General features: G+C 54.5%; 49 protein-coding genes (1 of these 49 running past the window's edge). 13 read left to right on the top strand and 36 right to left on the bottom strand.

Annotation, left to right across the window (positions count from 1 at the left end; translation table 11 throughout):
- Nucleotides 1–89: 89 nt before the first annotated feature.
- The 5 genes from cbpM to U869_RS0103315 all read right to left on the bottom strand — a co-directional run bounded on the left by cbpM (nt 90) and on the right by U869_RS0103315 (nt 5,563).
- Nucleotides 90–392, bottom strand: a complete 303-nt coding sequence (gene cbpM / locus U869_RS0103290; RefSeq protein WP_025123632.1) for a chaperone modulator CbpM — start codon at nt 390–392, stop codon at nt 90–92.
- Nucleotides 392–1,303: a curved DNA-binding protein gene (gene cbpA / locus U869_RS0103295; RefSeq protein WP_025123631.1), complete on the bottom strand. Its 912-nt coding sequence runs from the start codon at nt 1,301–1,303 to the stop codon at nt 392–394. Before cbpA ends, cbpM begins: the two co-directional genes overlap by 1 nt.
- 555 nt (nt 1,304–1,858) lie before the next feature.
- Complete coding sequence (locus U869_RS0103305; protein ID WP_025123629.1) at nt 1,859–2,665, bottom strand: DmsC/YnfH family molybdoenzyme membrane anchor subunit; 807 nt, start codon at nt 2,663–2,665, stop codon at nt 1,859–1,861.
- A 12-nt stretch (nt 2,666–2,677) separates the two neighbouring features.
- Complete coding sequence (locus U869_RS0103310; protein ID WP_025123628.1) at nt 2,678–3,226, bottom strand: 4Fe-4S dicluster domain-containing protein; 549 nt, start codon at nt 3,224–3,226, stop codon at nt 2,678–2,680.
- Nucleotides 3,227–3,229: 3 nt separating this feature from the next.
- Nucleotides 3,230–5,563: a molybdopterin-dependent oxidoreductase gene (locus tag U869_RS0103315; RefSeq protein ID WP_025123627.1), complete on the bottom strand. Its 2,334-nt coding sequence runs from the start codon at nt 5,561–5,563 to the stop codon at nt 3,230–3,232.
- Nucleotides 5,564–5,781: 218 nt separating this feature from the next.
- Between U869_RS0103315 and U869_RS0103320 the strand changes: the two genes are divergently transcribed.
- Both U869_RS0103320 and U869_RS0103325 read left to right on the top strand, forming a co-directional pair.
- The gene (locus tag U869_RS0103320) at nt 5,782–6,474 is read left to right on the top strand and encodes an IclR family transcriptional regulator (RefSeq protein WP_025123626.1); all 693 of its coding nucleotides are present in this window, start codon (nt 5,782–5,784) and stop codon (nt 6,472–6,474) included.
- Between the two features lie 101 nt (nt 6,475–6,575).
- Nucleotides 6,576–6,962 carry a helix-turn-helix domain-containing protein gene (locus U869_RS0103325; protein ID WP_025123625.1) on the top strand — a complete coding sequence of 129 codons (387 nt, stop codon included), beginning with the start codon at nt 6,576–6,578 and terminating at the stop codon, nt 6,960–6,962.
- Nucleotides 6,963–7,721: 759 nt separating this feature from the next.
- Here U869_RS0103325 and U869_RS32375 read toward each other — a convergent pair.
- Complete coding sequence (locus tag U869_RS32375) at nt 7,722–7,886, bottom strand: hypothetical protein (protein ID WP_198530719.1); 165 nt, start codon at nt 7,884–7,886, stop codon at nt 7,722–7,724.
- Between the two features lie 498 nt (nt 7,887–8,384).
- Entirely contained in the window at nt 8,385–8,825 is a 441-nt protein-coding gene (lysM, locus tag U869_RS0103335) for a peptidoglycan-binding protein LysM (protein WP_025123624.1), read from the bottom strand.
- A 223-nt stretch (nt 8,826–9,048) separates the two neighbouring features.
- Here lysM and U869_RS0103340 point away from each other — a divergent pair, with 223 nt between their 5' ends.
- Complete coding sequence (locus tag U869_RS0103340) at nt 9,049–9,240, top strand: YebW family protein (protein WP_025123623.1); 192 nt, start codon at nt 9,049–9,051, stop codon at nt 9,238–9,240.
- Between the two features lie 149 nt (nt 9,241–9,389).
- Here the strand turns inward: U869_RS0103340 and ompC are convergent, their stop codons facing one another.
- The 7 genes from ompC to U869_RS0103375 form a co-directional block, all read right to left on the bottom strand.
- Nucleotides 9,390–10,472, bottom strand: a complete 1,083-nt coding sequence (gene ompC / locus U869_RS0103345) for a porin OmpC (protein WP_025123622.1) — start codon at nt 10,470–10,472, stop codon at nt 9,390–9,392.
- Between the two features lie 578 nt (nt 10,473–11,050).
- The gene (gene astE, locus U869_RS0103350) at nt 11,051–12,034 is read right to left on the bottom strand and encodes a succinylglutamate desuccinylase (protein ID WP_025123621.1); all 984 of its coding nucleotides are present in this window, start codon (nt 12,032–12,034) and stop codon (nt 11,051–11,053) included.
- Nucleotides 12,035–12,046: 12 nt separating this feature from the next.
- On the bottom strand, nt 12,047–13,387 hold the full coding sequence (gene astB / locus U869_RS0103355; RefSeq protein ID WP_025123620.1) for an N-succinylarginine dihydrolase: 1,341 nt from the start codon (nt 13,385–13,387) through the stop codon (nt 12,047–12,049).
- Nucleotides 13,388–13,569: 182 nt separating this feature from the next.
- Nucleotides 13,570–15,042, bottom strand: coding sequence for a succinylglutamate-semialdehyde dehydrogenase (astD, locus tag U869_RS0103360; RefSeq protein WP_025123619.1), 1,473 nt, complete (start codon nt 15,040–15,042; stop codon nt 13,570–13,572).
- Nucleotides 15,042–16,076, bottom strand: coding sequence for an arginine N-succinyltransferase (astA, locus tag U869_RS0103365; protein WP_025123618.1), 1,035 nt, complete (start codon nt 16,074–16,076; stop codon nt 15,042–15,044). The genes astD and astA overlap by 1 nt, the downstream gene beginning before the upstream one ends.
- A 50-nt stretch (nt 16,077–16,126) precedes the next feature.
- The gene (locus U869_RS0103370; RefSeq protein ID WP_025123617.1) at nt 16,127–17,341 is read right to left on the bottom strand and encodes an aspartate aminotransferase family protein; all 1,215 of its coding nucleotides are present in this window, start codon (nt 17,339–17,341) and stop codon (nt 16,127–16,129) included.
- 632 nt (nt 17,342–17,973) lie between these two features.
- Complete coding sequence (locus U869_RS0103375; protein ID WP_081795885.1) at nt 17,974–19,128, bottom strand: IS481 family transposase; 1,155 nt, start codon at nt 19,126–19,128, stop codon at nt 17,974–17,976.
- Between the two features lie 250 nt (nt 19,129–19,378).
- Between U869_RS0103375 and U869_RS0103380 the strand changes: the two genes are divergently transcribed.
- Entirely contained in the window at nt 19,379–20,353 is a 975-nt protein-coding gene (locus U869_RS0103380; RefSeq protein WP_025121569.1) for an alpha/beta hydrolase, read from the top strand.
- On the opposite strand, the gene U869_RS0103385 is transcribed toward U869_RS0103380, so the two are convergent.
- The gene (locus U869_RS0103385; protein ID WP_025121570.1) at nt 20,350–21,759 is read right to left on the bottom strand and encodes a PLP-dependent aminotransferase family protein; all 1,410 of its coding nucleotides are present in this window, start codon (nt 21,757–21,759) and stop codon (nt 20,350–20,352) included. The two genes, U869_RS0103380 and U869_RS0103385, sit on opposite strands and share 4 nt — an antisense overlap.
- Before the next feature lie 142 nt (nt 21,760–21,901).
- Here U869_RS0103385 and U869_RS0103390 point away from each other — a divergent pair, with 142 nt between their 5' ends.
- The 3 genes from U869_RS0103390 to U869_RS30415 are packed head-to-tail and all read left to right on the top strand — an operon-like array spanning nt 21,902 to nt 24,467.
- The gene (locus U869_RS0103390) at nt 21,902–23,302 is read left to right on the top strand and encodes a cytochrome ubiquinol oxidase subunit I (RefSeq protein ID WP_025121571.1); all 1,401 of its coding nucleotides are present in this window, start codon (nt 21,902–21,904) and stop codon (nt 23,300–23,302) included.
- Nucleotides 23,303–23,304: 2 nt separating this feature from the next.
- Nucleotides 23,305–24,312, top strand: coding sequence for a cytochrome d ubiquinol oxidase subunit II (gene cydB, locus U869_RS0103395; protein ID WP_025121572.1), 1,008 nt, complete (start codon nt 23,305–23,307; stop codon nt 24,310–24,312).
- 11 nt (nt 24,313–24,323) lie between these two features.
- A complete protein-coding gene (locus tag U869_RS30415; RefSeq protein ID WP_071998193.1) occupies nt 24,324–24,467 on the top strand; it encodes a DUF2474 domain-containing protein in 144 nt (47 codons plus the stop codon).
- A gap of 2 nt (nt 24,468–24,469) precedes the next feature.
- On the opposite strand, the gene U869_RS0103405 is transcribed toward U869_RS30415, so the two are convergent.
- The 12 genes from U869_RS0103405 to U869_RS0103460 all read right to left on the bottom strand — a co-directional run bounded on the left by U869_RS0103405 (nt 24,470) and on the right by U869_RS0103460 (nt 39,600).
- Nucleotides 24,470–25,558 (bottom strand): acyl-CoA desaturase, encoded by a 1,089-nt coding sequence (locus U869_RS0103405; RefSeq protein ID WP_025121573.1) that lies wholly within the window; start codon nt 25,556–25,558, stop codon nt 24,470–24,472.
- A 2-nt stretch (nt 25,559–25,560) separates the two neighbouring features.
- Entirely contained in the window at nt 25,561–26,655 is a 1,095-nt protein-coding gene (locus U869_RS0103410; protein WP_025121574.1) for an acyl-CoA desaturase, read from the bottom strand.
- The gene (locus U869_RS0103415; RefSeq protein WP_025121575.1) at nt 26,648–27,766 is read right to left on the bottom strand and encodes a sterol desaturase family protein; all 1,119 of its coding nucleotides are present in this window, start codon (nt 27,764–27,766) and stop codon (nt 26,648–26,650) included. Before U869_RS0103415 ends, U869_RS0103410 begins: the two co-directional genes overlap by 8 nt.
- The gene (locus U869_RS0103420) at nt 27,763–28,380 is read right to left on the bottom strand and encodes a phosphatase PAP2 family protein (protein ID WP_025121576.1); all 618 of its coding nucleotides are present in this window, start codon (nt 28,378–28,380) and stop codon (nt 27,763–27,765) included. The genes U869_RS0103415 and U869_RS0103420 overlap by 4 nt, the downstream gene beginning before the upstream one ends.
- Nucleotides 28,377–29,663, bottom strand: a complete 1,287-nt coding sequence (locus U869_RS0103425) for a F390 synthetase-related protein (protein WP_025121577.1) — start codon at nt 29,661–29,663, stop codon at nt 28,377–28,379. The genes U869_RS0103420 and U869_RS0103425 overlap by 4 nt, the downstream gene beginning before the upstream one ends.
- Nucleotides 29,660–30,466, bottom strand: a complete 807-nt coding sequence (locus U869_RS0103430; protein ID WP_025121578.1) for an MBL fold metallo-hydrolase — start codon at nt 30,464–30,466, stop codon at nt 29,660–29,662. Before U869_RS0103430 ends, U869_RS0103425 begins: the two co-directional genes overlap by 4 nt.
- Nucleotides 30,459–31,475 carry an NAD(P)-dependent oxidoreductase gene (locus tag U869_RS0103435; protein WP_025121579.1) on the bottom strand — a complete coding sequence of 339 codons (1,017 nt, stop codon included), beginning with the start codon at nt 31,473–31,475 and terminating at the stop codon, nt 30,459–30,461. Before U869_RS0103435 ends, U869_RS0103430 begins: the two co-directional genes overlap by 8 nt.
- On the bottom strand, nt 31,472–32,479 hold the full coding sequence (locus U869_RS0103440; protein ID WP_025121580.1) for a 3-oxoacyl-[acyl-carrier-protein] synthase III C-terminal domain-containing protein: 1,008 nt from the start codon (nt 32,477–32,479) through the stop codon (nt 31,472–31,474). The genes U869_RS0103435 and U869_RS0103440 overlap by 4 nt, the downstream gene beginning before the upstream one ends.
- A 419-nt stretch (nt 32,480–32,898) precedes the next feature.
- Nucleotides 32,899–33,576, bottom strand: a complete 678-nt coding sequence (gene narI, locus U869_RS0103445) for a respiratory nitrate reductase subunit gamma (protein ID WP_025121581.1) — start codon at nt 33,574–33,576, stop codon at nt 32,899–32,901.
- 2 nt (nt 33,577–33,578) lie between these two features.
- Nucleotides 33,579–34,301 (bottom strand): nitrate reductase molybdenum cofactor assembly chaperone, encoded by a 723-nt coding sequence (gene narJ, locus U869_RS0103450; RefSeq protein ID WP_025121582.1) that lies wholly within the window; start codon nt 34,299–34,301, stop codon nt 33,579–33,581.
- Nucleotides 34,298–35,842, bottom strand: a complete 1,545-nt coding sequence (gene narH / locus U869_RS0103455; protein ID WP_025121583.1) for a nitrate reductase subunit beta — start codon at nt 35,840–35,842, stop codon at nt 34,298–34,300. Before narH ends, narJ begins: the two co-directional genes overlap by 4 nt.
- Nucleotides 35,839–39,600: a nitrate reductase subunit alpha gene (locus U869_RS0103460; protein ID WP_025121584.1), complete on the bottom strand. Its 3,762-nt coding sequence runs from the start codon at nt 39,598–39,600 to the stop codon at nt 35,839–35,841. The genes narH and U869_RS0103460 overlap by 4 nt, the downstream gene beginning before the upstream one ends.
- A 323-nt stretch (nt 39,601–39,923) precedes the next feature.
- Here U869_RS0103460 and U869_RS0103465 point away from each other — a divergent pair, with 323 nt between their 5' ends.
- A complete protein-coding gene (locus tag U869_RS0103465) occupies nt 39,924–40,874 on the top strand; it encodes a hypothetical protein (RefSeq protein ID WP_025121585.1) in 951 nt (316 codons plus the stop codon).
- Between the two features lie 82 nt (nt 40,875–40,956).
- Here the strand turns inward: U869_RS0103465 and U869_RS0103470 are convergent, their stop codons facing one another.
- The 3 genes from U869_RS0103470 to U869_RS0103480 all read right to left on the bottom strand — a co-directional run bounded on the left by U869_RS0103470 (nt 40,957) and on the right by U869_RS0103480 (nt 44,972).
- Nucleotides 40,957–41,913 (bottom strand): NAD(P)-dependent oxidoreductase, encoded by a 957-nt coding sequence (locus U869_RS0103470; RefSeq protein ID WP_025121586.1) that lies wholly within the window; start codon nt 41,911–41,913, stop codon nt 40,957–40,959.
- Nucleotides 41,914–42,126: 213 nt separating this feature from the next.
- The gene (locus U869_RS0103475) at nt 42,127–42,879 is read right to left on the bottom strand and encodes a winged helix-turn-helix domain-containing protein (RefSeq protein WP_025121587.1); all 753 of its coding nucleotides are present in this window, start codon (nt 42,877–42,879) and stop codon (nt 42,127–42,129) included.
- A 695-nt stretch (nt 42,880–43,574) separates the two neighbouring features.
- Nucleotides 43,575–44,972 carry a NarK family nitrate/nitrite MFS transporter gene (locus U869_RS0103480; protein ID WP_025121588.1) on the bottom strand — a complete coding sequence of 466 codons (1,398 nt, stop codon included), beginning with the start codon at nt 44,970–44,972 and terminating at the stop codon, nt 43,575–43,577.
- A 353-nt stretch (nt 44,973–45,325) separates the two neighbouring features.
- Between U869_RS0103480 and narX the strand changes: the two genes are divergently transcribed.
- Nucleotides 45,326–47,110, top strand: coding sequence for a nitrate/nitrite two-component system sensor histidine kinase NarX (gene narX / locus U869_RS0103485; protein WP_025121589.1), 1,785 nt, complete (start codon nt 45,326–45,328; stop codon nt 47,108–47,110).
- A 9-nt stretch (nt 47,111–47,119) separates the two neighbouring features.
- Complete coding sequence (narL, locus tag U869_RS0103490; RefSeq protein ID WP_025121590.1) at nt 47,120–47,770, top strand: two-component system response regulator NarL; 651 nt, start codon at nt 47,120–47,122, stop codon at nt 47,768–47,770.
- Here the strand turns inward: narL and U869_RS0103495 are convergent.
- From U869_RS0103495 to U869_RS0103505, 3 genes are all read right to left on the bottom strand, one after another.
- The gene (locus U869_RS0103495; protein WP_232785320.1) at nt 47,767–49,602 is read right to left on the bottom strand and encodes a YchO/YchP family invasin; all 1,836 of its coding nucleotides are present in this window, start codon (nt 49,600–49,602) and stop codon (nt 47,767–47,769) included. The genes narL and U869_RS0103495 overlap by 4 nt on opposite strands.
- A gap of 391 nt (nt 49,603–49,993) precedes the next feature.
- The gene (gene cbl / locus U869_RS0103500; protein WP_025121592.1) at nt 49,994–50,947 is read right to left on the bottom strand and encodes an HTH-type transcriptional regulator Cbl; all 954 of its coding nucleotides are present in this window, start codon (nt 50,945–50,947) and stop codon (nt 49,994–49,996) included.
- 299 nt (nt 50,948–51,246) lie between these two features.
- Complete coding sequence (locus U869_RS0103505) at nt 51,247–51,942, bottom strand: gamma-glutamylcyclotransferase (protein WP_025121593.1); 696 nt, start codon at nt 51,940–51,942, stop codon at nt 51,247–51,249.
- A 374-nt stretch (nt 51,943–52,316) separates the two neighbouring features.
- Here U869_RS0103505 and U869_RS0103510 point away from each other — a divergent pair, with 374 nt between their 5' ends.
- Nucleotides 52,317–53,135, top strand: coding sequence for a siderophore-interacting protein (locus tag U869_RS0103510; protein ID WP_025121594.1), 819 nt, complete (start codon nt 52,317–52,319; stop codon nt 53,133–53,135).
- Nucleotides 53,136–53,442: 307 nt separating this feature from the next.
- Nucleotides 53,443–54,543 carry a sodium-potassium/proton antiporter ChaA gene (gene chaA, locus U869_RS0103515; protein WP_025121595.1) on the top strand — a complete coding sequence of 367 codons (1,101 nt, stop codon included), beginning with the start codon at nt 53,443–53,445 and terminating at the stop codon, nt 54,541–54,543.
- Nucleotides 54,544–54,592: 49 nt separating this feature from the next.
- On the opposite strand, the gene lpxO is transcribed toward chaA, so the two are convergent.
- From lpxO to U869_RS0103530, 3 genes are all read right to left on the bottom strand, one after another.
- Nucleotides 54,593–55,495: a lipid A hydroxylase LpxO gene (gene lpxO, locus U869_RS0103520; RefSeq protein ID WP_025121596.1), complete on the bottom strand. Its 903-nt coding sequence runs from the start codon at nt 55,493–55,495 to the stop codon at nt 54,593–54,595.
- 437 nt (nt 55,496–55,932) lie between these two features.
- Complete coding sequence (locus U869_RS0103525) at nt 55,933–56,502, bottom strand: tyrosine-protein phosphatase (RefSeq protein ID WP_025121597.1); 570 nt, start codon at nt 56,500–56,502, stop codon at nt 55,933–55,935.
- A 63-nt stretch (nt 56,503–56,565) separates the two neighbouring features.
- On the bottom strand, nt 56,566–57,294 hold the full coding sequence (locus U869_RS0103530; protein WP_029987749.1) for a GntR family transcriptional regulator: 729 nt from the start codon (nt 57,292–57,294) through the stop codon (nt 56,566–56,568).
- Nucleotides 57,295–57,546: 252 nt separating this feature from the next.
- Here U869_RS0103530 and pcaB point away from each other — a divergent pair, with 252 nt between their 5' ends.
- Nucleotides 57,547–57,671: the beginning of a 3-carboxy-cis,cis-muconate cycloisomerase gene (gene pcaB / locus U869_RS0103535; protein ID WP_025121598.1), read on the top strand. Its footprint extends 1,228 nt past the window's final position; the window shows 125 of its 1,353 coding nt (coding positions 1–125); its start codon is at nt 57,547–57,549; the stop codon falls past the right edge of the window.

Genomic DNA, 57,671 nt, shown 5'->3' on the forward strand with positions numbered 1-57,671 from the left:
TGTCCCCGGTCTGTACACTCCCGCAGGGAGAGGGAGCCAGTTCAGCATCGAGTGTAGGGGCGCTGCATGCTGCGCCCGCGTGAGGGGCATCACTCTGCAATAAAGCGCTCAAGGCGATGGCGTAACTGGCTATTTTCCCTGCGCAGTTGTTCAATCTCATCGAGTAGCGTCAACGCCACCGCAATCCCGGGCCAGTCCAGCGCCAGTTCACGTTGCAGACGCTGGGCACGATTAAACGCCGCCACCGCGCCATCATCAAACACCCAATCCTCCGCATTCGGGTCACGAGGCTGGATCACTCCCAAGCCAACCACCTCAACCAACTCGGTTTCCGTAACGCCGGTACTCAGACAGAATTCAGTAATGGTAAGGGTTATCTGTAGCTTGGCCATTATGCTTTGCTCCATTGCGTACGAGGATCGAAGGCCTGATTAGCCTCGGCCAGCCGTTGCCAGAGTGCGGCGCTGTCTTCATCGGGTTTGGCCGGCATCACGATCTTGATCACCGCATACAGATTACCAGTTTCTTTCTTGCTGACCAGCCCCTTGCCTTTGACGCGTAACCGCTGCCCGGTCTGGCTCCCGGCGGGGATCGTCAGCAGGATGTTATCAGCCAGCGTAGGCAGCGATACCTTGGTTCCCAACGCGGCCTCCCAAGGGGCCAAGGGCAGAACGATTTCCAGATCGTGCCCAATCACCTCAAATAACGGGTGTGGCGCCAACTGAATAATCAGGTACAGATCGCCATTGGCCCCACCGGCCCTACCTGGCACCCCTTGGCCCTTAACGCGGATCCGTTCCCCGTCTGTCACACCCGCGGGGATTTTCACGTTAAGCGTTTTGGTGATCTCTTTCTCTGCCTGACCAAAAGCGTTGTACACCGGTACCTTATAGCTCAGGGTGCGGGTCTGCTCAGCCAGGGTTTCCTCCAGGAACAGCGCCACGCCGATTTCAACGTCCTGCCCACGGGCCGCACGAGGCTGGCGAGCCCCGCCGCGCTGGCCAAACATCGAGGAAAAGATGTCGGAGAAATCGTCGGCATTGCCATACTCGGCACGCCTGCTCTGGCGACCGAAATTGGGCTCGTTACGATGTTGCCGCATCTCATCATATTCGGCCCGGCGTTCGCTGTCTTTCAGCACTTCATAGGCTTCTGCCACTTCTTTAAAGCGCGTTTCGGCATCGGCTTCGGTACTGACATCGGGGTGATATTTGCGTGCCAGGCGACGATAGGCGGTTTTGATGGCTTTGATATCATCAGAGGGTTTAACCTCTAGAATGGCGTAGTAATCCTTGATTTCCATAATGCTATGGTCTCTTTACTGTGGCCGGAAAGTGGGGTGTGAAGGTCTAGCAGATACGCTTATTGTAGCCCCATCGTTCAATGAGTACAGTAGGGTTTATGACGAGGAAAGCAGAAATTGCGATGCGGGTAGAGTAATGATGACGTGACCCATGTCTGAGCCCGTCATCAATGGTGAGTGTTAGTACGAGTTAACATTGCAAGTTCCGGTTGCTAGCAAGTTTCACGGTTCTTCACCTCCCACGCCCTGCGTGTTATTGACCATCATCACTGGCATTGCCATAAAAGCGGCGACACCCACGATCACAAAAAGAGTAATAATCACTGTCATTAACATGCGATCACCCCATCAACGTGGCGTTGTTACGGCTGACTCTCTATTTTTGGTTAATTACATTGCTGGCCTGGACTACCCGGTATCCAGAGTAGCGGGCAATTTCAGATTAGCTGGTTTTTCCGAATGCTGGCAAGCCCACGCTAACGCTTTTTTTAACTGGCATTTGAGTCGGCCCGCCGTTCGGTGGTTGCGCGGCTGGACCGACCTCAATTTATTTCATCAGAACCAGGGGAATTGGCCCATGACGTTATGGTAAAACAGCATGCGTCCCACAATTTCCCCCGACACCAATGCGACCCCGGCGATCGCAGCCAGCGATGGGGTCAAACGTGTGCGCAGACTCAGTGCCGCGAACAACACTCCCCCCACCAACATGCTGCCAACCAACTGCCACCAAAGCATGATCCCCTGAGCGCTGGCTCCGGCAATCTGGTAACGACCCACCAGCGTTGCCAGTAGCAACAGGCAACCCATCAGCAGGCCATAGCGAACGATCCGTGGAACGGCCAGGCCACAACAGCTCAAATAGATCCCCAAGGTGGCAAACCCCAGCAGTAACGCGGTGCTCAGAAACGCCAACTGGGTCAGTGGCGTATGCCACAGCGGATGGCTGGCCATTTGGTAGTAGATTTGCGCCGAAACCAGGATAGCGGCAATCCCTAACACCGAAGTCACTATCCCCAACGTGGTAACCCAAGCCCGGTTCTGTGGACGCAACCAGCACGTAGCCAAGAGCAGGAACAGGCTGATATTCACCAGGATAAAGGCAATCACCTCACGGCTTAACCAGGAGTGCGGCAGGCCCAGCACGGCGCGATAAGCGCCGAACGGGCTACCCAGGTGCAGCAGTGACAAACTGGAGCCAACCACTTCCACCAACCACAATCCCAACACCAGATATTTCAGTTGCCCAACGGACATCCGGGCTGCTGGGCACAACTGGTAGAGCGTCAAGGCGATAATCCCGCCGATGCCCCATTGGCACAGCACGGTAAAAAACACCAACGGCAGTTCATATTCGTTCATGGCTACACCTTATTATTTGTCCGCTGGAATAATGACCACGTTCGGGCCACTGATGCGATGGTCCGGCATGTGATATCGCGCCTCCACCACCGCCCAATCCGTGGTGTGGATCTTCCTTAATTCCTCGATCTCACCAAACTTCAAAACACCCGCAGGGCAAGACGCCACACAGCGCGGTGGTAGCCCTTCATCCAGGCGTTCGGCACACATGTTGCACTTGCTGGTTTTGCCCTCCTGCGGATCGAAGACCGGTGCGTTATACGGACAAGCCATGATGCACATCCGGCAGCCGATGCACTTTTCATGATCCTGCACCACAATCCCATCCGGGCGTTTGTGATAGGTATCCGCCGGGCATACCTTCATGCATTGCGGATCGTCGCAATGGTTGCAGGACATTGAGATGAACCCTTCCGAATTCGGACCATCCGTCTCATACTCCCGCACACGCCGCCAAAGCACGCCGGGTGGGGTCTGGTTCTCCGACTTGCAGGCCATCGAGCAGGTTTTACAGCCGTAGCAACGTTTAATATCAATCAGAAAGCCATATTGTTTGGTCATCGGTTATCCCTCCGCCCGTACATCAACCAACGTACTGTTACAGCAATGCCCGGTACCTAACGCCTCTACGGCGTCATTGGTGACGTGACTACTGCTTCCTCCCTGCTGTTCCCACCAACCGTTATCCAGCGAAACCACGCCCCGCTTGATATGCGTAGTGACGACGGCAATCGCCCGGTGCTCTCCCCGCTGGTTAAATACGGTCGCCCAGTCGCCGTGTTTGATCTGGCGCTGTTGCGCGTCCTGTGGATGGATCATGACGTTAGGCTTATTGCGCTGTACTTCGAGGATCCACTCATTCATCCCGTGGCTGGAGTGGATACTGCGTGCCAACTTGCGTTGTACCGCCATCAGCGGGTATTTAGCCGCCAGTTCCGGAGAGCCTTTCGGGGATTCATTAACCCGCAGATAGGTCACTACCGGCGAGAATGCTTTCTTCTGCCACTCTTCAATAAAGAAGTGTGCTTTACGGGTCGGCGTACGGAATTCTCCATTTTCAAATGGGATCCAGTCACCGCTGACGGGCAGTACCGGCCCTTGCTTAAGCTGTTCCAGGGTGATGCCGGAACCTTGCAGGCAAGCGTTGATGTAATGCTCTATCGGCTGATTGAATACCTCGCCAAAACCAAAGCGCTCCGCCAGACGGGCAAAGATCCAATAATCCGGCTTGGCTTCACCCGGTGGTTCCACCGCCTGCTCCATCAGTTGCACATAGTGGCTACGCACGCCCGCCATCAGGCTGACGTCTTCAAAAATGGTCGTCACCGGCAGTACCAGATCGGCATACAGCGCGGTAGAGCTCATCAGATTATCGGCCACCACCACAAAGGGAACCTTTTCCAAGGCCTTTCTGACCATATTGGTGTTGGGCAACTGGGTCATGACGCCCATGGTCATAATCCACCAGAACTTGATTGGGTAAGGGCGATCGTTGACTACCCACTCACCCACTTTGGCCACCGGTATCGGGGTGATTTTTTTCACCGTAGCCGGTGGCGCAATGATCGGGCTGAACTTCGCCATCTGGCGCGCTCCGCCTGCATCGCAGATCCCGGCGCCGCGCTTGCCGATGTTGCCGGTGAGTAATGCCAGATAGAATTGGCTGGCCGCGACGTAGGTGCCAAATTCGGTACGCTGGGCACCGGACATGTTTTGCACAATCATCGCCGGGGCAGTCGTGCCGTAGTCACGGGCCAAACGTAAAATAGTGTGGGCGGGGATTTCGGTTTCGGCAGCAACGCGGTCGAGCGTCCAGGGAGCAGCCTGTTGGTAAATGGTTTCGAAAACCGTGCGGTAACCGCTGTCGGCGGGCAACTGGCTTTGGAACAATGCAGGGCTTATCCCCGCCTTGTCATGCCGTACCAGGCTCTGGCTGGTGCAGTCATAAACCAGATAACTTTCTGTATCGGCGGCATCTGCGCGCAACAATTGATCTTTGGCGTCCACCAGATACACCGCGCCGGTATGCTGGCGCAGGAAATCTGCATCGATATACTGTTCTTCGATAATGATCTTCATCATGCCGAGTGCTAAAGCCGTATCCGTACCTGGCACGATCGGGATCCATTCATCGGCTTTGGCGGCAGTCTCGTTAAAACGAGGATCGATGACGACGATACGAGCGCCCTGCTCTTGCGCACGCAGATAGTTTTTAAAATACGCCTGCATGGTCACCGCCGGGTTGTTACCCCAACAGATGATCAAGCGGCTATCGGCAATAGTGTCACGGGTATCGGCATAGCGTAACCCCACCATCGGCATCATCGCCGCCGTGACTGCCGAGCAGCAGAGCGACCCCGCCTGTTTCACCGAACCGCCCAGATAGTCAAAGAACGCCTTGCCCATATCGTTCTTTATCGAGTCCATGTTGCCCGCATGGGTGGATAACAGCAGCCCTTCGTTACCCTGCTCCTTGATAGTGGTACGGATGTTTTTCTCGATGAGATCCAGCGCCTGCTGCCAACTGATCGGCTCGAATTTACCCTCACCTTTTTTGCCTACCCGCAGCAAAGGCGTGGTGATCCGCTGTTGGTGATAAACCCATTTGGTACGGCTGATCCCCCGCAGGCAGCATTTCACATTAAAACCTTCCGTCGCCTCAATCTTCATCAGCTTTTTCTGATAGACGTAAGCCGTCAGGTTGCAGTGCAGGCACTCCATCGCACAGGTCGAGCGGAAGGTTTGATAGTCCGTCAGCTTGAGGTGGATACGCCGTAACGGTTCTTTTTGTTCGGATGTTAAGGAAAAAGCGCAGGGTGATAGGGAAGCCAGACCAATAACGCCAAGTCCTTTCAGCAACGTACGCCGTTTAAGTCGGAGTGAAGAAAGTGTATTCATAGTTTTTTTCTCGGTAATTTTCACGCCCTGGTGTTCACTATAAATAAACCGAGTTCACCAATAGTATATTGAAGCAGATCAATCCACCTCAAAATAGTTAGTCGCTGCATGCTGAAAACGCGTTTGTCACCGATGGCGGATCCTGGTTAGCGCGGCAATCACCGCCTTAAACTGGTAAAGTGAGCGGATCGAAGTCATAGCGAGTCAGGGTAAACAGCATGTCGGAAGTTCAAGGCGTCAATTCGGTCGACATTGCGGTGTCGGTATTGGAGAGTGTCACTGCACTGGGAGGGAGCGCTCGCGCGTCGGAAATAGCCAAACACTGTGGGTTATCGAAAAGCCGGTTGCATAAATATCTGGTGTCGCTGTGCCGCAGCCAGATGCTGTATCAGGAGCAGGAGACCAGCCGCTACTCGCTTGGCAGCAAACTGTTGGCGCTAGCCGCGGCGGCGGGTAAACAGCAGACGTTGGCGACGATAATCAACAATGCGCTGTGTGAGTTGCGCGATGAGCTTAACTACTCCACCGGCTGGGCGATACGCCAAGGGAGTAACATCTTGCTGACGCGCTACAACCGCAGCCATAAAAATATCGATATCGATTACCTCGAAAACACCCTTATCCCGATGAATGCCAGTGCGGCGGGTTATGCCTACCAGGCGTTTGATAGCTCGATTACGCCGCAGCTCGAAGCAAAAGAGCTCGAAAAGATCCGCCAACAGGGCTATGCGGTACGTTACAATGTTACTGAAGGCATCCCCGGCGCGCGCGCGATTGCCTGCCCGATTTTCAGCCAGGATAACGTCCTGCTAGGTATGGCGATCACCATGGGGTTTATTCCAGACGACGCGGCGGAGATAGTCCGTCTTGCAGGCCGCCTGATGGCAAAGGCCAAAACGATCCCGCTTTAACCGGCACGAAGGTGACAACCCGGGGCCTGTAAGGTACGCTAAGTGGGCCTGCCGTAAGCTCTGCGCTGCGGTTAAACGACAAAATCAATTGGGTTAATTTATTGATACAAGAACATCACCTCTCACTAGTCTGCGCACTCAGCAAATGGGTTGAGACCCACCTTGGACGAGTGATCCACCTTGAAGAGTTGGCCGAGTATTCCGGCTATTCGCTGTGGCATATGCAGAAGCTGTTTAAAGAAGCGACGGGGATTTCGCTGGGCAAGTACATTCGCGAACGCCGCCTTGCCGGTGCGGTGTATCAGTTGCGCAGTAGCGAGGCTTCCATTTTCGATATTGCCTTGGATTTTGGTTTCGGTTCCCAATCACACTTCACCTACATGTTCAGAAAGCGTTTCAACATCACGCCCTATGACTTTCGCCAGGATCTGAGTGTCGATCTGCACATCGAGCCTCCGCTGCACATTATTCACCAAAAGACGGCCTGAGCCAGATGCAAGCTGTCTAATCACTGCAAGATAACCCTCAGAGCGCTTTGGCGATTAATCGTCATTACCAGGGTTTGTTGGTCTGATGGCTATAAAAGATAACGGCCCCAGAAAGGAGCCGTCGGCGGTATGTGCTAGCTACGTCAAAAGCGTTGTTGATTAATCATCCTGCGTCACTTCAGCGCGACCGCTACGAGTACGGCAATGGCAACCCAAAACACCGCCGTAGCGATCACAACATGGGATAATCTTGCATGGGAGAGTAATTGACTCATAACCACCTCGCTTACTTCGGCAATAGGACTGACAGAAACTTCGTACAGATTAATCTCAGCTTAGCAGGGCCAGGCTATTTACGACAGCCCGCTATTTTGGGGTAAATAACAATATTTGATTAACATCACAAATACATTTATGAAATACATTCACGCAAATCATTAATTGTGACTTTAACATAGTTAAATTGAATTTATTTAAATCCACTAATCAACAGAATGCCGCGTTCATCCTCACTAGCCATCATCCGTAAAAGGTTGGGGAAATCGCCCAATCCCTTGCTACACCTGAGTTGTAGCGATATCAGTGTGGTTAAAAAAACGCCTTCAGCGTGCGTTACCCTATTTATATAGCACGCTACCGGCTATTAATTCGCCATCACTTTTGTCAGCGGATAAATCGCAGCAATTGCTGCCTGGCCCCAATAAACTCATGCATTCGGCAAAAATTTTTCATCGTCATAGCAAAGGTACAGCTCAGGCTTCAGCCACCTTTGATATAACAGCTTTTGGTGTCAATCTCTTGATTGGTATGCCGCAGATCGGATAAGTACGTGATGCCAAACAAGATCGACACGACCAGTAGCACCGAGACCAATAAGGCAATAACCGCGATAAGTTTGGTTTCATCGTGCGGATTGTGTTCCATTTTATCTCCTGAAAACAGTAAGTTACTCCCACCTACTGTGTGATCGTCAACGTAAAAATGATCAATATGCAGCAACCCTCGTCTACGCAGTGATGAGCGGTTACGCATCGTCCATGGCTTTCCTGGTATTGCTTGTCTTATGGGGCGTTCGCACCCTCTATTCGCTTATCGCATGCCATACCGTCTCAAGGTTCAAAGCAGCAAACCCCCTGTCTATGCGGTAGTCAGATTTTACACAGGCGATAACTAAGACTTTTCTTGTACGCAGACGCTAACAATTTTCTGCAGCAGGGTCAAGACTCTCGGGGCAAGTCGCCCGCCTACGGGCTGAAAACATTCGTTGGGTTTATCAAATTGAGATTAGAGAACTTGAGGGGTTAGCACTGGAGTAACGCGTGAATCGGGTGAGTGGTGCAGCACAGCGCCCAAGATAGGGCTACGAATGATACAGTCTGAAACCCGAGCAAGCTCGGGCTTCGATAGCCTGGATTTTCTACATCATTGTGGGATGCGCAATACCTGGCCCGGATAGATTTTATCCGGATGGCTTAGCATCGGTTTATTGGCTTCAAAGATCTTATTGTACAGGTTGGCATTGCCATATATCTCTTTGGCAACGGCGCTCAGCGTATCGCCCTTCTTGACGGTATAAAAGCGGCTTTCCGCTTCCGGTTGCGCTACCGCGACATTATCTTCCACACCGCTGATGCCCGCCACGTTCCCCACGGCTACCAGAATTTTTTCTTTCAGCTCCTGGCTGATACCGTCCCCGGTGACCACGGCCTTGCCATCAACGACCTGAACATCAACCTTATCCGTATCCGGCAGGCCGCTGTTATCGAGGTGCGCTTTCAGCTTGGCGCTTTGATCCGCAGCGTTACCGCTCACCGTATCCCACAGTTTTTCGCCAGCTTCTTTCACGAAGTTAAACAATCCCATATTCGCTCCCGTTAATGATTGGATAGTTAAGCATTTTTAAAACTCATTAAGCTTAGCAGTACAGAACGGAACTGCAATGCTCCGATGGATGATTAAACGCTGCCATAATTCTGAAAATACCGTTTTTGTCTGGTCAATTGTTATTTTTTTGTATGAATTAGCTGAATTCAGCCCAATTTTACCTACAATGGTGGGTAGACTCTTAATGGGGACGTGTTGGGTTATGTATGCTTTGGTGATGTTCGTTTGTTATCTGGATGGCGGTTGTGCCGATATTGTTGTCGACGTGCTGCGTGATGAGCATCAGTGCCTGGTAGCGATGAAAGAACAACGGTTACGTCATGCTGGCTGTTTTCCGATCGAGGACTTTATCGACGGCTTCTGGCTGCCTGCCAGCGAGTATGTCTCTCTGTAAACCAACACTGCCATTGATTAGCCAGGCATGCGATGACCCTACGAAAAATTCCGCACTATCGCCACGCTGTTGATGAATTGAAAAAGGCAGAGCTTGCGCTCTGCCTTTTGGACCACGTTCCGACACAGGAATGAGGTGATGAGTAACGCTTAGAAACGGTAGGTCAAGCTGGCTGCCACGACGTTGTCGGTGTTCAGACCCAACGGGTTGTTGTCATCCAGCTGGTTGATTTTATAATCAACATAGGTGTACATATTTTTGTTGAAGTAGTATGTCGCACCGATATCGATATATTTCACCAGATCGGCATCGCCGATGGTCTCAATGTCTTTACCCTTGGATTGCAGGTAAGCGATAGATGGACGCAGGCCATTTTCGAACTGGTATTGCGCGACCACTTCAAAGTTTTGCGTTTTGTTGGCAAAGCCAGCAACTTTGTTAACCGTAATTGGGGTCATGTTGCGGGTTTCAGCATACATTGCCGCCAGATACACCTGGTTGGCATCATACTTAAGTGCGGTGGTCCAGGCCGTAGCGCTGTCACCTTTACCATAGAAGCCGTCTTTTTGAGCTTGGGTGCGGTTAGAATCAGAGAAAGCTGCCGCAGCACCAATGCCGGTACCGCCGATGTCCTGATAGTCTACCGACATACCGTAGCCGTCACCGTTCTGCTTGTGTACGTTGCTGCGGTCATTCTCGTTCTTACCCTGATACTGCAATGCGATATTCAAGCCTTCTACCAGACCGAAGAAGCTACGGTTACGGTAGGTAGCCAGACCGGTAGAACGGCCATTCATGAAGTTATCAGTGTAGGTATAGGTGTCACCGCCAAACTCTGGCAGCATATCGGTATAGGATTCCGCATCGTAAACCACGCCGTAGTTACGGCCGTAGTCAAAGGAACCATAGTTGGCGAACTTCAGACCAGCGAAGCCCAGACGAGTTTTGGTGCCTTCGGTACCTGCTGACTCAGCGTGGTTGGCCTGGACGTTGTATTCCCACTGGCCATAACCGGTCAGGTCACTATTAATCTGCGTTTCGCCTTTAAAACCGAAACGAACATAAGTGGCGTCACCGTCAGCAGACTTGTTATCACTGAACAGGTGCTTAGCGTTAACACGGCCATACAGGTCGAGTTTGTTGCCATCTTTGTTGTAGATTTCGGCCGCATTGGCCATCGAGGCGACGGTGGCAAGAACAACCGCCAGGGCTACTACACTGCGTTTCATCATTTATTTTCCTAGATTTTTATTAAAAGCTGCCCGTCACGCCCAATTTATGCTTTGGGCTGTGATTTTTATCATTTTGTTTTTTTATCAACGCCTGTAATAAAGCGCCATGTGACATTAGCATCATGAATAAAAACTTAAAATAAAAAAGTTCACGAAACAGTGCGTATAAAGCATGTTTATTTGTAACTAAATATTACAATCTATGCAATTTCTAATTTAATGATTTAAATAGACATTTAACGCATAAGCTTTAACGCCACCGTTAAATTGCACCAAAAAGGTGCATTCACGTTTCATTTTGTGTGATTTGCCTACGTTTTCCAATAACCACAAAATTAGCATGCTAAGCAATAGCGTTACTTATTTCACACTTTTAACTGATATAAATCTGAATAGCTGAATTTACGCAAATAGTTCTATCTTTAATCCGGTTTTTACCCATTGATCGCCCTAACCGGGGATGAAACATAATAGAGTAAATACCCTTATTAATTGGCGGAATAAATTGCGCTATGTTGGTGCAGGAGAGAAAATGTCGCCACAGGTCGCAGACCTGCGGCATAACCAACGGGGGAAGATTAAAACAGCGTATTACGTGGTACTTCAGTCAACATCATGCCCGCACGCAATCCCAACGCGACCTTGGGATTGGGAAACAGGATCCATTCGTTTTCATACTGCACCCGATAGCTTTCTCCTGGCTGTTCATAAAGTAACGTCCCCCGCGGCAGAGCGGTGAAATTAGCGGTATCATCACTCAAATAGAGCTTGAACGACTCACTGCGTTTGATCAGCGACCGCTCGACCCGGAATATCCGTAGCGGAACCGGCCCCCGTAAAGGCAAAGGCTGCCCACTGACCAGCGCCTGCAAGGCGTTATTGATAGCGAAAAACTGCTGCAGATCATTGCTGCCAAACGGGCGTGCCTTGCCCAGTTCGAGAGTGCAGCTTGCTGCCTGTGCATATTCGCTGGAGAAGTGGCTGAACGTGCCACCGGGCGCCTGGTGGATCACTAACGCATCCAAATCTGCGGCATCAAGTAACGCCAACATCTCGGGGCTGTAACGCTGCGGCTGATAGGGCAAAATACCAAAGCGTGGCAACAGCGACCCACGGATCGCCGTATGCAGATCATAGTGAAAGCGGGTGGCCTGCTCTTGGGCAAAGAAATGACTGACGACTTGCTCCAACTGCTGTGCCCGTACCGTTTCACCACAGGACTCAAACTGCTGATAACGCCCGCCAAACATCCGGTTCATATCGCTTGCCAGATAGCGTTGATTGGCACGCATCGCCGACGGATTGCCCAACACCACCAGCAAGCGCACCGCCAATGGCCTCACGCCGCTGAGTAGTTCGGTTACCAGTTGGTCAAGCAATTCGATGGGTGCCGTTTCATTGCCGTGAATACCCGCAGAAAGCACCACCGCTTGCCGATAGCCTTGCAGCGGGCAGAGCTCCAATAACCCCTCCCCCAGCCACCGCCAGCGCAACATGGCGAACTCACCGTGGGTATTGGCCGGTATCGTCCCCGCCAGCGTCAGAGCCAATAAATCTTTCATCATTGCCTCCGGTTACTGTTGGAATGGGTAAACATTACCCAACCCAAGGATAGAGGTCAGTGCATCCAGAGCCGCTCGCCCTTCATGCAGCAATTGCGGGTCTGCCAGATCGCCTTGAACCAAACGATCGCGATAATAACGATCGACCCAATCGTTCAGAGTAGCGAATAGCGTATCGTTCATCATCACCCGTGGGTTAACTGCTCTCAGTTCGGCATCGTTCAACGCTACGCGTAACCTTAGGCAAGCCGGGCCACCGCCGTTGCGCATACTTTCGCGCAGATCGAACACCTTGATCTCGTCGATTGGACCGCCGCGGGTCACCATCTCCGACAGATAGTGCCAAACGCCCGGATGCTGGCGGGACTCTTCCGGCACGACGATCATCATCTTGCCATTAGGTTTGGTCAGGATCTGACTGTTAAACAGGTAGGTCGCCACCGCATCCCCCACGCTGACGCTGGAGGTGGGGACTTCTATCGCCACCAACTCCGTTTCCAGCAAGGCCATCTTATGGCGCAACTGATCCAGGCCCTGCTGTTGGTGCAAAAACGCCTGTTGATGATGGAACAGCACCTGCTGATTGCTGACGACAATCACGTCATTGTGAAAAACGCCCTGGTCGATCACCACCGGATTTTGTTGCAGGAATACCGTTTGTTGCTCGTGCAACTGATGCAAACGCGCGATCGCCTCGCTGGCCTCCCGCGTCTGGCGAGCCGGGTAACGGGTGGGAGCACTTGCCCCGCCGAACTCCTGCTTACCATACACAAACACCTGCACCCCACGTTTGGCATAGTCTCCACCAAGGCGGTTATGGTTGGCGGCCCCCTCATCCCCGAATAGCGCCACCTGCGGCAAGGCATCGTGGTGAGTAAAGTATTGCTCATCGCGGAAGATGGCACGCAGTACGCTGGAGGTGGTTTCTGCCTCGATCGCGCGATGGAATTTGTTATTCAGATTGGCAGCGGTGAAATGTACCTTGCTATCCTGACTGTCAGCCGAAGGTGAAACCGTCGCGGCATTAGCCGTCCACATAGATGAGGCCGAACTGAGAGCCGAAAGCAGCTGCGGTGAGGTTCGCATCGCCTGGGCCAGCACGCTCTCATCGCTGCCGCTAAAGCCCAGTTTACGCAGCGTCGGGAGATGGGGCCGCTCCTGCGGCGGCAACACGCCCTGCTGGAAGCCCATATCCGCCAGCGCCTTCATTTTCAGCAGCCCCTGCTTTGCCGCCAGTTTGGGATTCGATACGCTGTTGCGATGCTGTGTCGAGGCTTCATTGCCAAACGACAGCCCGGCATAATGATGCGTCAAACCCACCAACCCATCGAAATTGACTTCATATCCGGACATTTTTCTCTCCTGTAGCTTAATACCTGTCACTTTGGTGCAAGTCCCCTCACCCTAACCCTCTCCCCAAGGAGATGGATCGTACGTGCCACAGATTGACTTCCGTATCTAGCCTCAACACGGGCGCAGCATGCAGCACCCCTACGTAGCACCACATTAGCGGCCAGTTGAGGGGGGGGGGCAGATCAATTGAAGATCAGGCCCGGTGACAGGCTGGCTGGCAGCGTCAAGCTGGCGCTCTCGAGTGAAGCCATAGGCCATGCGCAATAATCCGCCGCATAGAACGCACTTGGCCGATGGTTGCCCGACGCCCCCACACCCCCAAAAGGTGCCGCGCTGGAAGCGCCGGTCAACGGTTTATTCCAGTTGACAATCCCAGCCCGCGCCTCCAGGAGCAGCCGCTCAAACTGCTCCCGCTGCGGGGAAACCAGCCCAACGGACAGGCCATAGCGCGTATTGTTGGCAAGACGCAGCGCCTGATCAAAATCGTCGTAGCGAATAATGGTCGTCAGCGGACCAAAATATTCTTCGTCTGGCACCTCTGCCACGCCGGTCACATCAATAATACCTGGGCTCAATAACGCACTACCGCTCTCTAACGATTTCATGGTCAGCAAGGCTTTGCCTCCCAGAGCCAACAGATGGTGCTGAGCTGCCAGCATGTTTTCAGCCGCAGCGGAGGAAATCACCCCGCCCATAAACGGCTGTGGCTCAGCATCCCAGCGGCCAATGCGCAGTGCCGCAGCTACCTGGACCAGGCGCGCAATAAAGGCATCGCCCTGCGGTCCGCTTTTCACCAAAATACGGCGCGCACAGGTACAGCGCTGACCGGCAGAGATAAACGCCGATTGCACGGCCAGATTCACCGCCGCGTCACAATCTTCTATTTGTTCGACGATCAGCGCGTTGTTGCCCCCCATCTCCAGCGCCAGGATCTTTTCTGGCTGGCCAGCCAGTTGGCGATGCAGGTGGTAGCCAGTGCCAGCGCTGCCGGTAAACAGCAGCCCATCTATATCTGCACTGCTTGCCAACGCCTCACCGGTTTCACGCCCGCCCTGTACCAGATTGATCACCCCAGCCGGTAGCCCCGCTTGCAGCCACAGTTGCAACGTCACCTCCGCCGTCAGTGGCGTCAGTTCGCTGGGTTTGAATACCACACAGTTGCCCGCCAACAGCGCCGGGACGATATGCCCATTCGGTAAATGGCCAGGGAAGTTGTACGGGCCAAACACCGCCAGCACGCCGTGTGGCCGATGGCGTAGCACCGAAGCGCCGTCGGCCATCGCAGTTTCCGTCACCCCGGTACGCGCCTGATAGGCCTGTAGCGAAATACCCACCTTGCCAATCATCGCCTGGACTTCGGTCAGGGTTTCCCAGCGCGGTTTGCTGGTTTCTCGGCTGATGGTCTCGGCCAGATGCTGTTTATTCTCTTCCAGCAACGCTGCAAAGCATTTTACCAACTGTTCGCGCTGGGCAAATGGCGTGCGCGCCCAGGCAGGGAAAGCCTCGCGTGCAGCGGCGTAGGCTGAAGCCACGTCGTCAGCGTTAGCCGCATTGGCTTGCCATAGCGGCAGGTTATCCAGCGGATCGGTTTTGCTGAACTCGGCGCCCCGGCCAGCCAGCCAGACGCCATTAATTAACAATGCAGGATGCGACATTACACTTTCTCCTGAGCTATAAGCTTGATGACCCGCACCGGGCTACCCTGTTCTACGCCCAGCGCCGCTGCTGTCTCGGCATTGATACGCAGGCGATCGTCATGCAGTTGGGCATGCACCAACAGGGCGCGATAATGTTGATAGTTGTCGTTAGCCACCAGATACACCGGGGATTCGTTGTTCACCTGCGCATCATCCAGCACCACTTTCACCAGTTTGCTGCGCTTCACCGCGCGGATCTCGTCGATCTCGGCTTCCAGCGTCGGGCCACCGTCAAAGATATCGACGTAGCCCTGGTAGCGTAGCCCTTCGGCCTCTAGCAGCTTGCGTGCCGGTGCGGTTTGCGGATGCACTTCGCCAATCACTTTCTGCGCATCTTCGGCCAGAAAGTCGACGTACAGCGGGTGTTTCGGCATCAGTTCGGCGATAAACGCCTTTTGCCCGGTACCGCTGAGGTAGTCCGCCTTGGCGAACTCGATAGAGAAGAAGTGACGGCCAACGCTCTCCCAGAAGGGGGAACGGCCATTCTCATCGGAATAACCACGCATTTCCGCGATCACCTTGCGGGAGAATTGGTTACGGAACGCGGCCATAAACAGGAAGCGCACCTTCGACAACAACTTGCCGTTCTCGCCATGGCGGTAGTCTGGATCGAGGAACAGCGTGCAGAGTTCCGAATGACCAGTATGATCGTTACTCAAAAATAGCGTTGGCACCGACTTATAGACGTTAAGCTGTTTTGAGGCATGCACCTGGGTACCCACGCGAAAGCTGTACCAAGGCTCGGTCAGCCCAACTGCCACTTCGATGGCGCTGACGCCAACCACTCGCTGCCGTTCGGTATCCTCCATGACAAACAGATAGCAGCGATCGCTTTGGGGAAGTTCGCCCTGCCAGGTTTTTAACGCCCGCTCAATACGTGCCGACAGCGTGTCTTCATTCTGCGGCAAAGAGGTGAGGCCAATACCGGATTTACCGGCGAGCGCCAGCAGGTCAGCCAGGTCACGGCGCTCTATGGGGCGGATAATCATCATAATGCGAACCTCGGAAGTCACCGGCTGCGCACCAGGCGCAGCCGTCTTGATTAGCTGCAAATCCGCGCCACGGCACGCGCGAACCGCGCCAGCCCCTCTTTCACATCCTGTTCCGGGATGATCAGTGAAGGCGTAAAACGCACCACATCCGGGCCAGCAATCAGGGCTATGACCCCCTCCTCGTTGGCCAGTTGGGTAAGCTGCTTGGCCCTACCGGCATATTTCGGATCCAGCACGCAGCCAATTAACAACCCAGCCCCGCGGATTTCACTAAAGATCGGATGCTGAAGGTTAATTTGTGTCAGCCCGTCGATAAACCACTCGAGACGTTGCTTCACGCCATCGAGTACCTCTGGTGTGTTAATCAGCGAGAACACCACCCCAGCGACCGCTGTTGCCAGCGGGTTGCCGCCGTAAGTGGTGCCATGAGTGCCCACGCCCAGGGTTTTCGCCAGCTTGTCGGTCGTGATCATGGCGCCGATCGGGAAACCGCCCCCCAAAGCCTTGGCGGTGGTTAATACGTCCGGCACTACCCCGTAATTCATATAGGCATACAGCGATCCGGTACGCCCCACGCCGGTTTGCACCTCATCAAAGATCAGCAGCGCGCCGTGGCGATCGCACAGTTCACGTAGCCCTTGCAGGAACTCCGGTGGTGCCGGTACCACACCACCCTCGCCCTGAATCGGCTCAACGATCACCGCGCAGGTACGGTCGTTAATCACCTGCGCAGCCGCCGCCAGATCGTTAAACGGCGTATGGGTAATGCCACCAGGCAGTGGTGCAAAATCCTGGGAATATTTGGGTTGGCCACCGGCAGTCACGGTAAACAGGGTGCGGCCATGGAACGCGTTATTGAAGGCGACAATCTGATTCTTTTCGCCATTGCCGTTATCCAGTGCATATTTTCGCGCCAGCTTCAGCGCGGCCTCGTTGGCTTCCGCACCGGAGTTGCAGAAAAACACCTTATCGGCAAAGGTGGCATCGATCAGTTGCTTGGCCAGGCGTAACACCGGCTCATTGGTATAGCCGTTGCCCAGATGCCACAGCTTGCCCGCCTGTTCGACAAGCGCCTCCTTCACTTGAGGATGGGCGTGCCCCAGAGCGTTAACGGCAATACCGCCGGCGAAATCGATATAGGATTTCCCCTGCTGATCCCAGACCTGTGAGCCTTCTCCCCGCACCAAAATAAAGTCCGCAGGGGCGTAGACCGGGATCATCCAGTCGTCGAAAGACTGGCGGGTAACTGCGATTGGCTGTTCCATAATGACCTCATAACGTCAGCAAAGGCTGAATTTTGGCGGTAAGGACCGCGTTAGGGCCGCAAGGCCGACGAAAAAGCAAAATAACCCGGTTATCCGCTGTATTTTCTGACCGACGATAATGCTGCTGAGTGTCGGCCATTCAGATACAAACCTGTTACATTAAATCGGTTATTCGCTATTAATGCCGCATTTAGCGCCGCTAAGCGGGGAATAAATGTTAATGAGTAGTTAAAATAGCGCCCATTTGATAAATAGTGTAGAGCAGCTATCGTGCCATAACGGGGTTTTTAGCGGATTTGATTATTTTTTTCGTTAAAACAATGAGTTATATTGCATAATTATTCAATAATTATGCATTTGTAATGAAGGGGCGCAAAAATAGAGCCTAAAATCATCGGCGTCCGCGAAATCCTATTCAATCGCAAAATTCTTCCGATTATCTGATCCTGCTCGCAAAAATAATTGCGCCAAATCGGCAGCCTGGCACCCTTTCGCACCAATACCGTGCGTTTTGACCTCATTTAGTGCAGTAAAAAGGCGATAAACCACTGCGATATCCCCTCACCCTAACCCTCTCCCTGTACAGACCGGGGACATGGTAGACAGGTGTTCAAGGACATGGTGAACACTTTTTAACATCCTTTCCCCATAACGATCGACCTATTTCTCAGGTCGATCGTCCCCACTTTAGTGCTGTACCACCACACCTCGTAGTACCCCTCTCTCTCACTTTCCTTCAGCCCGACACATTCTCCGATAAAGGCCTTCCCCACTTTCAGGCCCATCCCTTTCAGGCTCAGTTTTCCACTGATATCCACTTTCCTGACCAAGACCCCTTCGTCATACTCCGCTGCCGCCGGATTGCCATTGTACTGTCGCTGTGAAGGCTGATAACGAGACGCCGGTACCGCCATTGACAGTGCTTCATGTGGCCGTTCCAGGTTGTAAGTGTCTCGCCAGGCGTCGAACACCTCCTGCAACTGCGCGGCATGGGTAAACCACCGTCCCTGCAGAAGCTCTGCCTTCAGGCTGCGGTGGAAGCGCTCCAGCTTACCCTGTGTCTGAGGATGGTAAGGCCGAGAGTGACCCACCCGGATACCCTGACGCATTAACCACAGCTCCAACGCGGTCCAACTGCCCGTTGTATCACCCCACGGCGAGCCGTTATCCATGGTCATTCTCTCCGGCAGACCATAACGTTCGAACACGGCTATCAACTGGGACTGTACGGTGACACGTCGTTCATCCTGGCAGTGCGCCAGACAGAGCGAGAAGCGTGAATGGTCATCCAGCAAGGTAAGCGGATGGCAACGTCCTTCGGCATAGGGGAAGTGCCCTTTAAAATCCATCTGCCAGAGTTGGTTCGGGGCATCGTGCTCAAAGCGCCCGACGGCTGGAACCAGTGAAGGGCCACCCGGAAGCAGGCCATGGCGACGCATCAGGTTATGCACGGTGCTGGCGGCAGGTAAAGTATGCCCGCGCACCTCGAGCCATTGCTTGAGCTTGCGCGCGCCCCATTGCGGGTGGGTCAAATGAGCAGCGCGAAGGTGTTCGACAACGCTATCGGGTGTTCTGGAAGGCGAATGGTGTGGCGCTCTGGAGCGCTCGTTCAGACCGTCCTTGCCGTCAGAGCGCCAGCGGTGTAACCACTTGTAGCCCGTGGTAGGGGTTATGCCGAACTGACGGCATAACGCACGAATATTAGCGCCTTCTTGCGAGGCGAAAAACACAAACTCGATACGTAATGACATGGCAGATCTCTCATCCCACGGCATAAGCAGCTCCACTCAGAAGTACTCATACCTATGTTGTAAGTGTCTACCATGTCCCCGAACAAGTGTTCACGATGTCCCCGGACTGTACACCCCAAAAAGGAGAGGGAGCCAGCTCGGTGTCGCTAGCTAGTACAGTGTCAATCTGTGGCTCGGACACTCCCCTCGCCCTTTGGGTTAGGGTGAGAGGTAATAGCAATTACAGACTACACTTCTAAGCTATCCCCATTTTCCATGTACCCTCCTCGACCTTAAGGATCCCAACATGAGCAAAAAAACCTTTGATCCCACTCAGCCCGCCGCGGTTAAAGACGTCGCGGCTTTTCTGGCAGAGCTGAATGCCAGCGGCGGAAAACCGATGGAACAGATGAAGCCGAAAGAGGCCCGCAAAGTGTTGGAAGGCGCGCAGCGCAGTGTGGAAGTGGTGCAGCATGAGGTTGAGATTGAAGAGAAAACCATCCACGTCGCCGGTCAGGACATCCTGCTGCATATCGTGCGGCCACCGCGGGTAAAGGGCAAATTGCCGGTATTTATGTTTTTCCACGGCGGCGGCTGGGTATTGGGTGACTTCCCTACCCACGAACGACTGGTGCGTGACCTGGTGTACAGCTCTGGGGCCGTAGCGGTGTTCGTCAATTATACGCCGTCGCCAGAAGCCCAGTATCCCACCGCCATCGAACAAGCCTATGCGGCCACGGAATGGGTGGCAGAATTCGGTGACAAGATCAACGTCGACGGCAGTCGGCTGGCGGTGGTAGGCAACAGCGTTGGCGGTAATATGGCGACGGTGGTTAGCCTGATGGCTAAAGAGCGCGGCACTCCGGCCCTGCGCTGCCAAATCCTGCTATGGCCGGTCACCCATGCCAGTTTTGATCGCGATTCCTATCATCAGTTCGCCGAAGGCCATTTTTTAACCCGCAACATGATGAAGTGGTTCTGGGACAACTACACCACTGACAAAGCCCAGCGTAAGGAGATCTACGCCTCGCCGCTCAATGCGACTCTGGAGCAGTTGAAAGGCTTGCCGCCAGCGCTGATACAGACCGCCGAGCTGGACGTGTTGCGGGATGAAGGGGAAGCCTACGCCCGTCTGCTCAATGCTGCTGGCGTTGAGGTAACCGCCACCCGCTACAATGGGCTGATCCACGATTACGGCCTGCTAAACCCGATTGCTCAGGTGCCGGCAGTACATTCGGCGATCCACCAGGCTGGCCGGGCGTTGAAACATTATCTGGCCTAGCCCAGGCCACGGATCAGCCTGGCCAAGGTCTTGATGGCGCTTTCCAGCTTGTCGCTCCACTCAAAAGAGGCGTTCAGGCGGAAACAGTGATTGAAACGATCGCCGGTGGTGAACATCCGCCCCGGCGCAATACTGATCCCCTCTGCCAGCGCACGCTGGTAGAGCTCCATCGATGACTGCGCCGCTTCCAACTCCAACCACAGAAAATAGCCCCCGTCCGGTTGGCTGATCTTCACCGTCGGCGGAAAATGATGGGCAATGGCCTGATGCATGGCGCTTTGCCGTTGGGCCAATAAACGCCGCAGGCGACGCAGGTGAGTATCATAGCCGCCATGCAGCAGATAATCGGCGATCGCCATCTGGGTCGGCACGCTGGTCGAAACGGTGCTCATCAGCTGCAAGCGCTGGATCTGCTGCGCATAACGCCCAGCCGCCACCCAGCCCACGCGGAACCCAGGAGCCAAACATTTCGAGAACGACGAGCAGTGCAAAATCTGCCCGCCCTGATCCAGTGCCTTGGCGGGCAAGGGCCGCTCGGCGCTGAAATAAAGCTCGCCGTATACATCATCTTCCAGCAACGAGATCTGATGCTCACGCAACATCGTCACCAAGCGTTTCTTATTCTCGTCCGACATGCTGGACCCTTGCGGGTTCTGGAAATGGGTCATCAGCCAGCAGGCTTTAATCGGATACTGCTCAATCGCCTGCTGTAACGAATCCAGATCGATCCCATGCTGCGGGTGGGTGGCGATCGCCACCGCCTTCAGCTTCAGACGTTCCAGCGCCTGTAACGCACCGTAAAATGCCGGCGATTCAATCGCCACCGTGTCCCCCGGCTGCGTGACCGCTTGCAGACTCAGGCTTAACGACTCCATAGCCCCGGCGGTGATCACGATTTCATCGGGGGCAACCTGCATCCCGCTCAGCGCATAGCGTTGGGCAATATGGCGACGTAGCGCGTCGTTACCTGGGGGCAGATTGGCAAGCGAACTGTGAGGCGTGAACTTGCGGGCCACGCTGCTCAGCGCCCTCGCCAGCTTGGGTTGCATAAACAGAGTCGCGTCCGGAAAGGCCGACCCGAACGGCACGATGTCCGGATCCTTACAGGCTTGCAGCACGTCAAAGATAAAGGCGTTGATATCTACCTGTTCACTCACCAGCAGCTTTTCGTCCCGGACAGGCTGGGGCAACGCCTGTGAGCGTGCCGCGACATAGTAACCAGACTGCGGCCGTGCCACGATCCAGCCCTGGCTCTCCAGTAGCTGATAAGACTGCACCACCGTCATCAGGCTCAGCCCGGCACGTTTACCGCTTTCCCTCAGCGAGGGCAGCTTGTCCCCGGCGCGCCATACGCGGTTCTGGATCTGTTCGCGGATCTGCTGGGCGAGCTGTTCATATCTGGTCATACAATTCCAACTGTTATAGTCAAAAGTGAAATAACTGTCACTGTTATCGTTACTCTACTCCATGCTCTACTTAGCGCAAGTTTTAATAAGCAAGTTTTCGCTTTCCTAAGAGGCCGATGTATGAACAAATCAAGGAGGCTCCATGTTCGGACTTGATGCATTGGAGTTGGCACGGATCCAGTTCGCCTTCACCGTTTCCTTCCATATTATCTTCCCGGCCATCACCATCGGCATGGCCAGTTATCTGGCGGTGCTCGAAGGCCTATGGCTGAAAACACGCAATCAGGCTTACCGGGATCTGTATCACTTCTGGTCGAAAATCTTCGCCGTCAACTTCGGCATGGGCGTGGTTTCCGGGTTGGTGATGGCCTATCAGTTCGGCACCAACTGGAGCTTCTTCTACGAGTTTGCCGGCAGCATTACCGGCCCATTGCTGACCTACGAGGTCCTGACCGCCTTCTTCCTCGAGGCCGGTTTCCTGGGCGTGATGCTGTTCGGCTGGAATCGTGTCGGCCCCGGCCTGCACTTCTTCGCCACCTGCATGGTAGCACTTGGCACGCTGATCTCCACCTTCTGGATCCTCGCGTCCAACAGTTGGATGCAGACTCCGCAGGGGCACGAGATCATCAACGGCGTGGTGGTGCCGGTTGACTGGTTTAAAGTGATCTTCAACCCGTCATTCCCTTACCGTCTGCTGCATATGACCACCGCCGCGTTCCTGTCGTCAGCCTTCTTTATCGGTGCTTCGGCGGCCTGGCATCTGCTGCGTGGCCGTGATACGCCAGCGATGCGTAAAATGCTATCGATGGCAATGTGGATGGCATTGATCGTCGCCCCTATCCAGGCGGTGATCGGCGATGCGCACGGCCTCAACACGCTGAAATACCAACCGGCCAAAATCGCCGCCATCGAAGGCCATTGGGAAAACCCACCGGGAGAAGCGACACCGCTGATCCTGTTCGGCTGGCCGGATATGGAGCGTGAAGAAACCCGCTTCAAGCTGGAGATCCCTTACCTCGGCAGCCTGATCCTCACCCACAGCCTCACCGAGCAGGTTCCGGCGTTGAAATCCTTCCCACCGGAAGATCGCCCTAACTCCACCGTGGTGTTCTGGTCGTTCCGCATCATGGTGGCGCTGGGCATGCTGATGATCCTGGCTGGCGTGTGGAGCCTGTGGCTACGCTGGCGCGGAGGGCTGTATCAGTCCAAACCCTTCCTGTACTTCATTCTGTGGATGGGGCCATCGGGGCTGATTGCCTTGCTGGCGGGCTGGTTCACCACCGAGATTGGCCGCCAGCCATGGGTCGTCTACGGGCTGCAACGCACCTCTGATGCCGTCTCTGCCCACGGCGATATCCATATGAGTGTCAGCCTACTGGCCTTTATCGTCGTCTACTGCTCGGTGTTTGGCGTGGGTTACTCCTACATGATGCGCCTGATCCGCAAAGGCCCGCAAACCCATGAGGGTGATGAGCCAAGCGGCCACGGTACACCGGCACGTCCGCTCTCTGCGGTACACGAAACTTTGGACGACAGGAGCTGAACATGGGTATCGATCTTCCGCTGATTTGGTTTGTGATCATCGTGTTCAGCACCATGATGTACGTGGTGATGGATGGCTTTGATTTGGGTATCGGCATCCTGTTTCCGTGGGTAAAAGACAGCCACGATCGCGATGTGATGATGAATACCGTGGCACCGGTGTGGGACGGCAACGAAACCTGGCTGGTGCTCGGCGGGGCCGCCCTGTTTGGCGCATTCCCATTGGCTTATGCGGTGATCCTGGACGCGTTGGCCATTCCCCTCACGCTGATGCTGTTTGGCCTGATCTTCCGCGGTGTCGCCTTTGAATTCCGCTTCAAGGCCAAGGAAGAAAAGCGCCATATCTGGGATAAGGCGTTTATCGGTGGCTCAATCCTGGCGACGTTCTGTCAGGGGGTGGTGGTCGGAGCAATTATCGACGGCTTCCCGGTGGAAGGCCGCGCCTATGTCGGTGGCCCCTTCGACTGGTTCACGCCGTTCGCCCTGTTCTGCGGTTTGGGGCTGGTGGTGACCTATGCGCTGCTCGGCTGTACCTGGTTGGTCATGAAGACCGCCGGAAGCCTGCAAGCACGCATGCACCGCCTGACCACGCCGCTATTGGTCAGCCTGTTACTGATCCTGCTGGCCGTCAGCGTGTGGACGCCGATCGCTCACCCTGAAATTGCGACCCGTTGGTTCAGCCTGCCGAACCTGTTCTGGCTGCTGCCGGTGCCGCTGTTGGTGCTGCTCAGCGCCTGGGGCATCTGGCACGGCGTACGCAACGATGCCCACTACTTGCCGTTCCTGCTGACACTGTTGCTGGTGTTCCTGGGATTGAGCGGTCTGGGCATCAGCATCTGGCCGCTGCTGATCCCACCGGCCATCACCCTGTGGCAGGCCGCCGCACCGCCACAGAGCCTCGGCTTTATGCTGGTGGGCGCACTGTTTATTATTCCAATTATTTTGGTCTACACCTTCTGGAGCTACTACGTGTTCCGCGGCAAGGTGAGCCATGAGGATGGGTATCACTGATGGACAAAACAATGAATGAGAAAACCCCCACTCTTCCCTGGTGGAAACGCGTCGGCTGGTTGGTGGTTATCTGGAGTGCCAGCGTGCTCGGGCTGTTTTTGGTCGCCTCGCTATTCCGCCTGCTGATGGCCGCCGCCGGGATGAAGCCGGAATAACCTTAGCGCTTCCCCATCGCCCCTAAAAAACGCTGTTGCATCTGCAACAGCGTTTTCAGATCCAGGCACTGATAATCCAACCCGTATTGAGCCGCCACCTCGGCAATAATCTTCGCCAGCGCCGGGTAATGCCGATGGCTCCAATGCGGGAACAGATGATGGGTCAGATGCAGGTTGGCACCGCCCAGCCAGTAGCCAACCCATTGCGGGGTAGCCTGCCAGTCAAAGGTGGTGGAAAACAGATGTTGATACCAGCCATGCACCATCTTGCCCTGCTCGGGGGCCTGATAAAAATTGGCCTTGGCCCAGTGGGTGCCGACAATCAACATCACAAACACCAACGACGACAGCATCTGGCTCAGCAGATAGGTCAGCCAGATCGCTGTGGCGCTGATGCTTGGGGGCAGCAGCCATAGCGGGATGGCTAGCGCCAGCGTGAAATGTGTCAACTTGCTCAGTAAAAAGACGCTCCAGCCTGGTTTCCCCTGCAACATCATTTTGGGCGTCATGCGCGTTTTACCTGCCCGATCCAACCAGTCAAACAGCCAGATGTAATACGGGAAAGTCAACGCGGCCACTATCGGCCAATAGTATTGCTGCATACGCATAAAGGTTTTGCGCTGCTGGAATGGCGTTTGCCGCAGCACGCCATTGGGTTCGATATCCGGATCGTAGCCTTCGATATTGTTGTAGGCGTGGTGGAAGATGACATGGCGCACTCGCCAACAGTCCGCATCCAGCCCTAACGGAATGCTGACGACAAAGTTAAGCCAGTGGTTCAGCCGCGCCCGTTTGAAAAAGGCATTGTGCGAAGCGTCATGGACTACGTTCACCGTCAGCATCATGGCGCAGAAAATAAAGCCGACGTAGCAGCCAAAATAAGCCCAGGCGTTTTGCTGCTGCAAACTGGCAGCGTAGAAGCCCGCGCACAGCAAAATCAGCAACAACACCTTGGCGAACATCCCGCGATCGGCAAAGCGATGATCGCCCCGCCCTGCCAGATAAGCCTGGCTGCCGCGCATCAGCGCCAGATGAATGTCGCGATTCTCCCGTTGGAACGCCAAGGGTCGCAGCGGCGTGGTGTCTGGCATCTTCATTGCGGCTGCTGCCCCATCGCACGCAGGAAGCGTTGCTGCTGTTGCAACAGTTCCCGGTAGCCGATACAGCGATAATCCATGCCAAAGCGTGGCGCGAGTTCGGCCAGAATGGCGGCCAGCGCCGGGTAGTGACGATGATTCCAGCCGGGGAACAGGTGATGGGTAAGATGATAATTCAGCCCGCCGGTCAGATGGTGTAGCCAGTGTGGCGAGGTGACCCAATCGCAGGCGGTGGCAAAGTTATGCCGATACCAGCCCTGCGGCATTTGGCTGCCTTCTGGCACCGCGTAAAACTCGGCCTGCGCCCAGTGGGTTCCAAGCAGTAAGAACACCACCAGCAGCGAGGCCAGCATCTGGCTTAGCAGATAGGCGAGCAACACCGTTTGCCAGCCGATGCCGTGTTGCTGGCAAACCACCAGGGGAATAACCAGCACTACTAAAATGTGGCACAGTTTGCTGGCAATAAACACCGCCCAGCCCTGGCGCCCGGCCAGCACGCCGTCGGCCGCCAACGGGGTTTTGCCCAATCGGTCAGACCAATCAAACACCAGTGCAATATAGGGCAGCGACAAGGCAGCAATCAGCGGCCAGTAAAGGTGCTGATAGCGCATATGCGCACGCCATTGCTGGAACGGCGTCTGGCGGAAAAAGCCGTTTTCCTCGGTATCCAGATCGTAATGCTCAACGTTGGCATACACATGGTGATAGCTGACGTGTCTGGTCCGCCAATAGTCGGGATCGACCCCCAGTGGGATCGTCACCAGCCGCCCTGCCAGGCGATTCACCCAGGGAGTGCGGGCAAAGGCGTTATGTGAAGCATCATGATTGACATTGACGTTCAACAACATGCCCATCATGACAAAAGCGAAATAGCACAACATAAACGCCATCCCCTGCTGCTGCATCAGGCTGAGCAGGTAGAACCCCACGCACAGCAACAGCAGGACAACCGCCTTGATCCAACGGGCAGCATCGGCAAAGCGGTGATCGTTGCGGCCGCTCAGATAAGCGTGGGCCCGACGTTTCAGTTCACGATGAAACGCTTGCTCCCCATCCGCAGGGAAAGAGAGTGGCGGCAGCGAATCAGACATGCGCAACATCCTTCTGGCGTCCCCAGCCAGCGGCAACTGCACAGCCATGCAAGGCAATGCCGCAGGCCATCAGCCACCAGTAAGGCTGGTGCCAACCCAACGCCACCAGTAACAGCAGCGGAGCGGCCAACGCCATCAGCAGCCAGACCTTTACGCCCCAGCTGCGGCCTTCGGCAAGCCCGCCCAATGCCACCACACCTATCGCCAACAGCATAAACAGCGCTGCCTGTTCGCCGGTCAGGCCGTTGTAGCCGTAACCAAAGCGGTAAACGTAGCCCAGCACCAGGGCGAACAGCAGTAATGCCCCACTCACCATGCACCAGGCGGAACTGCGGAACTGGGCACTACTGGTGGAAGGTTTGAACGGCAGTTTGAAATAGCGTAGGAACGGCAGGTTACTGGCCCAGAACGGGTTAACCGATGACTTCTCCCCGCGTACGCCATAGGCGAAAGGCTCGGTCGGCAGTGACGGGCCAAAGGTGCCGAACAGCTTGTCCCAGAAAATAAAGCTGCCGCCAAAATTGCGGTTGGAATAGGCCAGATCGTTGACGTGATGCACCCGATGGTGCGCCGGGGTAACGAAGATTTTTTCCAGCCAACCCAGCTTGGGCGTCAGCGCGTTATGGTTAAACAGCTGAATGCTGTAATGCAGGATCGAGACGGTGATAAACACCGCAAGCGGCACACCGGCCAATGCCAGTAGCATAAAGAACGGGATTGAGGTCAGCGACGAATACCACGAGTTACGCACGCCCAGCGACAGATTGAAGTGCTCGCCCTGATGATGCACCACATGCACCGCCCACAATAGGCGGAAACGGTGATGCAACCGGTGCAACCAGTAGAAGCCAAAGTCCCACGCCAGCAGGGTAAACAGCCACACCAGCGCCACCGGCCAACTGTCTACCAGACCCAGGCTGTAATGGGTGACCACATAGCCATAGCAGAAGATCTCCAGCCCGCGGAACAGCCACAGCATGATATGTCCGGAGTTGAGGTTGAAGATCACATCATGCCAATCAACGCTGCCGCGGTTGCGCTTTTGCAGCCACAGGGCCTCGCCCAGCACCACGCACAGCATAAATATTATCGGTATCACCAGATCGGTCATTGTCGTTCTCCCTGACGAAAATCACTGACAATCCATCGAACCTGCTGGCAGGCATAGCCTACGGCCATGGCCAACAGCGCCCCACTGAGCAAATCTACCAACAGATGGCGGCGTAGTTGCAGGATCGAGAAGGCAATCGCCAGGCCCCAAATCGACAACAGTACACTGCGCCATTTTTTCCGACTATCCGCTACGGCCCATACGGCCAGTGCCGTCAAGGCTATATGCAATGAGGGTAAACAGTTTTGTTTTGAATCAATCCCAATCAATGCCGCCAGCATCGTTGAGCTGAGCGAGCTGCCCTCATCGACCGGGTAATCCATCGTCGTCGGCCACAACAAATAAATGGCTCCTGCAACCATAGCGGCAAGCTGCATCGAACTTCTCAGCCATTTGATGCGGTTTAGCGGGCACAGCAGATAGCACAGCGGGACGATCAGGAAAAAGGATAAATACAGCCAGATGGCATGTGGGCTGAAGGGGATGGCACGATCCAGCCAACTCGGCGTCAGCTGATAACCCGCCCCTTGCCAGCGATCGGTGCTGTTATAAATCAGGCCGACAAACCCCCAGCCCAGCAGCATTTGCCATAGCCGATAGAGCACCTCTTTCATTGTGCCTCCGGCAACCGCACGATGCGTCGGCGTTTGGCATCAAACTGCGGCATGATGCTCTGTGCAGTGAGCTGCCATTCCAGTTGCTGTACATCGATACCCTGCTGGATAAACAGCGTAATCAGTTGCTGCTGGCAATGCTCCAGCTCGGTTGGGCTACAGTCGGCCATCAGGTGCAGCCGTTGGCCTGCCAACTGGGTCAGGCGATAATCCGCCACGGCGGGCAATGCGTTGGCAATCACTCGGCGGCACAGGTCGGCAAAGACTCTCTGCGCCGTTCCCTGCAATCCGGGCAACAGCAGTTGATCGTCACAGCGCCCCTCAATCCGCTCCAATGCCATACTGGCCTGGCCGCAGGGGCAAGGCTCCGCGCGTCGCACCAGAATATCATCCAGCCGATAACGCACGATCGGTTGCGTACGTCGGGTAAAATCGGTGATCAGCGGAGTAAAGCGTTGTTCGTCAATCCACTGCGGTTCCACATGAATAAACTCTTCGTTCAGATGCAAGGTGCCGTGGCTACAGGTTGCAGCCAGAAAACCTTCGGTAGCCTGATAAACTTCGCCCACCTCGGCAAACACCCGCTTTAGCAGTTGGCGATCCTGGGGTTCCAACACCTCGGCCACCGAGATCACCTTTTTCACCCGCAGTTGCAACTCGCCCCGCTCAACCGCGCTGGCCAAGGCGCACAGCACCTGCGCTGGCGCAACCACGATGGTGGGCTGCTCTCGTTCAATCTGCGGCAAGTGTTCGGCAAAAGGAGCGAACAGGTCGTAAAACGTCAGGCTCAACCAGCGGTTGTTGACGCTGTGATACAGGTTATTGTCCGCACGTAAAAACAGCGCAACCCGTTCACCGGCAAACACGCCTTGCGGCAGCATTTTTGCCAGCATGCCGCCAGCCCAGATCTGCTGCTCCTGCGGGCTGACCACAAACACGCCGCGCCGCCCGGAGGTACCAGTCGATAGTCCAACGCTGTATTTGCCCACTTTCGGCGTAAAATCGCGATCGGTTTCGCTACGCCGGGCACAGGCCAGTAGCGTTTCCAGTTGCAACCCGGCGGTGTTCATCCGATCAAAGTGCGTCATCATGATCGCTTTGTCCATTTCTGGCCATTCGCTCAAGGGTAACAGACAGTATGGTCGGAAATACGGGCTATGCGCCAATACCCGGCGGGCAAAGCGTTTCAACTGGCGCGCCTGGTAGGCTTCAAGTGCAGCCCGTTCGGTGAAATGCAGCTTTTGCGCTCGCAGGTAGTGCCACAGTGTCATCAATGGGATCATAAGTCCCCCTCATGGCACAACAGGATCTCCGCCGCGCCGCCGTGATGCAGTTGGTTTAGCGCCTCAAGGGTTTGATAGTAACTGCGCGGATTATCCATGATCAGGTTCGCCAACCGCGAAGGGCCGCGTAGTTGCTGATAGTTCAGCGGTGACCAGGCGGCATCGCTTGCCAACAGCGTCCAGCCCGCGTCGGTTTGCACAAAGGCACCAATATGACCCGCAGCATGGCCCGGCAGTGGCACGATGATGATTTGCCCCGCGCTCCCCGGCAGCGCATAGCCCTGATGGAATGGGGCCAGCTCGGCAGGCAGGCTCTGTAGCGGGAATGACTCCACAAACTGCAACGCGGATTCAAATTCCTCTGGGATCAGCCCAGGCACAAACGCCCGCTTCAGGGCGGCAAAACCACGCAGTTCACGCGTTTGCTGCCAACCTTCTCCGGAGCAAATCATGTTAAGGCTGCTGAAGTCACGCAAGCCGGCGATATGGTCGGCATGAAAATGGGAAATAATCACCGCCTCAATATCACCTACACCCACGCCTCGGCTCCGCAACTGTTCGAGCAGCGCCTGCTGTGGGCTGAAATACACCGGCGTCATCCGGCTATACAGCCGGAAAATACCGTTCGACGTGTACTGCTGGAAATGGCTGGCATAACCGGTATCCCACAGCCAGCGGCGATCGCCCACCTCCAGCAGATAGGCTCTGGACGGGAATTTACAGGTTCGCATCGGCGAACCACGCAGTGCCATGCAGCCAAGGTGGGTGCAATAGCCGATTTCAAAAGTCGTGATATTAGCCATCTGCCGCCATCCCCTGCTGTTTCATCCATTGCCCGGTCAGTTCAATCCCTTGTTCCAGGCTATAGCGGGGCCGGTAGCCCAGTTCCTCTATCGCGCGGCGGTTATCCAGCGTCATATCAAAATAGGCGGCGGCCACGCTGTAGCGCGTCAACATCGGCTCTTTTTCGGTAAAATGAGACACGATTTCCATTCCCACCGCCGCCGCCCACAACAGCGGATAAGGCAGCCTCTGTACCCGATATTGCCAGCCTAGCTGTTGAGCCAGCAGTTGGTGCAGCATATCCTCCAGCCGCTGTGGCTGTTGGTTGGTAATGTTATAGATACCGCCAGAAGATAAATGTTCCCGGTTGCTGGCCAGATCCATCGCATGCACCACGTTGAGCACAAAGGTCAGATCCAGATAGGCTTTGCCGCCGCCGGGCAGGCGCAGCACACCTTTGTCACGCTGCATCTGGGCCAGGATCCTGGGGACAATAACCCGGTCATGCGGGCCAAACAGGCCACGCGGCCGCAGGATCAGGTAGGTCGTCTGCGGATAGCGATGCAATAGTCCGGCAATACTCTGCTCGGCAGCATACTTACTGGCGGCATAATGATTGGCAAACCGCCGGGCAGACTCGCCCTCGGTGAGGTTGTGATGATGTCTGAAGTCAAAATAGATCGCGGGCGTCGAGATATGGATAAAGCGCTTTACTCCACAGCGCCCGGCAGCCTTGGCGAGCTTTTCCGTGACGTAGGTATTGGCCTGAAAAAAGGCTTTGCGATCGCCCCATGGCGACGATTTGGCAGCACAATGCCAGACCACGTCATAGCCCCTCATCAGTTGCTCACACTGCTCCATCCCGGCACGGGTCAGATCCAACGGGGTAAACTTTGCGCCCTGCGCCACCAACTCACGACCAACGGCCTCATCACGCCCGGTAGCATGCACCTGATGTCCAGCGGCTAATAGCCACTCGGCCGCATTGCGCCCAAGCCCACTGGTCGCTCCTGTTACCAACACTTTCATGGCAACAGTACCATGCCACCCAGAGTCAATCCGGCCGCGGTGCCGATCAGCATCACCGGTTGGTCGGCATTCAGCCTGCCGGTGATCGCCGCCTCGTGCAGAGCGGAAGGAATTGACGCCGCCACCTGATTTCCCCGGTAACGATAGATATCCACCAACGCCTCTGGCGCAACATGCAGCCTTTTGCGCATGTGTTCCAGAGAGAGGTGGCTAGCCTGATGCGGCACCACGGTGGCGATTTGTGGCAAATATAGCCCAGCGGCGGTCAGCAAACGGCTAAGGTAGCCTTCAATCAGCGCCGAAGCCTGGCGGAACAGTTGCTTACCCTGCATATGAAACAGAAAATCGCTGTCATCCATCCCGGCGCGCGGGTTGCGGCGCGTGCCACCGGCGCGGATTTCGCACAAATCACTGCCTTCCGGATAGGTTTCCATCAGATAGGACAAAATACCGCTGCGCCCGTCACCACGTTCCACAATGGCGCAGGCGGCACCATCACCAAAAATCAGTGAGGACTCTTCATCCTTCCAATCGATGCCGCGCGAGGCAATATCGGCAGAGACGATGGCGATACGCCGGTAAACGCCGGTGTTGAGTAGCCCCGCCGCCACCTGTAATGCGGTGATAAAACTGACACAGCTGGTATTGATATCAAAGCCCGCGATCCCCGGCGCTAATCCGGCGATCTTGAGAATATGCGCGGCGCTGAAGGGTAATGCCTGGACGGAAATTGCCGAAGCCGAGATCAACAGATCGATGGAGTCGCGCGGGATGGCATGGCGAGTCAGCGCATCATCCAATGCGGCGACGGCCAGTGCAGCCTGGCTGGCCTGATGGCTGGCATGAAAGCGATGAATAATCCCCGAGCGTTTTTCTACATAGCCTGCGGGTTTGTTTAATTGCCGATCCAAGGCCGCAGATTCGATGCAGCCAGGAGGCAAGGCCGCACCTGTCGCGATGATTTTCAGCGGCAGCACGGGGTGGGACAGGTTATCAATGGTCATAGGTATTCAGTCTGCTTATCCCTAACTCGTTTGGCTAGCATCCAGCGTAATTAATGAAATTTTTTACGCTATTGTTGATCTAGCTCTTATTTAACATCAGCATAATGAAAATCCTAAAAGGAATTTTTACTGATTGATTCCGTTCGCTTAACTAACCAGGTAAAGCATGCCGTTAACCCGATGGCACAGCGTAGATCAACGCCGAAAAGAGATCTATAGGAATAAGCGCTTTGTCGTGTCATATGGGGATAAGACTGGTCAAAGCAGCCCCTCACCCTAGCCCTCTCCCACAGGGAGAGGGGACCGTTCGAGTGCATTTGAAAAGGTAGCGTCTGGCCTTGAACTTCCAAAAATGCAGGGGCTAGCAGTTCCCTCTCCCTGTGGGAGAGGGTTGGGGTGAGGGGAAATATTGCGGGGAATTAACGGCGGTTACGCACCAGTTGGTAGCGACGAGTCAGATATTCCACCGGCACGCTCCAGATATGCACCAGACGGCAGAACGGGAATATCAGGAACAACGTCATGCCGAGTACGATATGGATCTTGAAGATCGGTGCCACCCCTTCCAGGTGCTGAGCTGCCCCTGCATGGAAAGTGACCACCGCCTGCGCCCAGGCTACCAGCTTCAGCATCTCGCTGCCGTCCATATGTTGGGCAGAAAACGGGATGGTCAACAGCCCCAGGCAGACCTGCACGACCAGCAACGTCAGGATCAGGATATCCCCCACGCTACTGGTGGCGCGAATGCGCGGGTTGGTCAAGCGGCGTTTCAATAACAGCACGCCCCCGATCAACATCATTACGCCACAGGCCCCACCGGCAAACATCGCCATTTTCTGCTTCACCGCGATCGGCAGGAAGGATTCATACATCCAGTGCGGCGTCAGCATGCCGAGGAAATGCCCGGCAAAAATGCCCAGGATGCCGATATGGAACAGGTTGGAGGCCAGCCGCATGCCCTTTTTATCCAGCATCTGGCTGGAACCGGCACGCCAGGTGTATTGCCCGTAGTCGTAGCGCAGCCAACTGCCGATCAGGAAGACGGCCCCGGCGATATACGGATAGATATCGAAGAAGAAAAGCGTCAGAAAGTGCATGATTAGCGTCCTTTGGTTGCCGTGGTCATCGAGCCCACATCCAGATACTGTGGCGCTACCGCGCCCGCGAAGCGCCGCTGGTGAGCGGCCTGCTGCGCCGAAGCACAGCCTTGCTCACCCAGGAACTTGATTTGTTCCTCTTCCCAGACGGCATCCAGTGCCTGTGGCGTATCGTCTCTGGCTTCACCAGCCACCTGCGCCTCCAGACTGGTACTGGTGACGGCGGTACCGGACAGCGCCAGCAGCAGATCGAACAACACCGCATACGGGCTTTGACGTTGCTGCAAGCGAGCCCCCAACAAAGCCAGAATTGGCGCGATATCCTGCAACCCGCCCTGCGCTTGCTCTTGGTTACGGCTGGCCAGATACTCCAGGTATAACGGCAGGAAGTCCGGCAGTTCACGGCTATCAATCTCCAGCCCGGCTTCGCGGTATTGTGCCATCAAATCGACCATCGCCTGGCCGCGATCGCGGGACTCACCGTGAACGTGCTCAAACAGCAGCAATGAGGTCGCACGGCCACGATCGAACAGCTCGCAATACTCCGCCTGCACGTCCAGCAACGGGCGTCCGCAGAAGCGGCGAATAAACAGGATCAACTGAGCGCTCTGATGCAGGTCCAGTTCGCACGCCGGCTCCAGGGCTTCCACCAGCTCTTGCTGATGGTCAAACAGCGCCCGATCGGGATAATCCAGCAGGCGGGCAATAATTCGCAGAGCAATCATGAGGCATCCTCCTTGCGCGGGGTTTTCTGCGTCACGTCGATGGCATCGATGCGGCGGCTGTTAAACAGGTTGAACTTGCTGTCGCTGCCATGGCAACCGTCGCCAAAGCTGAAGTCACAGCCTTTACTTTCCGGGAAGGCTTCACGCGCCAGTTCACGGTGGCTGGACGGCACCACAAACCGATCTTCGTAGTTGGCTATCGCCAGATAACGATACATCTCTTGTGCCTGCGCCTCGGTCAGCCCAGCCTGCTTCAGCGCGCTGGTATCGACCACGCCGTCCACGGTTTCTGCCCGCTTGTAGTGGCGCATCGCCAACATTCTTTTCAAGGCCAGCAGCACCGGAGCGGTATCCCCAGCGGTCAACAGATTAGCCAGGTATTGCACCGGGATGCGCAAGCTTTCGACGTCAGGCAGCACGCCGCTATGGGCCAGTTCACCCGCATCAGCGGCTGACTGGATCGGTGACAACGGCGGCACGTACCACACCATCGGCAAGGTGCGATATTCCGGGTGCAGCGGCAGCGCCAGCTTCCAGTCGATCGCCATTTTATACACCGGCGACTGCTGCGCGGCTTCGATCACCCCTTGCGGGACACCGTCTTTCAGCGCCTGTTCAATCACCGCCGGGTCGTGCGGATCGAGGAAGATATCCATTTGGCTCTGATACAAGTCTTGCTCGTGTTCAGTAGCGGCCGCTTGCTCAATACGGTCGGCATCGTACAACAGCACACCGAGGTAGCGGATACGCCCTACACAGGTTTCCGAACAGACGGTAGGCTGACCTGCCTCAATCCTTGGATAACAGAAGATGCATTTCTCGGATTTGCCGCTCTTCCAGTTAAAGTAGATTTTCTTGTACGGGCAGCCGGTCAGGCACATCCGCCAGCCACGACATTTATCTTGATCGATCAGCACAATGCCGTCTTCGCCGCGCTTATAGATCGCACCACTTGGGCAAGTCGCCACGCAGGCCGGATTCAGGCAGTGCTCACACAGGCGTGGCAGATACATCATGAAGGTGTTTTCGAACTGGCCGTACATCGCTTTCTGCATGTTGTCGAAGTTTTTGTCCTTGGCACGCTTGTCGAACTCGCCGCCAAGGATCTCTTCCCAGTTCGGGCCGTTTTCGATCTTCTTCATCCGCTGGCCGGTGATCAGCGAGCGCGGACGGGCAATCGGTTGATGCTTGCCCTCTGGCGCGGAATGCAGATTCTGATAGTCGTAATCGAACGGCTCGTAATAATCATCCAGCGCAGGCACATCCGGGTTGGCAAAAATCTTCGACAACAGGCCAACACGGTTACCCATGCGTGGCTCCAGTTTGCCGTTGATTTTGCGTATCCAGCCGCCCTTCCACTTATCCTGATCTTCCCAGGCGTTGGGATAGCCGATGCCCGGCTTGCTTTCCACGTTGTTGAACCAGGCATATTCCATCCCTTCACGGCTGGTCCAGACGTTCTTACAGGTCACCGAACAGGTATGGCAACCGATGCACTTGTCCAGATTCAGCACCATGCCAACTTGCGAACGAATTTTCATTTGGCTTTCTCCTGCTGGCTGCCTTGTGCGTAGTCGTTACCTTCACCGTCTAACCAATCGATCTGGTCCATTTTACGGACTACCACAAACTCATCGCGGTTAGAGCCAACGGTGCCGTAGTAGTTAAAGCCGTAGGCCAGTTGTGCATAGCCGCCGATCATATGGGTCGGTTTCGGACACACACGGGTCACCGAGTTGTGGATGCCGCCGCGCTGGCTGGTGATTTCCGAGCCAGGGATATTCACAATGCGTTCCTGCGCGTGGTACATCATGGTCATGCCCGATGGGATACGTTGGCTGACTACCGCACGTGCGGTGAGCGCCCCGTTGGCGTTGAAGGCCTCGATCCAGTCGTTATCCTCAATGCCCAGATCTTTGGCATCGTCCTCACTTAACCAGACAATCGGCCCACCGCGTGACAGGGTCAGCATCAGCAGGTTATCGCTGTAGGTTGAGTGGATGCCCCACTTCTGATGCGGCGTCAGGAAGTTCAGCGCCTTTTCTTTGTTGCCGTTCGGTTTTTTATTCAGTAACGGCTGCGCGGCACGGGTGTCGATCGGCGGGCGATAAACCAGCAGGCTTTCGCCGAAGGCGCGCATCCATTCGTGATCCTGATACAGCTGTTGACGGCCGCTCAGGGTGCGCCACGGGATCAGCTCATGTACGTTGGTGTAGCAGGCGTTGTAAGAGACGTGTTCGTCTTCCAGGCCAGACCAGGTCGGGCTGGAGATGATCTTGCGCGGTTGCGCCTGAATATCGCGGAAGCGGATCTTTTCGTCTTCTTTGTTCAGCGCCAGGTGGGTGTGGTCGCGCCCGGTGATGTTGCTCAGTGCCTGCCAGGCTTTCACCGCCACCTGCCCATTGGTTTCCGGTGCCAGCGAGAGGATCACTTCTGCCGCATCGATAGCCGTTTCGATCTTCGGCCGCCCGACAGCCGGGCCTTCCGCCTTCACGTAGTTGAGTTTTTTCAGGAAGTCGACTTCGGTCTGAGTATTCCAACTGATGCCCTTACCGCCGTTACCCAGTTTGTCCAACAGCGGACCGAGCGAGGTAAAGCGCTCGTAGGTTGCAGGATAATCACGCTCAACCACCATAATATGCGGCGCGGTTTTACCTGGGATCAGATCGCACTCGCCTTTCTTCCAGTCTTTCACACCGTAGGGCTGAGCCAGTTCGGCGGCAGAGTCATGCTGGATTGGCAGCGTGACGATATCGGTCTCCTGGCCCAGGTGGCCAACGCACACTTCAGAGAACGCTTTGGCGATGCCCTTGTAGATCTCCCAATCACTCTTGGAATCCCAGGCAGGATCGACAGCCGCAGACAGCGGGTGAATAAACGGATGCATATCCGAAGTATTCATATCGTCTTTCTCGTACCAGGTCGCGGTAGGCAGCACGATGTCGGAATACAGGCAGGTGCTGGACATGCGGAAATCGAGCGTCACCACCAGATCCAACTTACCTTCACCGCCGTTATCCAACCATTCGACTTCCTGCGGTTTCACGCCGCCCTGCTGGCCCAGATCCTGGCCCTGGATGCAGTTCTCGGTACCCAGCAAGTATTTGAGCATGTATTCATGCCCCTTGCCGGAGGAGCCCAGCAGGTTGGAGCGCCAGACGAACAGGTTACGCGGGAAGTTCTGCGGGTTGTCCGGCTGTTCAGCGGCAAAGCGGACGTCGCCCTGTTTCAGGCTCTCGACGGTGAAATCTACCGGCGTCTGACCGGCCGCTTTAGCCTGAGCAGCCAAATGCAGCGGGTTGGTGTCCAACTGTGGTGCCGATGGCAACCAGCCCATACGTTCAGCACGTACGTTAAGGTCGATTAAGCTGCCGGCAAATTGGCTCTTGTCCGCCATCGGAGACAACAGCTCTTCGGTGCCGACCGTCTCGTAGCGCCATTGGCTGGAATGGTTGTAGAAGAACGAAGTGCTGTTCATATGGCGCGCTGGGCGTTGCCAGTCCAGACCAAACGCCAGCGGCATCCAACCGGTTTGCGGGCGCAGTTTTTCCTGGCCGACATAGTGCGCCCAGCCGCCTCCGCTTTGACCAACGCAACCGCAGAAGATCAGCATATTGATCAGCCCGCGGTAGGTCATGTCCATGTGATACCAGTGGTTGACGCCTGCCCCGACGATAATCATCGAACGGCCATGGGTTTTCTCGGCGTTTTCAGCAAACTCCCGCGCAATGCGGGTGATGTTATGGCGCGATACGCCGGTGATCTGCTCTGCCCAAGCTGGCGTATAGGCTTTAACTTCGTCATAGCTGTTAGCGCAGTTGGCATCATTCAGGCCACGATCCAGCCCGTAGTTCGCCAAAGTCAGGTCGTAAACGCTGGTTACCAGCGCCTGGCTACCATCTGCCAGTTGCAGGCGTTTGACCGGCAGCTTGTGCAGCAGGATTTCGTCCAGCGCCACGCTGTTGAAATGCTCGCTTTCGGCACCGCCAAAGTAAGGGAAGCCAACTTCAACCACTTCATCATGGCTGCCTAGCAGGCTGAGTTGCAGCTCAACATCCTGCTGGGCTTTCCCTTCGCGCTGTTCCAGGTTCCATTTACCCTTCTCGCCCCAGCGGAAACCGATGGAGCCTTGCGGAGCCACCAGTTCACCACTGGTTTGATCCAACGCGACGGTTTTCCACTCAGGGTTATTTTCCTGGCCTAGGCCATCGACCAAATCGGCGGCGCGTAGCAGGCGGCCAGCGGCGTAATAACCTTCGGTACGCTGCTCCAGCAGCACCAGCATCGGCATATCGGTGTAGCGACGCACGTAGTCACGGAAATAGCCCACTTCACGGTCCAGATGGAACTCTTTGAGCATCACGTGGCCCATCGCCAGCGCCATGGCGCTATCGGTCCCCTGTTTCGGGTTCAGCCACTGGTCGCACAGCTTGGCGACTTCCGCGTAGTCTGGCGTCACCGCAACGGTTTTGGTGCCTTTGTAGCGCACCTCAGTGAAGAAATGGGCATCTGGGGTACGCGTTTGCGGCACGTTGGACCCCCAGGCAATGATGTACGACGAGTTGTACCAGTCGGCGGATTCCGGCACGTCGGTCTGTTCGCCCCAGGTCATCGGCGAGGCCGGTGGCAAATCGCAGTACCAGTCGTAAAAACTCAGGCAGGTGCCGCCAATCAGCGATAGGTAACGGGCACCCGCCGCGTAAGACACCATCGACATTGCCGGGATCGGTGAGAAACCGATAATCCGGTCCGGGCCAAAGGTCTTGGCGGTATAGACGTTGGAGGCGGCGATCAGTTCATTCACTTCCTGCCAGCTGGAACGAACAAAACCGCCGCGGCCACGGGCCACCTTGTAGCTTTTGGCTTTTTCTGGGTTGGAAACGATCGAACCCCAGGCATCCACCGGATCGCTGTGCAGGGCTTTCGCCTCACGCCATAGCTTGATCAGACGTTTGCGCATCAGCGGATATTTCAGGCGGTTGGCGCTGTAGAGATACCAGGAATAGCTGGCACCACGTGGGCAGCCACGAGGCTCATGGTTTGGCAAATCTGGACGGGTGCGTGGATAGTCGGTCTGCTGGGTTTCCCAGGTAACCAGACCGTTTTTCACATAGATTTTCCAGCTACAGGAACCGGTACAGTTCACGCCATGGGTAGAACGCACCACTTTGTCGTGTTGCCAGCGGCTGCGATAGCCGTCTTCCCAATCACGGTTAGTATTCAGCGTTTGACCGTGTCCGCCAGAGAAGGGTTCGGCCAACTGCTTGAAGTAGCGGAACCGATCTAGAAATTTGCTCATCCGGAGTTCTCCTGAAGGCTCTTATCGTTGTAAGTTATAAGAAGTTGCCAAGTGACATTGCTCAATCTGCCGCCAAGGCTACTGATGCTCTGCAGGGTGTAACTTGATTGCGATCAAGGGAATCAGGGGGAGAAAACGTGGAAGAAGGCAGAAATACCACTAAAGGATAATTGGGTGAAATTAATCTATCCAATTGAAAGTAATCATTAAAAAAGTCAATAAATGAAAGAATGGTCACCTTGCCAGCCATGCGAGATATTTGGGGGTAGGTGCCGAGCCTATACCTGCTAATCTGATTAATAACCCAATTCAAGGACGAGAAAATGACCCAATGGCTGTATGTACTGCTGCTCTTTTTTGTCTCCCCGCTCTATGCAAAGTGTCATGACGTGGTGGTGGATTCAGCAGGGAGTGCCGATTTTATCCAACAAATTCAGCAGGTCACTGCCTCTGGCCGTCTCTATCTCTACTCCGCCCCCCATCCTGAGTGCCGCCTGGACACTTTCTTGATCAAGGGCGATCCGGTTCAGGCGTTTCGTGAAAGCCCGGAATATCGAGAGCAACCCCCAAGCGTAGGTGAAACGGTGTCTAAGTACCGTTACATCAGCTTTCGTGATACGCAAGGAACCTTTGTTACCGGTTGGGTACCCGCCAATCAATTAGGTCCACTCCCCTCACTGAACGCTTCCGCAAGCTGTGGTAAACAATCTGACGCCGTGCTCCAGGGGCAAGAAACCAAGCATATCCTCAGCGCAGAAAACCATTATCAGATTTCTGGTGAAGGCCGTGCGTGGTTTTACTCCGCACCCGCTGATGGATGCAAAAGCAGCACCGTATTCCTTGTTCCAGGGGATGGCGTCTCGGTCCAAAAGCAGCATGCGAAAAGCGGTTTTTCCTACGTGACCTATTACAGCCAGGATCGGCGCATTGTTCAGGGGTGGCTCAAAACAGATCGGCTTGTCACGCAACACAGTGGGGACGTATTCCGTGATGATATCGATCCAGATCCGGCGGCAAAAGCCGCGAGGCTGGTATCCCTGTTGATGAGCCTTCAGGGGCAATGCCATTTTTACGAAAGCGCTGAAGATAGCGATGATGACGAAACCTTGCTCTTGTTGCTCATTCATGAAGATCATCAGAGCCCAGGTTGCCAAGGTGGAGCCGATCCGCAAACCAGCCCAGTGGTAGGAAACGTATTCATTGGTGAAAAATCGGGGCGTATTTACATCAATGACCCCGATGACTATGACAAAAAACTCGAAATCATGCGCTAATGGCAACACTGTTGCCCAAAGGCTACGTCAGGACAAAAGTCCCCGGTGTCTAGCCACATTGTGAGCCGCCCACCAGTTTGCCTCAGTCAAATTCATGCATTACCGTTTGCTCAATCGCCTGGTTGAGCTCTACCGGGGCGACAAAATGAGACGGTTCATGGGTGGTAAATTGGGCTGTGGCACAGAACTTCCGTACCTTTGCGCGGCTGATGGCAAATTTATGGCGGCTGACCTTACCGGCAAAATCAAGGAGTGCCACACCACACATCCCTGACCAATAGGGGATATGAATAAGCTTGTCCTCTCGACCAAGAGCGCTGGTAACGCCCGCAATAAGCTGGTTCATGGTGAGATCGGGCTTATCGACATAGTTGCTGATCTGATAATCGGCCTGCCGATCGAGCACATACTCCAGGTGAGCAGCAATATTTTCGACATAGGCCATCGACTGTCTGTTGTTACCGTTGCCGATTATCACGTAACGGCCGCTGGCGATCCGCCGGCACAGGTGATAAAAATTGCCGCGATCTCCTTCGCCAAATACGGCCGTTGGGCGAACGATCGTTAGCTTGTTGCCCACGCCAGCGTGGCGCCAGACTTGATAAACAAACTCCGCCAATCGTTTTGATTTACCGAAACGATCAACGGGGGCAATGGGGCCTTCCTCACCGGTTTCCTGCTCCACCGCACCATAGACAGCCACCGACGAGGTGAAAACGATCTGCTTGATTGCCAACTCGGCTGCGACGGTGCACAGGTTACTTGCGCCTTCGACATTGACCTGATAATCAAGCGAACGGGATCTCCTTTTATCCTGACGTGTAGCCGCCAGATTGATCACGGCATCGCAACCTGCCAGCACCTGTCGCAGGCTTTCTAGCTGAGTAACATCGGCATGGTGGTACCACTGAGGAAAGCATTGGCTCTCTTTGACGTCGATGATCTTCAGTGCCAAATCACTACGGATACTCAGGCGTTTCACCAGGCGCGAGCCAATAAAACCAGAGCCACCGAGAATAGCTATTGTACGTTTACCCATTATTTTCCACCCAGTCAGTTTCCCTACTCTATTTTTCCGCATGAAAAATGCGGTCAAGGATCGCGGCTAGACTGGGCAATTCACCTTAAGGATTCAAATAACAAATAATAAAATAGTATTTCTCGGTAATTATAAAGCCAACCTAATATGAAATGGCTTAAATAACTGACTCTCTTGAGGTCCTACAACGTAAAGGGTTTAAGGTCGAAGCGGTTAAGGGACGCGGCAGCTCACACGCATTTCCTTTCCCTGCCCTTTCTGATAGATGCAATTCAACGCCTGCGGCTGGGCACTGGCGGGGAGATCTAATGACAGTACCAAACGGGCATTATTGACCAGCTCATACTGCATGGCTGGCTTGGAGCGGCTGCCTAAGGCATAAGACAACAGTGACACCGTCAGCAACAAAATAAATACTGTCAAATACTTCACTATTCGGCTCCACCGGAACGCCTGGGCCTGTTGCCCCGTGTTTTTTAATGTCGGCTTTATTGATGGATAACCTTCCGCTACCGGGAGGTTGTCGACAATTTCACCCCCCATCAGGAAAATTTCATCCGGTTCGGTATAGCTATGAGCTTCGTTAGCAAGCGGCCCCTCATTAATACCTTTAAACTGACTTCCTGACAAAATGGCATCCGCAACGGCAGGCTCCGCTTCCGATATAAAATGAAAAATCGATTTATTATCGACCTTATAGCCAAGGCGAGGAATAGTTCTGATCAGGGTATGTTCCGCATCACCCACTTTTTGGCGAATAGACTTAATCGTTTGATTTATTGTCGAGTCTGAGCAATAGGTGCCCTTCCAGATATTCTCTGTGATTTCCGCACGGCTTACCAACTCGGGTGAACGGTTAACCAGTAGAGAAAGTATCTGAAACTCTTTCCAGCGTAGTCGGGTATTTTTTCTGCCGGGTATGACCACCTCAAGATTTTTGATTTTTATTTCCCTTTCAGCGCTCATTTTTCATATCCTTTATGAATTCACAAAGCCTTCTTTGTATAGAAGTATGAAAAAATGTTCAAGGCATTAAATATAAACTCTAACGGCTAAATTTTCTTTATATTTCATCTTAATTAAAATTATCAATTTCACAGTTTCATATTTTGATTTTTTGCCTAATCGGCACTCAAAAATTCATGCTACATAAAACGCCTGACTTGACATTTTTCAGAAAAATGAAAAACACAACTTAATGATAACAATCAATAAAATAGCCAATAGAGCATTTCCTCACCATCAAGTGAAATCATGAAATCCAATCAGCAGACCCATTTCACACCCCCCTCCATTGCTAGTGCTGACATAAGTCGCCCAACCGTAGATGTTAGGAGTTTTCTTTTTACAGGGTACTGAAAAATGGCGAACGGTAATTTGACCCTCCCTTCCGCCCAGGTAAAAAACCATCAAGCTACCCGCCAAATAAGAATGCAACCCGATAATTACAGTGATTTATCCTGTTAAGGGGTATTTAAAATAAGGGGGGATTTAAAGCGCAAAGGTTGAACATTGGGCAAGGGTAACTCGATACCACCGCATCTTGGGTTAGCGTGAAAATCAATAATGGAAAAGAACTGCCACTGAGTTACCTGTAAGATATTGCAAATTTAGCAAGGAAGAAAACACTCCCCGGCAAGCAAGGGAGTGTTAAGCAGATATTAACGTGCGGATTTTTTACGGCCGTAAACGCCCCAGGTCACCACGACACACAGAATATAGAACACCAGGAAGATCTTCATCGCCCCGGCGGGTGAACCCGTTAAAGCCAGTGAAGTGCCAAACGCCTTGGGAATAAAGAATCCCCCCGCCGCACCAATCGCCGAGATAAAGCCCAAAGCCGCGGCCGAATCGGTTACCGCTTCGCGTTGTGCCAATTCATCGCTTCCCCCTGCGGCTTTTACTCTGTCCACAGTGATTTTGCGGAATATCACCGCGATCATCTGGAAGGTCGAACCACTCCCCAGCCCAGCGGTCAGGAACAGCACCATAAACACGCCATAGAAGGCAAAGAACGAACCATGGTGATCGCTACCCGGCAAAGTCAGGAACAGCAAGGCGGCGAAAATGGCCATCACGATGAAGTTCAGCAGCGTTACACGAATACCACCGAAGCGATCGGAAAGCGCTCCGCCCACCGGACGAGCCAACGCTCCAAGGAACGGGCCGAAGAAAGCATAATGCAGGATCACCACATCCGGGAACTGGGTTTTCGCCAGCATGGCAAAACCGGCGGAGAAGCCGATAAAGGAGCCGAAAGTCGCCAGATACAGCAGGCTCAGCACCCATAAATGGCCCCGTTTGAGTACCGGCAACTGTTGGCGTAAAGAAGCCTTTGAGGCGGCCAAATCGTTCATACCGAACCAGGCCGCCAGCGTCGCCAGCAGCAGGAAAGGCACCCAAATCCAGGCGGCATTCTCCAACCACAGCTGGCTACCGTCTGGCTGTACCTGGCCGCTACCACCCAGGAAGCCAAACATGGCGAGCGAGATGGCTAACGGAGCCACCAGTTGCATCACGCTGACCCCCAGATTTCCCAGGCCGCCATTCAGACCCAGCGCCCCACCCTGTTTCGCCTTCGGGAAGAAGAAGCTGATGTTCGCCATACTGGAAGCAAAGTTGGCCCCGGCAAAACCGCACAGCAGCGCGATAATAATAAATACGTTAAATGAGGTGGTCGGATCCTGCACCGCATAACCCAGCCACAGGCAAGGTATCAGCAGGAAGCAGGTGCTGATAGCTGTCCAACGGCGGCCACCGAACATCGGGATCACAAAGGAGTAAGGCACGCGCAGGATAGCGCCGGAAACCGAAGGCAGCGCGGTCAGCAGGAATAGCTGATCGGTAGTAAAGTTAAAGCCCACCTTGTTCAGATTGACCGCAACAGCGCTGAACAACATCCAGACGCAGAAGGCGAGCAACAGGCAAGGTATGGAGATCCACAGGTTGCGGCGAGCGATGCGGTGCCCGCTTTGCTGCCAGAATTCGCTGTTCTCAGGTTGCCAGTCCTGAATAACCGCAGCTGTTTTTGTTGCCAAAGGCGTTGCAGATTGCGACATAATAACCTCAGAAACACAGTGATAACTGCGCACACCCTAGATGATCCCCTCAAGCGGCAAAATTGATGCAAATCAACCAGCAAGCAGGTAACCCACGCAGGTAAAACACGATACCTCCCTTAGTGAGTAGCCAAATAAGGCTTGCTAATCTATTGGTATTCAGCAGCTTATACCACAGTCACGCTTAAGGTTTGGCGACTTGGCAAGCCACCGGAAACTAAGGGGTACTTCGTTAGGGGTATGGGGTTATGCCGGGGGATAAGGAAAAATGGCGACTATTGACGCCATTTCGCCGCCGGAGTGGCTGGTAGTTACCTCTCTGGCTTCTGCTGCTGTATGGGGATGCGTATTCGATGAAACGCTTGCTGGCTCCGCTTTCGATCGTTAACCAGGTAGCCCTGCTTATGCTACTGCTGGGGGGGCTGGGCATCGCCGGAATGAGTACTTCCGCCTGGATGTCGCAAAGCATTCAGGGCAACGCCCATGCCATCAACAAAGCGGGCTCCCTACGTATGCAGAGTTACCGCCTGCTGTCTCAGGTGCCTCTGGATGCCCACAGCGATATCCTGATGCTGGGATTGGATCAGGATGAAACCAGCCGCGACTTGCAACAGGCACTGGAGCGCGAGGGACTGACCCCGCAACTACTGACGCTGCGTGACTATTGGCTAAACCAGCTGCAACCACGGCTGCGGCAGGCGCAGCGCCCCGCCGATGCGGCTCCCCAGGTGGCCCACTTTGTCAGCCTGCTGGACAAGCTGGTTTCCGATATCGATCACCAGACCGAACGGCGCTTGCTGATGGTAACACTGGTTCAGGGTGGCTTTATTGCCCTGACGCTGTTGCTGCTGGTTGGTACCATCTGTTACCTGCGCCGCCGTTTGTTGCACCCATGGCGTCAGTTGGTGGCGATGGCGCTGGCGGTGGGCCGCGGCGATTTCAGCTCCCGCTTTGCCCAGCGTGGGCATCAGGACGAGATGTCTTCCCTCGGTGCCGCGCTGAATACCATGTCCGATGAGCTTTCCACCATGTACGCCAGGCTGGAGCAACGCGTCGCGGAAAAAACCGCCGACCTGCAACAGAAAAACCAGGTACTGAGCTTTCTGTACCGCACCAGCCGCCAGTTGCATACCAGCGAGCCGATCTGTAGCCGTCTGACGCCGATCCTCAACCAGTTATCAACGCTGACGCCGCTGCACAGCATCCAGGTACGGCTGTATGAGAACAACAGCCAGGAGCAGTTTTTGCAGTTAAGCGGTAACCAGCCGTTGAGGCCGGAGTATTGCCATAACCCGGTTTGCAGCGCCTGCTTAAGCGAGCACCAGCCCCATCATCAGGGCCATCCTTCGCTTAGCTGGAGCCTGAGTGACCAACTGGGCAATTATGGCGTCGTCGTCGCTCAACATGCGCCAGACCAGCGGTTAAGCGATGAACAATGCCAGTTGCTGAATACGCTGGTCGAACAGCTGACCAGCGTACTGGCGATAGAACGGCAGGTTGACCACCAGCAGCAGTTGATGTTGATGGAAGAACGCGCCGCGATTGCCCGCGAGTTGCACGACTCCATCGCCCAATCACTCACCTGCCTGAAGATGCAGACCAGTTGCCTGCAAATGCAGGGGGATGAACTCCCTGCGGCCAGCCTGGCGTTGGTGCAGCAGATGCGTGAAGAGATCAATACCGCCTATCGTCAGTTGCGCGAACTGTTGACCACCTTCCGCCTGCGCCTGACCGAACCCGGCCTGCTGGCGGCGTTACAGTCTACGGTGCAAGAATTCAATCAGCGGCTGGGGATTGCCATCGAGCTGGATTATCAGTTGGGCCCACGCAGCGTACCGGCTTATCAGGCGATCCACCTGCTGCAAATCACGCGCGAAGCCTTGAGCAATATTCACCAACATGCGCAGGCTAGCCAGGTGACTATCCGCGTAATGCACCAACAGGGCGAAGTCAGCCTGAGCGTCAGCGATAATGGCCGTGGCCTGCCGGATATCAGCGAACGCCCCGACCACTACGGCCTGATCATCATGCGCGATCGCGCCAAAAGCCTGCACGGCCAGTGCGAAATCTTGCCGTGTCGCGGCGGCGGCACCGAAGTACGGGTGACGTTCCGCCCGGATAACCCTGCTATCGACTAAGGAAATGTTATGACGACCGAAGAAGCTGCCACCATACTGCTGATTGACGATCACCCCATGTTGCGTAACGGCGTCAAGCAGCTGATTAGCATGGATCCGCAGTTGCAAGTCATCGCCGAAGCCAGCAACGGTGAGCAAGGGGTGGAGCTGGCCGAACAGCACGATCCCGACCTGATCCTGCTGGATCTGAATATGCCAGGCATGAACGGTCTGGAAACGCTGGATCGCCTGCGCCAGACCGCCCTTTCCGGCCGCGTGGTGGTGTTCAGCGTCTCCAACCATGAAGACGACGTGGTGAACGCGCTAAAGCGCGGTGCCGATGGCTATCTGCTAAAGGATATGGAGCCGGAAGAGTTGCTTAAGGCGCTGCATCAGGCGGCGGCAGGGCAAATGGTGCTGAGCGAAGCGCTGACGCCGGTGCTGGCTGCCAGCCTGCGGGAAAACCGCCCGGCAGCAGAACGCGACATCCAGCAGTTGACCCCGCGCGAGCGCGACATCCTCAAGCTGATTGCCCAAGGGCTGCCAAACAAGATGATCGCCCGCAAGCTGACGATCACCGAAAGTACCGTCAAGGTGCATGTGAAACACCTGCTGAAAAAGATGAAGCTGAAATCCCGGGTTGAAGCCGCCGTCTGGGTGTTGGGCAATAAGAAAGACTAGTTGTCCTGCGGGTGCAACGGCCCGGTAACCGCCGGGATGGCCGGTGGCTGTAAGGTGAGTGGCGGCGGTAACCCTGGTTCCCCTTCGACAGACAAGCTCAGCGGGGCGGCAACCTGTAGCGTGATCCAGTTAGAGGTGGCTTTCTGCTGCTTTTCATCCTCAAGGGTGACGGACAGTTGGTAGTGATTACTGGCCCCTGGTGTCTCATCCCACGCTGGCACCGTCAAGGTCCACCCCTGCGGATCGTTGCTATTGGCCGGTGGCGTCAGGCTGACGGCCTGAGTATCCCCTTGCCAGTTAACCGCGGTGATCTTGTTGGCCGCTTTGATTTCCAGCACCAACGGCAGCGTTTCCCCGGCATTCAGGTTCCATGACGGCGTTGCCAGAAACACCTGCAACGTCTTGCTTTCACGGAACTCCAGCACCGGCACATTATTACGCTCAATGCTGTCATAGCGGCTACCGCGCAACGATTTGGCCTGCTCCACATAGTAAGGGGAGATCTGTTTGATCAGCGGCACCCCCAGGCGGTAACTCATCGCCAGTTCGACCTTGTCCTGAGTATCACCGGCATTATCCAGTTTGTGCAGGGCTTTGACCGTGACCAAAGGGACCGGCGTATAGTTGAGCCCCACCTGCATCGCACTGGGATCGGTTTGTTTGTTGCCATTGCCCAACAGATCGACGCTGGCACCGCGATACTGTTCATAGCTGAGTGAAGCACCAAGCTGGCGATAAAAAGGCAGATAGCCTTGGGTGGTAATGTCGTAGCCACGCGCTGGGCGGCCGAGGAACACGGCATTATTTGCCTGTTGGGTAAACGACGACAAAGGATGGTAATAGTTGGCCGACAAGCGGAGATAATCACCCCAGGCTTCGGCGCCGATGCTGCCGCGGTTGTGTTGACTCTGGAAATCGCTGTCGAGCACGGAGTTATAACCCAGCAGCCAATCCCCCACCACCCAGCGCTGCCCAAGGCCAAAATTGCCTTGTGAACCATTGGCCTTTTGCAGATAACCCACCTGGCTGTAGGTCAACAGGCCATCCACGTCATACAGTGGGCTGAACAACTGGCCACTGCTGCCGGTGAAATCTCCTTCGGGTGTCACCGCCAACGACAGTTTGGCAGTGCCAAGTGGCGAAAGTAGCTCCTCGGTCTGCTGCTGTAGGGCCGAGCTGGCCTGGTTGGTCAGGTAATCTTTAGTGTCGGCGCGTGCGCGCTCGCTGGATAGCTGGTTAAGATTCTGCTCTGCCAGCTTTTTCGCCCGTGTCGCCCACTCTTTTTCCCGTTCGGCATCGTTGACGCCAGCGCTGCCCAGATCCGGCAGGTCTTGTGCCGGGTTGGCCTTGACCTCGCTGACCGCTGCCACAGGCGTTTCTGCCACAGGTGCAGGCACAGGGAGATCTGCCGCATTGGCTACTGCCGGTGGTGCAATTGCCTCTGCCTCTGCCTCAGCCGGTGGCGTTGTCGTTTGCGGGGCGACTACCGTTGGCGCTTCTTTCTGAGCTGGTATTGCTGCTACCGGCAGTACTTCCTCCTGAGCTGGTGCCACTGTTACCGGCGGCGCTTCCTTCTGAACCTCTGCTGTCGCAACCGGTGGCGCTTTAGCCAGATCGTCAATCACGCTCGTCCCTTTCGAGGGAGCGTCCACCGTAGCTTCTGCTGCGCTTTGCGCCACGGCCGGTGCCGCTGCCTGGGTTTCAGACACGCCAACCACTGCCGGCGGTGCTTCCGCCTGGGCGTTAAACACCATTACTGGCAAGGCCAATAGCCCGAGCAAGCGCGTGCTGGATAACAACTGTGACACCTTTTGCCGCATAACCTTTGTCATAACTACGTTTGCCTTCCGTCTTCCTTGCCGCATGGCAAACTCACCTCGTTGACGCTACCGTTCCGGCCGGTAGAAAAAAACTGTCGCACAGCATAATGCAACCTGAGGCATTAGCCTAAGCGATCGACAAAAAGAAGCCATCGGAAAAACCTGTAATCGGCAACGCCAGCCATAAAAAAGACGCCCGGGCAGCACATTCCACCATTGGGGCAAACGTGCTGCGCGGACGCCTGTTGAAGTTTTCGTGGCCGTTGTATAACTCACTAGCAGCTTGTATGCCAGTTTGCCAACCCACAGATTCTAAAATGTTGTTGCCGTACAATCTGTAACCTACGCCTCACTATTGCACAGCGATGTGGCATTCCTTGCACCATTCAGGCGCATAACCGCATCAGATCTGATAGTCGATGACCGGCTCCAACGGGTCGGAGAACACTTTCTCTTTAATTTCCGTGAGCGATAAGGTGGGATTGCATAGCTGGATAAATTGCCAGGCATAGTTACGTTGTAACTGGCCGCGTTTCAGGCCCAGCCAAACGGTATTAGGCTCAAACAGATGTTCGGCATTGAGGCTCACCAACCCACGATCGCGCTCTTTTTCAAACGACATATCGGCCAGAATGCCCACCCCCAGCCCCAACTCGACGTAGGTTTTGATAACGTCAGAATCCTGGGCGCTAAGCGCGATATCCGGTGTCAGCCCTGCGGCCTTAAATGCCGCATCCAGCCGTGAGCGCCCGGTGATCCCCTGGCGGTAGGTAATCAACGGCAAGATACTGAGCATTTCCAACGTGACCTGCGGTTGGTGTGTCAGCTCGTGGCCTTCCGGCACCAAAATGGCATGATGCCAGCGGTAATAAGGAAAAGCGGCCAATGACTCTTCGCTCATCAGGCGTTCACTGGCGATACCGATATCCGCCTCACCACAGGCCAGCATCGCGGCTATCTCCTCGGGACTTCCCTGGTTCAGCACCACGCGCACCTGCGGATATAGCGCGCGAAACTCCTTAATCACCCCCGGCAGGCTATAGCGGGCCTGAGTATGAGTGGTCGCAATATGCAGTTGGCCAGCGTCTTTACTGCTGAACACATCGGCCAGGCGGCGGATATTATTGGCATCATTAAGGATACGTTCCGCCACCACCAACAGCTCTTTACCCGGTTCGGTCATGCCTAATAAGCGTTTGCCACGGCGGATAAATATCTCAATCCCCAGCTCCTCTTCGAGCTCGCGAATATGGCGGCTGACCCCGGACTGTGAGGTAAATAAGGCATTAGCCACGTCAGTCAGGTTGTAGTTGCAACGCGCTGACTCACGAATGATTTTTAATTGCTGAAAATTCATTCCGTACCCTTTTCTCCCCAATAGCGTTAACAATATTGATACGGAGTCTGTTCGGGCAGAACAAATAAGGAATAGGCTTTACTTATAGCTTTTTATGCTAAGTGCATTTTTTGTCATTAAAAATTCACTACTGATTTTCATCAAATCAGAAATAGCTTAGTAATTAACGAGATAAATAACCACTTAATTATTATGGTTAACAAAATTATGCAGCAAAAAGTTATTACCTAGAGGGATTAGATATATAAACACGATGACATTTGGGGCATGGGATACCACGCCCCTATGGTGATGGAGGGTTAGGCCGTAGCCTCGCCACCTATTGGCCCCGAGGTGTTTTGCTGCAACCACTGGCGTACGTAGCCGACCAAATCGCCAATGCAGTCATCCTTCATGCCATGATTTTTCAGCTCGTTATCCAACGCAAACAGATACTGCGCGTTAGTGCCCAACGGGCCGCTGGCACTGGCGATCAGCGGGGCGATCACCTGATGGCTGGTATCCGCTTCAAACAGCGGATGCTGCGGGTTCATCACAAACACCAGCGCGGTCACCACGGTGCCGTCATCCAGCGTCAGGTCACACCAGGCTGGCAAATAGCAGCCGGTGATCATCTCGCGCTTCCACAGCAGTTCCAGCTCTTCGCGCAGCTTGTCCTCCGGCAGGCGGAATGCCAGGCCGGTGGTTTGCCCCCCTTCCTGTAGCGCCAGCATGCGCCCAGGCTGATGCAGCGTGCCCCGCCCAGCGGTTAATCGCAGGCAAAATGCCCGATGCCAGCCTTGCAGCGTTGCCGGGCGTACCTCTTCGGATTCAAATACCGGGTTCCACATCAGCGAGCCGTAGCCAAAAACCCATACCGGGCTATTGTCTGGCCGCCTGGAGAGCGTACATGTGAGTGAGGCCGAGCGCTGTTCCGGCGTCAGCAACAGCGACTCTTCGATAGTACCGAAAGCCGTTTTGCAGTCTGCTTTTTGCAGAAAATCTCGAGTTAACACCTAATACAACCTCCTGGGAATAGGATTGCCCTAAACCCTGCGCCACTGTGTATGCAATTTATTTTTTGGATGCGGAGCGTATTTATTTCCACCGCTCCGATGCATTAATGACCATATTCTTTTCTGGCGCACCAATCAAGTTCCCACACAGATTAAATGTGAAAAAGTATTTGTCCCCAGAAGCAATAATAATAATAGACGTAAAACTTTACTCTTCACCTGCGTTTTGTTAACAGAGAGCGGAGTTTTAACCGCAAAAAAATACAATCCGACCGCCTGAGGTCGCTTGGCCTTATGTGCCATGCCGACTAGCAAACAATTCTCATTATCAGATGGCATGATATACTGCCCGCAGAATGATAAAGGAGAGTCCCGTGACAACCGAAACCCCACGCAGCCGCGCCCCCTACTTGATCGAAGTTGCCCGTTTACGCGACATCACACCGCACCTGCGCCGTATCACCTTCAGCGCACCAGACTTGCGTTATTACCCGGCCGAAGCCGCCGCTGCCCATATCAAGGTCTTCTTACCGCTCGCAGATCAAACGCAGCCAGACCTGCCGACGCTTACTGAGAATGGCCCGGTATGGGCCGCCGATGCGGTACGCCCAATAGTGCGTACCTACTCTATTCGTGCCGTTCGCCCGCAGCAGGGTGAGATAGATATTGAGTTTGCCCTGCACGATCACAGCGGGCCAGCGGTGAACTTTGCGCGCCAGGCCAAGCCGGGGGATAAAATTGGTATCAGCAATCCTGGTGGCCCTAAACCCATGCTGCCAACGGCCGACTTTTATTGCCTGGCTGGCGATCCCTCTTCGTTACCGGCCATCGCCGCACTGCTGGAAAACCTGCCTGCACGTAGCGAAGGCCATGCTTTTATCCGTGTCGATACGCCAGCGGACGTTATCGATCTGCACAAGCCTGCTGGCATTGAACTAAGCTGGATCATTGGCGGCACAGAGAAAACGGCCGATCTCATCACGCAATTCTGCGCCCTGCCACTGCCGCAAAGCGGCACCCAGTACTGGCTAGCTGGTGAGGATCGGCTGGTGGTGGAACTGCGTCGCTACCTGCGCCGGGAGCGGCAATGTGATCGTAATCAGCTTTATGCCGTACCTTACTGGCGTGAAGGGCTAAATGAAGAGGGTTACCACCATAAAAGGCATGAGATCATGGATAACCTTGATTCCTGATCGCCACTATCTGCCTTATTTTGCGTGAAAAACGCCGGTTAAAAGCCATTTATGGGCGTTTAAGCCGTAATCTCTGAAATTTTACGTAAAAGTAAGTAAATAAAACCGCATCCAATGCGGTTTTTTTGTTACTCTTATCACATAAAGCAAAGTTTTGCTTTCTAAAACTAGACACAACATCACATTATTACTCGGCGTCATACGCAGAGTGTATCCTATTATTATTAACAACTTTCTGGATACGCTGACCCTACCTGCAGGTGACAGCGATGACGGGCCACGCAGTTTGAGAAGGAGATGTACCGTAATGAAGTCGCACAACGATCCTGGCCGATCCAAATCTCGCCACACAGAGTATTCCCTGCTTTTCCCTATCGCCGCGCTGGTCGTGCTCAACCTGTGGAGCAGCACCAGCAGCTTCCCATTGATCGTGGCTATCAACATTATCGCCCTGGTCGGTATTCTCAGCAGTGCCTTCAGCGTAGTACGTCATGCCGACGTGCTGGCCCACCGCCTGGGTGAACCCTACGGTTCACTGATCCTCAGCCTGTCGGTGGTGATCCTGGAAGTGAGCCTGATTTCAGCACTGATGGCAACCGGCGACGCGGCCCCGGCCTTGATGCGCGATACGTTGTATTCAATCATCATGATTGTGACTGCCGGACTGGTTGGGGTTGCCCTACTGCTCGGTGGGCGCAAGTTTGCTACCCAGTACGTTAACCTGGGCGGCATCAAACAGTACCTGATGGCGATCCTTCCATTGGCGGTGATCGTGCTGGTGCTGCCAAGCGCCTTGCCTGGCGGTAACTTCAGCGTAGGTCAATCACTGTTGGTGGCGGCCATCTCGGCAGCAATGTACGGCGTGTTCCTGCTGATCCAGACCAAAACCCACCAAAGCCTGTTTGTCTATGAGCACGAAGATGACGATGGCGACCCGCACCACGGCAAACCTTCTTCACATAGCAGCGCGTGGCATGCTGCCTGGTTGATCGTGCATTTGGTTGCGGTTATTGCAGTGACTAAATTCAACGCCAACCCGCTTGAGGGCTTGCTCACCAAGCTCAACGCGCCAACCCAGTTCACCGGTTTCCTGGTTGCATTATTGATCCTGTCACCAGAAGGGCTAGGTGCTCTGCGTGCAGTATTGAACAATCAGGTGCAGCGCGCCATGAACCTGTTCTTTGGCTCAGTGTTGGCGACCATTTCACTGACAGTGCCAGCGGTAACGATTATTGCCACCCTGACCGGCCAGACGCTGATCTTCGGCCTGCAAGCACCGCATATGGTAGTGATGCTGACAGTGTTGATCTTGTGCCATATCTCATTCTCTACCGGCAGAACCAACGTGCTGAACGGCACCGCGCATCTGGCGCTGTTTGCCGCCTATATGATGACGATATTTGCCTGATCCCAGAGATAACAAATCAACGGGGCGCAGAATTTGCGCCCCGTTCTATTTATATCGCAAAGAAAATCAGTGCAGCGATCCCGCCAAACAGCAGCCATTTGATCAGATAGTACCCGGTCTTGTTCCAGGCTTTTAACCGCTTGCCAACCTTTCGGATAGCGTAGATATATTTGAACACCCGATTGACGCCGCCGGTACGATCGCCCTCTTCGTTCGGTGCCGTGGCAGCACTCATCAAATTACGCCCCAGCCAATGATTTACCGCCTGAGCCCAACGGAACCGCATCGGGCGTTCAATGTCGCAAAACAGGATCAGCCGGTTTTGCCCACTTTGATTTTCGGCGTAGTGCAGATAGGTTTCATCGAACATCACCCCTTCACCATCACGCCAGCTATAGCGTTCACCATCCACCTCAATAAAGCAGCGGTCATCGTTAGGGGTTATCAGCCCCAGGTGATAGCGCAACGAACCGGCATAGGGATCGCGATGGCGTGGCAAGCGACTGCCATGTGGCAATTCGGCAAACATAGCGGCCTTCACCGACGGCAGGCTGCGTAACAGCGCAGTGGTTTGCGGGCATAGCGCCATCGCCGAAGGGTGATTATCCTCATACCATTTCAGGTAAAAGCGTTTCCAACCGGTTTTGAAAAAGGAGTTGAAACCGGCATCGTTGAATTGGTCCGACGCCTTGATTTGCTGGATCGCCATCAGTTGCTGCCCTTCTTCACGAATGGTCTGCCAGTTGTCGCGCAGCTTGATCAGATCGGGGAACTGCTCTGGTTGCAGATATGGCGTGGTTGGCACGCGTGAAAACAGATACATAAATACGTTCAGCGGTGCGGTAAAGGTGGAGTGGTCGGAAAGTTGCCGCCAAAAAGGATAACGTACACGACCGCGATAATGAATGTAAACCACACACATAATCAATAAAATCAGAATGATATATTTCATGATGACTTCATGGCTCCCAATACGACAATCGGTGTGCCAAGCACGGCACACAACCCAAAGATTCCCTTATCTCCGCTAACATCGGTTTAGCGGCTGGAAGACACCAATAATTAACATTACCAATAAGAAATGATATACAAAAAACCACACAAATTTACACAAAGCTTAAACGAGAATGAAATTTACTCTGGGCAGAGATTGGAAGCGGCGTAGTGGTTTGGTCAGGGAGATCGCCCCTCACGCCACCACTCTCCCGCAGGAGAGGGAGCTGATCCGCAGTTGTGGTCAGTTGAGGAGTCTATCTGGGACGATTTCCAGGGCTGGAGTCTTGGCGCAAGAGCCAATCTGTGGCATGTCCGGTCCCCTCGCCCTTTGGGAGAGGGTTAGGGTGAGGGGAAAATCATTAATGCCAAAGCTACTTTTTGCTGACGAATCGCTCAGTGTGGCAAAGGGTTATCAGCAAAAACTCGCAGCCGTATCTGGCTGACATCGACATTGGCAATATAGCGTGCAATCCCGGCATAATAGTTTTCATGATAGCCATACTCCGGTTTTCTCAACTCGGCCAATGCCGCAGACTTGGCCGCATTTTCATACACCAGACGATACATTGCTACCACCAGCCCGGTACGATCGCTACCGTGCCAACAGTGGACCAACACCGGTTTCTGGGCAAAGCGAATTTCTCTCAGTGCGCGCACCACAACATCATCATTGATCACGGCGGCATTGATCGCCACCCGGCGCAAGATTAGCCCCGTGCCTCTGGCTTCGCTATCGTCATCATTCCACTGGCGCAGGCTGAGTATGGTTTTGATGCCCTGCTGTTCAAGCGTCTGCATTTGAGAAGCGGAGGGTTGGGAGGAACGATAGAGTTCTGGCGAGACCTGATGGTAGTTTTCTGGGGTTGTTGCACACACCGAGGCTGAAAAGCTGCTAACCAGCAACATCACGCTCAGTAACCACGTTTTACCTACGCTCGGCCATCCATGCTGAATATCATCCATAATATTGCCTCTGCTTTATCCTATTGTTAATGATAAAAAATAGTACGATTGTCTTGTTTCACTCTACGCTTGTGGTCTGAGAACGATCGAACAGGCGTATCTGTCCGCCGGGTGGATCGAGATAGTCGTTTCGAACGTTTCACCGTTACGGTCAACATACCGGCGAACAATTTTCAACGCCGGTGAACCGGGCTCAACGCCAAGCACCTTGGCAATTTTGGCAGACACTCCCACGGCCGTGATGGTCTGGCGTACTTCTTCACTTTTGACCCCGTAGTGCTGTTCAATCAACACGCTGATCAAGGCGTAAGGATCGCTACGCACCAAGCGACGTATTTTGTCATAGACTGGGCTGGTGTAACTGTCTGTCCAGCAGATCGGCGCATCTTTCTTTTCGCTGTCTTCACGGATACTGGCTATATGCAGCCAACGGGAACCGGGCGAACAACCGATCACCTGAGCCAGATCGTGATCAACCACCACCTCATCAATTTTTTTCACCACTCGCAGGTTATTGGTGGCAAGAACAAACAAATCTTCCAGATAGGCCATGGGGTGATTCAGGGCATTGTTCGACTTTTTCTCCGCCACTATCGTGCCAATTCCCTTACGTCTGACGATCAACCCCTGTTCGGTGATATCACGCAGCGCTTCGCGGATCGTATGACGGCTAACCTGATACAGCTCACACAGCTCCATTTCAGGGGGCAATAACGCACCTACCGGATACTGGCCCGACGCAATACTTTCGACGAGTTCACGTGCAATACGTTTGTAAAGCGATTCTTTCATAGCTCTCTACCCCTGGCTGCCGGCAAAAATTTCCTGATCCGTATCACAAAATGAAAACTAAATAACCCGATTTAATGTCCGGACATTATATATTGTCCGGACATATGAAATGTACGGACATTTGAGCCTATCTGCACAGCAAAAACATACATGCGCTTGACTTTCGCTCAATGCGCTGTGCTCCAAATTGTCGACGCATGGCATATGAAACAGATCTTACCTTACCACTATTCTTCCATTGAGGGAGGCATCATGGCTTCTAATGTTCTTGATTCTATTCTGTTTCGCGATTCATTCGGCACCCCGGAAATGCGGGCTATTTTTGATGATCGCGAATTGGTTCGCAAGTATGTTGAGGTAGAGATTGCCTTGGCGAA

This window comes from Serratia sp. H1w (assembly GCF_000633355.1).
GTDB lineage: Bacteria > Pseudomonadota > Gammaproteobacteria > Enterobacterales > Enterobacteriaceae > Chania.

Bases quoted from the DNA above. Each gene is read 5' to 3' on its own strand.
- cbpM (WP_025123632.1), bottom strand. From the start codon at position 392: ATGGCCAAGCTACAGATAACCCTTACCATTACTGAATTCTGTCTGAGT.
- cbpA (WP_025123631.1), bottom strand. From the start codon at position 1,303: ATGGAAATCAAGGATTACTACGCCATTCTAGAGGTTAAACCCTCTGAT.
- U869_RS0103305 (WP_025123629.1), bottom strand. From the start codon at position 2,665: ATGAACGAATATGAACTGCCGTTGGTGTTTTTTACCGTGCTGTGCCAA.
- U869_RS0103310 (WP_025123628.1), bottom strand. From the start codon at position 3,226: ATGACCAAACAATATGGCTTTCTGATTGATATTAAACGTTGCTACGGC.
- U869_RS0103315 (WP_025123627.1), bottom strand. From the start codon at position 5,563: ATGAATACACTTTCTTCACTCCGACTTAAACGGCGTACGTTGCTGAAA.
- U869_RS0103320 (WP_025123626.1), top strand. From the start codon at position 5,782: ATGTCGGAAGTTCAAGGCGTCAATTCGGTCGACATTGCGGTGTCGGTA.
- U869_RS32375 (WP_198530719.1), bottom strand. From the start codon at position 7,886: ATGGAACACAATCCGCACGATGAAACCAAACTTATCGCGGTTATTGCC.
- lysM (WP_025123624.1), bottom strand. From the start codon at position 8,825: ATGGGATTGTTTAACTTCGTGAAAGAAGCTGGCGAAAAACTGTGGGAT.
- U869_RS0103340 (WP_025123623.1), top strand. From the start codon at position 9,049: ATGTATGCTTTGGTGATGTTCGTTTGTTATCTGGATGGCGGTTGTGCC.
- ompC (WP_025123622.1), bottom strand. From the start codon at position 10,472: ATGATGAAACGCAGTGTAGTAGCCCTGGCGGTTGTTCTTGCCACCGTC.
- astE (WP_025123621.1), bottom strand. From the start codon at position 12,034: ATGAAAGATTTATTGGCTCTGACGCTGGCGGGGACGATACCGGCCAAT.
- astB (WP_025123620.1), bottom strand. From the start codon at position 13,387: ATGTCCGGATATGAAGTCAATTTCGATGGGTTGGTGGGTTTGACGCAT.
- astD (WP_025123619.1), bottom strand. From the start codon at position 15,042: ATGTCGCATCCTGCATTGTTAATTAATGGCGTCTGGCTGGCTGGCCGG.
- astA (WP_025123618.1), bottom strand. From the start codon at position 16,076: ATGATGATTATCCGCCCCATAGAGCGCCGTGACCTGGCTGACCTGCTG.
- U869_RS0103370 (WP_025123617.1), bottom strand. From the start codon at position 17,341: ATGGAACAGCCAATCGCAGTTACCCGCCAGTCTTTCGACGACTGGATG.
- U869_RS0103380 (WP_025121569.1), top strand. From the start codon at position 19,379: ATGAGCAAAAAAACCTTTGATCCCACTCAGCCCGCCGCGGTTAAAGAC.
- U869_RS0103385 (WP_025121570.1), bottom strand. From the start codon at position 21,759: ATGACCAGATATGAACAGCTCGCCCAGCAGATCCGCGAACAGATCCAG.
- U869_RS0103390 (WP_025121571.1), top strand. From the start codon at position 21,902: ATGTTCGGACTTGATGCATTGGAGTTGGCACGGATCCAGTTCGCCTTC.
- cydB (WP_025121572.1), top strand. From the start codon at position 23,305: ATGGGTATCGATCTTCCGCTGATTTGGTTTGTGATCATCGTGTTCAGC.
- U869_RS30415 (WP_071998193.1), top strand. From the start codon at position 24,324: ATGAATGAGAAAACCCCCACTCTTCCCTGGTGGAAACGCGTCGGCTGG.
- U869_RS0103405 (WP_025121573.1), bottom strand. From the start codon at position 25,558: ATGCCAGACACCACGCCGCTGCGACCCTTGGCGTTCCAACGGGAGAAT.
- U869_RS0103410 (WP_025121574.1), bottom strand. From the start codon at position 26,655: ATGTCTGATTCGCTGCCGCCACTCTCTTTCCCTGCGGATGGGGAGCAA.
- U869_RS0103415 (WP_025121575.1), bottom strand. From the start codon at position 27,766: ATGACCGATCTGGTGATACCGATAATATTTATGCTGTGCGTGGTGCTG.
- U869_RS0103420 (WP_025121576.1), bottom strand. From the start codon at position 28,380: ATGAAAGAGGTGCTCTATCGGCTATGGCAAATGCTGCTGGGCTGGGGG.
- U869_RS0103425 (WP_025121577.1), bottom strand. From the start codon at position 29,663: ATGATCCCATTGATGACACTGTGGCACTACCTGCGAGCGCAAAAGCTG.
- U869_RS0103430 (WP_025121578.1), bottom strand. From the start codon at position 30,466: ATGGCTAATATCACGACTTTTGAAATCGGCTATTGCACCCACCTTGGC.
- U869_RS0103435 (WP_025121579.1), bottom strand. From the start codon at position 31,475: ATGAAAGTGTTGGTAACAGGAGCGACCAGTGGGCTTGGGCGCAATGCG.
- U869_RS0103440 (WP_025121580.1), bottom strand. From the start codon at position 32,479: ATGACCATTGATAACCTGTCCCACCCCGTGCTGCCGCTGAAAATCATC.
- narI (WP_025121581.1), bottom strand. From the start codon at position 33,576: ATGCACTTTCTGACGCTTTTCTTCTTCGATATCTATCCGTATATCGCC.
- narJ (WP_025121582.1), bottom strand. From the start codon at position 34,301: ATGATTGCTCTGCGAATTATTGCCCGCCTGCTGGATTATCCCGATCGG.
- narH (WP_025121583.1), bottom strand. From the start codon at position 35,842: ATGAAAATTCGTTCGCAAGTTGGCATGGTGCTGAATCTGGACAAGTGC.
- U869_RS0103460 (WP_025121584.1), bottom strand. From the start codon at position 39,600: ATGAGCAAATTTCTAGATCGGTTCCGCTACTTCAAGCAGTTGGCCGAA.
- U869_RS0103465 (WP_025121585.1), top strand. From the start codon at position 39,924: ATGACCCAATGGCTGTATGTACTGCTGCTCTTTTTTGTCTCCCCGCTC.
- U869_RS0103470 (WP_025121586.1), bottom strand. From the start codon at position 41,913: ATGGGTAAACGTACAATAGCTATTCTCGGTGGCTCTGGTTTTATTGGC.
- U869_RS0103475 (WP_025121587.1), bottom strand. From the start codon at position 42,879: ATGAGCGCTGAAAGGGAAATAAAAATCAAAAATCTTGAGGTGGTCATA.
- U869_RS0103480 (WP_025121588.1), bottom strand. From the start codon at position 44,972: ATGTCGCAATCTGCAACGCCTTTGGCAACAAAAACAGCTGCGGTTATT.
- narX (WP_025121589.1), top strand. From the start codon at position 45,326: ATGAAACGCTTGCTGGCTCCGCTTTCGATCGTTAACCAGGTAGCCCTG.
- narL (WP_025121590.1), top strand. From the start codon at position 47,120: ATGACGACCGAAGAAGCTGCCACCATACTGCTGATTGACGATCACCCC.
- U869_RS0103495 (WP_232785320.1), bottom strand. From the start codon at position 49,602: ATGACAAAGGTTATGCGGCAAAAGGTGTCACAGTTGTTATCCAGCACG.
- cbl (WP_025121592.1), bottom strand. From the start codon at position 50,947: ATGAATTTTCAGCAATTAAAAATCATTCGTGAGTCAGCGCGTTGCAAC.
- chaA (WP_025121595.1), top strand. From the start codon at position 53,443: ATGAAGTCGCACAACGATCCTGGCCGATCCAAATCTCGCCACACAGAG.
- lpxO (WP_025121596.1), bottom strand. From the start codon at position 55,495: ATGAAATATATCATTCTGATTTTATTGATTATGTGTGTGGTTTACATT.
- U869_RS0103525 (WP_025121597.1), bottom strand. From the start codon at position 56,502: ATGGATGATATTCAGCATGGATGGCCGAGCGTAGGTAAAACGTGGTTA.
- U869_RS0103530 (WP_029987749.1), bottom strand. From the start codon at position 57,294: ATGAAAGAATCGCTTTACAAACGTATTGCACGTGAACTCGTCGAAAGT.